The sequence below is a fragment of the Synechococcus sp. LTW-G genome (assembly GCF_054459035.1).
Map to the genome: position 1 here is coordinate 107132 of NZ_JBTKYW010000006.1, position 45856 is coordinate 152987.

General features: G+C 63.6%; 50 protein-coding genes and 1 tRNA gene (1 of these 51 only partly in view). 29 read left to right on the forward strand and 22 right to left on the reverse strand.

What is annotated here, in order from left to right; all coding sequences use genetic code 11:
* Positions 1-336, reverse strand: partial view of a tRNA pseudouridine(55) synthase TruB gene (gene truB / locus ACXIQ9_RS10200; protein ID WP_459016594.1) — the beginning only. Its footprint begins 540 nt before the window's first position; 336 of the gene's 876 nt are visible here — the first part of the coding sequence; the start codon lies at positions 334-336; its stop codon lies beyond the left edge, outside the window.
* Positions 337-397: 61 nt separating this feature from the next.
* On the opposite strand from truB, the gene ACXIQ9_RS10205 reads away from it, so the two are divergent.
* Positions 398-1132, forward strand: coding sequence for a queuosine precursor transporter (locus ACXIQ9_RS10205; protein WP_247477175.1), 735 nt, complete (start codon positions 398-400; stop codon positions 1130-1132).
* Between the two features lie 6 nt (positions 1133-1138).
* Positions 1139-1885, forward strand: coding sequence for a class I SAM-dependent methyltransferase (locus ACXIQ9_RS10210; protein ID WP_010315414.1), 747 nt, complete (start codon positions 1139-1141; stop codon positions 1883-1885).
* Between the two features lie 60 nt (positions 1886-1945).
* Here the strand turns inward: ACXIQ9_RS10210 and rpmA are convergent, their stop codons facing one another.
* Positions 1946-2209 carry a 50S ribosomal protein L27 gene (gene rpmA, locus ACXIQ9_RS10215; protein ID WP_010315415.1) on the reverse strand — a complete coding sequence of 88 codons (264 nt, stop codon included), beginning with the start codon at positions 2207-2209 and terminating at the stop codon, positions 1946-1948.
* A gap of 41 nt (positions 2210-2250) precedes the next feature.
* A complete protein-coding gene (gene rplU / locus ACXIQ9_RS10220; RefSeq protein WP_459016595.1) occupies positions 2251-2604 on the reverse strand; it encodes a 50S ribosomal protein L21 in 354 nt (117 codons plus the stop codon).
* A gap of 143 nt (positions 2605-2747) precedes the next feature.
* Between rplU and ACXIQ9_RS10225 the strand changes: the two genes are divergently transcribed.
* From ACXIQ9_RS10225 to kaiC, 3 genes are all read left to right on the forward strand, one after another.
* Positions 2748-3593 carry a circadian clock protein KaiA gene (locus ACXIQ9_RS10225; protein ID WP_459016596.1) on the forward strand — a complete coding sequence of 282 codons (846 nt, stop codon included), beginning with the start codon at positions 2748-2750 and terminating at the stop codon, positions 3591-3593.
* A 38-nt stretch (positions 3594-3631) separates the two neighbouring features.
* The gene (gene kaiB, locus ACXIQ9_RS10230) at positions 3632-3979 is read left to right on the forward strand and encodes a circadian clock protein KaiB (RefSeq protein ID WP_010315420.1); all 348 of its coding nucleotides are present in this window, start codon (positions 3632-3634) and stop codon (positions 3977-3979) included.
* Between the two features lie 77 nt (positions 3980-4056).
* Positions 4057-5598 carry a circadian clock protein KaiC gene (gene kaiC, locus ACXIQ9_RS10235; protein WP_010315422.1) on the forward strand — a complete coding sequence of 514 codons (1542 nt, stop codon included), beginning with the start codon at positions 4057-4059 and terminating at the stop codon, positions 5596-5598.
* Here the strand turns inward: kaiC and nblS are convergent.
* Together nblS and purD are read right to left on the reverse strand one after the other, a co-directional pair.
* On the reverse strand, positions 5595-7607 hold the full coding sequence (gene nblS / locus ACXIQ9_RS10240) for a two-component system sensor histidine kinase NblS (RefSeq protein WP_459016597.1): 2013 nt from the start codon (positions 7605-7607) through the stop codon (positions 5595-5597). The genes kaiC and nblS overlap by 4 nt on opposite strands.
* Positions 7608-7631: 24 nt before the next feature.
* Complete coding sequence (gene purD / locus ACXIQ9_RS10245; protein ID WP_459016598.1) at positions 7632-8924, reverse strand: phosphoribosylamine--glycine ligase; 1293 nt, start codon at positions 8922-8924, stop codon at positions 7632-7634.
* A 79-nt stretch (positions 8925-9003) separates the two neighbouring features.
* Here purD and ACXIQ9_RS10250 point away from each other — a divergent pair, with 79 nt between their 5' ends.
* The 9 genes from ACXIQ9_RS10250 (at position 9004) to ACXIQ9_RS10290 (ending at position 17414) form a co-directional block, all read left to right on the forward strand.
* Entirely contained in the window at positions 9004-10050 is a 1047-nt protein-coding gene (locus ACXIQ9_RS10250; protein ID WP_459016599.1) for a hypothetical protein, read from the forward strand.
* Positions 10047-10796, forward strand: a complete 750-nt coding sequence (gene purC, locus ACXIQ9_RS10255) for a phosphoribosylaminoimidazolesuccinocarboxamide synthase (protein WP_010315429.1) — start codon at positions 10047-10049, stop codon at positions 10794-10796. Before ACXIQ9_RS10250 ends, purC begins: the two co-directional genes overlap by 4 nt.
* A 50-nt stretch (positions 10797-10846) precedes the next feature.
* Entirely contained in the window at positions 10847-13108 is a 2262-nt protein-coding gene (locus tag ACXIQ9_RS10260) for a BamA/TamA family outer membrane protein (RefSeq protein WP_459016600.1), read from the forward strand.
* A gap of 10 nt (positions 13109-13118) precedes the next feature.
* On the forward strand, positions 13119-13961 hold the full coding sequence (gene lpxC, locus ACXIQ9_RS10265) for a UDP-3-O-acyl-N-acetylglucosamine deacetylase (RefSeq protein ID WP_459016601.1): 843 nt from the start codon (positions 13119-13121) through the stop codon (positions 13959-13961).
* A 5-nt stretch (positions 13962-13966) separates the two neighbouring features.
* The gene (fabZ, locus tag ACXIQ9_RS10270; protein ID WP_255439364.1) at positions 13967-14425 is read left to right on the forward strand and encodes a 3-hydroxyacyl-ACP dehydratase FabZ; all 459 of its coding nucleotides are present in this window, start codon (positions 13967-13969) and stop codon (positions 14423-14425) included.
* A gap of 9 nt (positions 14426-14434) precedes the next feature.
* Positions 14435-15268 carry an acyl-ACP--UDP-N-acetylglucosamine O-acyltransferase gene (gene lpxA / locus ACXIQ9_RS10275; protein WP_459016602.1) on the forward strand — a complete coding sequence of 278 codons (834 nt, stop codon included), beginning with the start codon at positions 14435-14437 and terminating at the stop codon, positions 15266-15268.
* Positions 15265-16455 carry a lipid-A-disaccharide synthase gene (lpxB, locus tag ACXIQ9_RS10280; RefSeq protein ID WP_459016603.1) on the forward strand — a complete coding sequence of 397 codons (1191 nt, stop codon included), beginning with the start codon at positions 15265-15267 and terminating at the stop codon, positions 16453-16455. The genes lpxA and lpxB overlap by 4 nt, the downstream gene beginning before the upstream one ends.
* The gene (gene msrA, locus ACXIQ9_RS10285) at positions 16452-17087 is read left to right on the forward strand and encodes a peptide-methionine (S)-S-oxide reductase MsrA (RefSeq protein WP_296421505.1); all 636 of its coding nucleotides are present in this window, start codon (positions 16452-16454) and stop codon (positions 17085-17087) included. The genes lpxB and msrA overlap by 4 nt, the downstream gene beginning before the upstream one ends.
* Positions 17088-17219: 132 nt before the next feature.
* Positions 17220-17414, forward strand: coding sequence for a hypothetical protein (locus ACXIQ9_RS10290; protein ID WP_010315443.1), 195 nt, complete (start codon positions 17220-17222; stop codon positions 17412-17414).
* On the opposite strand, the gene ACXIQ9_RS10295 is transcribed toward ACXIQ9_RS10290, so the two are convergent.
* Genes ACXIQ9_RS10295 through ACXIQ9_RS10315 form a run of 5 tightly spaced genes read right to left on the reverse strand, consistent with a single transcriptional unit; the run spans position 17411 to position 21225 of the window.
* Positions 17411-17653, reverse strand: a complete 243-nt coding sequence (locus tag ACXIQ9_RS10295) for a hypothetical protein (protein ID WP_459016604.1) — start codon at positions 17651-17653, stop codon at positions 17411-17413. The genes ACXIQ9_RS10290 and ACXIQ9_RS10295 overlap by 4 nt on opposite strands.
* A gap of 19 nt (positions 17654-17672) precedes the next feature.
* A complete protein-coding gene (locus ACXIQ9_RS10300; protein WP_459016623.1) occupies positions 17673-19169 on the reverse strand; it encodes a leucyl aminopeptidase in 1497 nt (498 codons plus the stop codon).
* A gap of 37 nt (positions 19170-19206) precedes the next feature.
* The gene (locus ACXIQ9_RS10305) at positions 19207-19809 is read right to left on the reverse strand and encodes a GIY-YIG nuclease family protein (protein WP_459016605.1); all 603 of its coding nucleotides are present in this window, start codon (positions 19807-19809) and stop codon (positions 19207-19209) included.
* A 4-nt stretch (positions 19810-19813) separates the two neighbouring features.
* Positions 19814-20482: a ComEA family DNA-binding protein gene (locus ACXIQ9_RS10310; protein ID WP_459016624.1), complete on the reverse strand. Its 669-nt coding sequence runs from the start codon at positions 20480-20482 to the stop codon at positions 19814-19816.
* Between the two features lie 32 nt (positions 20483-20514).
* A complete protein-coding gene (locus ACXIQ9_RS10315) occupies positions 20515-21225 on the reverse strand; it encodes a response regulator transcription factor (RefSeq protein WP_459016606.1) in 711 nt (236 codons plus the stop codon).
* A 125-nt stretch (positions 21226-21350) separates the two neighbouring features.
* On the opposite strand from ACXIQ9_RS10315, the gene ACXIQ9_RS10320 reads away from it, so the two are divergent.
* Both ACXIQ9_RS10320 and tyrS read left to right on the forward strand, forming a co-directional pair.
* Positions 21351-21674, forward strand: a complete 324-nt coding sequence (locus ACXIQ9_RS10320; protein ID WP_010315455.1) for a DUF1825 family protein — start codon at positions 21351-21353, stop codon at positions 21672-21674.
* A 42-nt stretch (positions 21675-21716) separates the two neighbouring features.
* Positions 21717-22979: a tyrosine--tRNA ligase gene (tyrS, locus tag ACXIQ9_RS10325; protein ID WP_296415757.1), complete on the forward strand. Its 1263-nt coding sequence runs from the start codon at positions 21717-21719 to the stop codon at positions 22977-22979.
* A 79-nt stretch (positions 22980-23058) separates the two neighbouring features.
* Here tyrS and ACXIQ9_RS10330 read toward each other — a convergent pair whose 3' ends face one another.
* Complete coding sequence (locus ACXIQ9_RS10330) at positions 23059-23472, reverse strand: cupin domain-containing protein (RefSeq protein ID WP_459016607.1); 414 nt, start codon at positions 23470-23472, stop codon at positions 23059-23061.
* A gap of 95 nt (positions 23473-23567) precedes the next feature.
* On the opposite strand from ACXIQ9_RS10330, the gene pyrF reads away from it, so the two are divergent.
* Positions 23568-24284 carry an orotidine-5'-phosphate decarboxylase gene (gene pyrF / locus ACXIQ9_RS10335; RefSeq protein WP_459016608.1) on the forward strand — a complete coding sequence of 239 codons (717 nt, stop codon included), beginning with the start codon at positions 23568-23570 and terminating at the stop codon, positions 24282-24284.
* Here pyrF and ACXIQ9_RS10340 read toward each other — a convergent pair.
* Genes ACXIQ9_RS10340 through hpf form a run of 5 tightly spaced genes read right to left on the reverse strand, consistent with a single transcriptional unit; the run spans position 24281 to position 28880 of the window.
* Positions 24281-25423, reverse strand: a complete 1143-nt coding sequence (locus tag ACXIQ9_RS10340; protein ID WP_459016609.1) for a glycosyltransferase family 4 protein — start codon at positions 25421-25423, stop codon at positions 24281-24283. The genes pyrF and ACXIQ9_RS10340 overlap by 4 nt on opposite strands.
* A 28-nt stretch (positions 25424-25451) precedes the next feature.
* Positions 25452-26849 (reverse strand): MFS transporter, encoded by a 1398-nt coding sequence (locus ACXIQ9_RS10345; protein WP_459016610.1) that lies wholly within the window; start codon positions 26847-26849, stop codon positions 25452-25454.
* Positions 26807-27616, reverse strand: a complete 810-nt coding sequence (gene recO / locus ACXIQ9_RS10350) for a DNA repair protein RecO (RefSeq protein ID WP_459016611.1) — start codon at positions 27614-27616, stop codon at positions 26807-26809. The genes ACXIQ9_RS10345 and recO overlap by 43 nt, the downstream gene beginning before the upstream one ends.
* Entirely contained in the window at positions 27613-28284 is a 672-nt protein-coding gene (gene deoC / locus ACXIQ9_RS10355; RefSeq protein ID WP_296415762.1) for a deoxyribose-phosphate aldolase, read from the reverse strand. Before deoC ends, recO begins: the two co-directional genes overlap by 4 nt.
* Positions 28285-28292: 8 nt before the next feature.
* Positions 28293-28880 (reverse strand): ribosome hibernation-promoting factor, HPF/YfiA family, encoded by a 588-nt coding sequence (gene hpf, locus ACXIQ9_RS10360; protein WP_010315472.1) that lies wholly within the window; start codon positions 28878-28880, stop codon positions 28293-28295.
* Between the two features lie 47 nt (positions 28881-28927).
* Here hpf and lipB point away from each other — a divergent pair, with 47 nt between their 5' ends.
* The 5 genes from lipB to queA all read left to right on the forward strand — a co-directional run bounded on the left by lipB (position 28928) and on the right by queA (position 34568).
* On the forward strand, positions 28928-29623 hold the full coding sequence (gene lipB / locus ACXIQ9_RS10365) for a lipoyl(octanoyl) transferase LipB (protein ID WP_459016612.1): 696 nt from the start codon (positions 28928-28930) through the stop codon (positions 29621-29623).
* Positions 29624-29651: 28 nt separating this feature from the next.
* Complete coding sequence (locus ACXIQ9_RS10370) at positions 29652-31568, forward strand: AMP-binding protein (protein ID WP_459016613.1); 1917 nt, start codon at positions 29652-29654, stop codon at positions 31566-31568.
* A gap of 77 nt (positions 31569-31645) precedes the next feature.
* Positions 31646-32089, forward strand: a complete 444-nt coding sequence (locus ACXIQ9_RS10375) for a YlqD family protein (RefSeq protein WP_459016614.1) — start codon at positions 31646-31648, stop codon at positions 32087-32089.
* A gap of 68 nt (positions 32090-32157) precedes the next feature.
* Positions 32158-33477, forward strand: coding sequence for a dihydrolipoamide acetyltransferase family protein (locus tag ACXIQ9_RS10380; RefSeq protein WP_459016615.1), 1320 nt, complete (start codon positions 32158-32160; stop codon positions 33475-33477).
* Between the two features lie 14 nt (positions 33478-33491).
* On the forward strand, positions 33492-34568 hold the full coding sequence (gene queA, locus ACXIQ9_RS10385; RefSeq protein WP_459016625.1) for a tRNA preQ1(34) S-adenosylmethionine ribosyltransferase-isomerase QueA: 1077 nt from the start codon (positions 33492-33494) through the stop codon (positions 34566-34568).
* 44 nt (positions 34569-34612) lie between these two features.
* Here the strand turns inward: queA and ACXIQ9_RS10390 are convergent, their stop codons facing one another.
* From ACXIQ9_RS10390 to ACXIQ9_RS10400, 3 genes are all read right to left on the reverse strand, one after another.
* Positions 34613-35212, reverse strand: a complete 600-nt coding sequence (locus tag ACXIQ9_RS10390; RefSeq protein ID WP_010315495.1) for a superoxide dismutase — start codon at positions 35210-35212, stop codon at positions 34613-34615.
* 123 nt (positions 35213-35335) lie between these two features.
* Positions 35336-35944, reverse strand: a complete 609-nt coding sequence (locus ACXIQ9_RS10395) for an FKBP-type peptidyl-prolyl cis-trans isomerase (RefSeq protein ID WP_010315497.1) — start codon at positions 35942-35944, stop codon at positions 35336-35338.
* 47 nt (positions 35945-35991) lie between these two features.
* On the reverse strand, positions 35992-36333 hold the full coding sequence (locus ACXIQ9_RS10400; RefSeq protein WP_010315499.1) for a phasin family protein: 342 nt from the start codon (positions 36331-36333) through the stop codon (positions 35992-35994).
* Between the two features lie 393 nt (positions 36334-36726).
* Between ACXIQ9_RS10400 and ACXIQ9_RS10405 the strand changes: the two genes are divergently transcribed.
* On the forward strand, positions 36727-37509 hold the full coding sequence (locus ACXIQ9_RS10405) for a sterol desaturase family protein (protein ID WP_459016616.1): 783 nt from the start codon (positions 36727-36729) through the stop codon (positions 37507-37509).
* A gap of 89 nt (positions 37510-37598) precedes the next feature.
* On the opposite strand, the gene psbA is transcribed toward ACXIQ9_RS10405, so the two are convergent.
* Positions 37599-38663, reverse strand: a complete 1065-nt coding sequence (gene psbA / locus ACXIQ9_RS10410) for a photosystem II q(b) protein (RefSeq protein WP_459016617.1) — start codon at positions 38661-38663, stop codon at positions 37599-37601.
* A 311-nt stretch (positions 38664-38974) separates the two neighbouring features.
* Between psbA and ACXIQ9_RS10415 the strand changes: the two genes are divergently transcribed.
* The 5 genes from ACXIQ9_RS10415 to ACXIQ9_RS10435 all read left to right on the forward strand — a co-directional run bounded on the left by ACXIQ9_RS10415 (position 38975) and on the right by ACXIQ9_RS10435 (position 42593).
* A complete protein-coding gene (locus ACXIQ9_RS10415; RefSeq protein WP_459016618.1) occupies positions 38975-39253 on the forward strand; it encodes a hypothetical protein in 279 nt (92 codons plus the stop codon).
* Positions 39254-39419: 166 nt separating this feature from the next.
* Positions 39420-40880, forward strand: a complete 1461-nt coding sequence (locus ACXIQ9_RS10420) for an apolipoprotein N-acyltransferase (RefSeq protein WP_459016619.1) — start codon at positions 39420-39422, stop codon at positions 40878-40880.
* A gap of 97 nt (positions 40881-40977) precedes the next feature.
* A complete protein-coding gene (locus ACXIQ9_RS10425; RefSeq protein WP_296415774.1) occupies positions 40978-41430 on the forward strand; it encodes a hypothetical protein in 453 nt (150 codons plus the stop codon).
* Between the two features lie 181 nt (positions 41431-41611).
* Positions 41612-41785 (forward strand): hypothetical protein, encoded by a 174-nt coding sequence (locus ACXIQ9_RS10430; RefSeq protein WP_156797832.1) that lies wholly within the window; start codon positions 41612-41614, stop codon positions 41783-41785.
* A gap of 310 nt (positions 41786-42095) precedes the next feature.
* On the forward strand, positions 42096-42593 hold the full coding sequence (locus ACXIQ9_RS10435) for a peptidase M76 family protein (protein ID WP_296415776.1): 498 nt from the start codon (positions 42096-42098) through the stop codon (positions 42591-42593).
* Here the strand turns inward: ACXIQ9_RS10435 and ACXIQ9_RS10440 are convergent.
* Positions 42590-44257, reverse strand: coding sequence for a protein adenylyltransferase SelO family protein (locus tag ACXIQ9_RS10440; RefSeq protein WP_459016620.1), 1668 nt, complete (start codon positions 44255-44257; stop codon positions 42590-42592). The two genes, ACXIQ9_RS10435 and ACXIQ9_RS10440, sit on opposite strands and share 4 nt — an antisense overlap.
* 48 nt (positions 44258-44305) lie before the next feature.
* A tRNA-OTHER gene (locus ACXIQ9_RS10445) sits at positions 44306-44394 on the reverse strand.
* A 251-nt stretch (positions 44395-44645) separates the two neighbouring features.
* Between ACXIQ9_RS10445 and ACXIQ9_RS10450 the strand changes: the two genes are divergently transcribed.
* Positions 44646-45856, forward strand: a 1211-nt coding sequence (locus ACXIQ9_RS10450; protein WP_459016621.1) for a hypothetical protein, incomplete at its 3' end; no start/stop codon positions are given.

The window sequence follows — 45856 nt, forward strand, 5'->3', positions numbered from 1 at the left end:
CTGTTGAATCGCCCCGCGAAATGGGGCGAGCGCCTCGCCGATGGCCTCTGGGCTGAGGTTGGGAAGGGGGCGCTGCTCCAGGACCTGGCCCTCCAGGTCATCGCTGTCGGTTGTGACCCCCAGTTGGATGACCCCCCGATAGGTCTTGTCGCTCTCCAGATAGGGGAGCAACCGGGTGGCGGGCCCCAGGGCAATGGGCAGCACACCGGTGACTGCGGGATCCAGGGTCCCTCCATGCCCCACCCGTTTGAGCCCGTAGGCCCTGCGAATCCTTGAGACACAGCTGTGGGAGCTCATCCCTACGGGCTTGTCCAGTACGAGAAAGCCGCAGGTCAACGCTGGATTGAGGCGAGCACGCCGCAATGGTGCCACCGTGTGGCACAGCTGAGGCCCCCCAATGCCCGTGGATGAGGCGCTGCAACAGCGGCGGGAGCTGGCCTTTCTCGTCCTCTCGGGTTTGTTCCTTGGAACGATGGGGATGTTGAACATCCTTGGCCTGACGCGCTTCCTGCAGCTCGGCCAGATCGGCTCATGGCCGGTGGTGGTGGCGGTTGGAGCCCTCCCCTATCCGGTGACCTTCCTCTGCACGGACCTGATCAGTGAGATCTGGGGCGAGCAGCGGGCCAATCAGTTGGTCTGGGTGGGCTTGCTGTTGAACGGTTGGATCGTCCTGGTGCTCTGGCTCGGCGGTGTGTTGCCGGGTCTGCCGGGGGCGCCGGAGGAGACGTTTTTTGCCGTTCAGGGCTTGGCCTTTGGCGCGATCGGAGCGTCAATGGCGGCCTACATGGCGGCCCAGTTCACCGATGTCCGCCTGTTTCATTTCTGGAAGCGGCGCACCGGTGGTCGGGCGCTTTGGTTGCGCAACAACGGCTCGACCCTGGTCAGCCAGTTGGTGGATACGACGGCGGTGGTGCTGATCAGCCACTACGCCGCCCACGTCCTTCCGGTGCGCGCGGATCTTCCGGTGGCGCCTCAACTGCTGAGCTTCATTGCCAGTGGCTACCTGTTCAAGGCCCTGGCGGCCTTACTGGACACCCTGCCCTTCTATTGGCTGACGGCCTGGCTCCGCCGCTGGTTGATGGTTCCCGGGGCTGGGGCGGAGTTGGGACCTGAGCAGCGACCTCTACGGTGATCTGCCATGACCGTCACCGCCGCTCTCTCCCTCGATCACTTTCTCTCCGGAGGATTTGATCTACGCCAGCATCTGGCCTCCCATCTCCAGCTCACGGCAGCGGAGCTGGAGCAGCAGTTGCCGATGGCGACTGAGGCCCTGGCCGCTGCCCACCCTGGGGCCTTTGATCCCGAGCAGGCGGGGAGCTTCTACGAGAACGAGGTGGGCCATGCCCATCTGCTGGAGCTCGCGGCTTGGCACCTGAGCAGTGCGGATTACATCGCGGATACCCTGCGCTTGCAGGCCATGTTTGCCAAGGGGCAGGTCCTCGACTTCGGCGGCGGGATTGGCACCCATGCCCTGGCGGCGGCGGCCCTGCCTGAGGTCGAGTCGGTCTGGTTCGTCGACCTCAACCCCGCCAATCGCGCTTTCGTGACGGAGCGGGCGGAGCGCTTTGGCTTGGCCCACAAGCTGCGTTGTTTCCGCGACCTCGGCGACGCCGCCCTGCCCGAGCGGTTTGACACGGTGGTGTGCCTGGACGTCCTTGAGCACCTCAACGATCCCTCGGCGCAGCTCGAGCAGTTCGCTCAGCGGATGGGGCCGGAGGCGATCGCCCTATTGAATTGGTATTTCTTCCAGGGATTCAACGGCGAATATCCCTTCCACTTCGATGATCCGGCCCTGGTGGAGCGCTTCTTCCGCACCCTCCAGGCCCGCTTCCTGGAGGTGTTCCATCCCTATCTGATCACCACCCGCGCCTACCGCCTGGCCTGAGGCCCGGCCACAAAAAAGCCGGCACCTGGGTGCCGGCTCAATCAACTGTGGTGCTGGGTTTCAGCCGAGGGCCACGTTGATGCGCTTGCGGGTGCGCAGACCGCGTTTGATGGTGTCGAAGCTGACAACACCGTCGACCAGGGCGAAGAGGGTGTCGTCAGCACCGCGGCCGACGTTGTTGCCGGGCAGTACAGAGGTGCCGCGCTGCCGGATCAGGATCGAACCGGCGCTGACGGATTCACCGCCGTAGCGCTTCACGCCAAGACGCTTGGCGTTGGAGTCGCGGCCGTTACGGGTGGAGCCGGTGCCTTTCTTGTGGGCCATGGGGGAGGAAGCTCAGGAGTTCAGGAGAAGGATCTGGAGGTTCAGGCCAGTGCTTTGCCGCCGACGCTGATGGACTTGACCATCACGCGGGTGAGCTCCTGACGGTGACCGTTCTTACGGCGGGTCTTCTTCTTAGGGCGCATCTTGTAGACGATGACCTTCTGGCCGCGGCGGTGAGCCATCACCTGCAGCTCAACGGTGGCCCCTTTGACGTAGGGCTGACCCACGTTGGCGGCCTTGCCGTCGTTCACCAGCAGCACGTTCTCGAGGGTGAGGGTGCTGTCGACATCGGCGTGGATCCGGTTGAGGTCGTAGTAGCGGTTGGGCTGAACCCAGACCTGGGTACCCGAGGTCTCAACGATGGCGTAGGGGCCGGTTTGCGAATCAGTACTCATGACAGAAGGGGCGTGGTCAGGCTGACGGGAGGACGCCGTCATTGCGGCCTGCCACGGCAATTGGAAGACAAACAACGAGTTTCACCGCTCGAGGGCACTCCCGTCAACACTGAGGTCACTTGCCAGGGCTCCAACTCAGGGCCATGACCCAGCCGGCGCTCACTATTGCTTCGCTGCTGTCGGACCCTCGTCTGGTCAAGGCTGCCACCAGCTGGCTGAAGGGTGAGCGCTACTGCCTGGAGGACCTGGGCTCCCTTTCCGACCCGATCGCTGAATTGCTCCAGCGGCGGGATGCCTTTGATGTGGTGCTGCTGCAGCAGGGTGTCACGCCCTCAGAGGCCCTCCAAGGGTTGCGTCAGCAAGGGGTGCTTCTGCCGGCGGTTGTGGTGGGGGAAGTCAACGGCCGCGTCGATTACCACGAGGCGGAGGTGCATCTGCCCCAGGACCAGCTTGAGCAGGTTGTCTACAGCCTGGATGCCGCGGTTTCGCGCTTCCTGCGCAAGGGACTGTCTGCCCAATCGGAGTCGGGCGGTGAGTCGGCCTCGACGCCGCTGTCCTGGCGGCTACCCAATCGACTTCAGGGGCGCCTGGGCTACCTGGGGGTCTTCTACAAGCGGGATCCGTCCCTGTTTTTGCGCAATCTCCCGGAGCCTGACCACGGCGAGTTGCGCCAGTCGTTGCAGCGGGGCTACCGCGACATCCTGATCAGTTACTTCAAGGATCCTGCGGCGGCCAACCAGGCGATCGAGAGCTTTGTCCACAGCGCCTTCTTTTGCGATCTCCCGGTCAACAGCGTTGTTGAGATCCACGTGGATCTGATGGATTCCTTCTGGAAGCAACTGCGGCTTGAAGGCCATAAAAACGATTTTCTTCAGGATTACCGCCTTGCGCTTTTGGATGTGATGGCCCATTTGTGTGAGATGTACCGGCGTTCCATTCCCCCGGATCTCCCCTTGGCGGAGCCACCGCCTGGTGAGGCCGTTGGTTAGTTCTTATTCGTTCCATTTGTCTTAAGGAGGTGATTCCGATGAGTCCACGCAAGACCTACATCCTGAAGCTCTATGTGGCGGGAAACACGCCCAACTCGATGCGCGCATTGAAGACCCTCCGGAATATCCTTGATACGGAATTTCAGGGTGTGTATGCCCTGAAAGTGATTGATGTTCTGAAAAACCCTCAGCTCGCTGAAGAAGACAAGATCCTGGCGACGCCCACCCTCGCCAAGATCCTTCCGCCACCGGTGCGTCGAATCATTGGTGATCTCTCAGATCGGGAGAGGGTTTTGATTGGTTTGGATCTCTTGTTTGAGGAGCTCAGCGATGAGGCCTTGTCCGAGTCCTTGTTGGACCAGGATGCGGTGGGTGATCTTGTGTGAAAACCAACGTTTCCTTCACAAGAGCGGCTGTCATAGCCGTGAAAACGAACTAGATTTCTGACAGGACCATCCTCCCCATGCAGGACCCCAGCCCACAGTCCAATCATCTCGCCTCGGTCCAAAAGCTGCCGACGGGGATTGAGGGGTTTGACGACGTTTGCCAGGGCGGTCTCCCCATTGGTCGCTCCACGCTGATCAGTGGGACATCGGGTACGGGTAAAACCGTGTTCTCGCTGAACTTTCTCTACAACGGCATTCGTCAGTTTGACGAGCCCGGGATTTTCGTCACCTTTGAAGAGTCACCGCTCGACATTCTCCGCAATGCGGCCAGCTTTGGCTGGAATCTTCAGGAAATGGTGGAGCAGGACAAGCTGTTCCTGTTGGATGCCTCCCCTGATCCGGAAGGGCAAGATGTTGCTGGCAGCTTCGATCTGTCAGGCCTGATCGAGCGAATTAACTACGCGATCCGTAAATACAAGGCTCGGCGTGTGGCGATCGATTCGATCACGGCCGTTTTTCAGCAGTACGACGCGGTCTCGGTCGTGCGCCGCGAGATCTTCCGCTTGATTGCCCGCCTGAAGGAGATCGGCGTCACCACGGTGATGACCACCGAGCGGATTGATGAATACGGTCCCATCGCCCGCTACGGGGTGGAGGAATTCGTCAGCGACAACGTGGTGATCCTCCGCAATGTCTTGGAGGGGGAGCGCCGCCGGCGGACGGTGGAAATCCTGAAGTTGCGCGGTACCACCCATATGAAGGGGGAGTTCCCCTTCACCATGGGCTCCCACGGCATCAGCATCTTCCCGCTGGGGGCCATGCGCCTGACCCAGCGCAGCTCCAATGTCCGCGTGAGCTCGGGTGTCCCCCGTCTCGATGAGATGTGCGGCGGCGGCTTCTTCAAGGATTCGATCATCCTGGCCACCGGTGCGACAGGGACGGGTAAGACCCTGCTGGTCAGCAAGTTTGTGGAGAACGCCTGCGCCAACAAGGAGCGGGCCATCCTCTTTGCCTATGAGGAATCCCGGGCCCAGCTGCTGCGCAATGCCACCAGTTGGGGGTTGGATTTCGAGGAGATGGAGCGCCAGGGGCTGCTCAAAATTATTTGTGCCTATCCCGAATCAACGGGCCTGGAGGATCACCTCCAAATCATCAAGACCGAAATCAGTCAGTTCAAGCCATCGCGGATGGCAATCGACTCCCTCTCGGCCCTGGCGCGGGGCGTGAGTCATAACGCCTTCCGTCAGTTTGTGATCGGCGTGACCGGTTACGCCAAGCAGGAAGAAATCGCGGGCTTCTTTACGAATACCTCCGAAGAATTCATGGGAAGTCACTCGATTACCGACTCCCATATCTCGACGATTACCGACACGATCCTGCTGCTTCAGTACGTCGAGATCCGTGGTGAGATGGCCCGCGCTCTGAACGTCTTCAAGATGCGTGGTTCCTGGCACGACAAGGGAATCCGTGAATATATCATTACGAGCAACGGCCCTGAAATTAAGGACTCCTTCTCGAACTTTGAGCGGATTATTAGTGGTGTGCCTCACCGCATTGACCACGATGAGCGCAGCGAGCTCTCGCGCATCGTGAAGGGCGTTGGCGAGGGCCAGTTCTAGATCCCGTCACCCAAATTGCTGGTGCTTCGCCGTTCGGCCTGCAGGCGCAGTTCCGTGTCGTCAGCGTCTTCGAGGGGCAGGTCAAACCAGAAGGTGGTGCCCACATTGAGTTCGCTCACCATGCGAACGGTGGCACCGTGCTTCTCCAGGATGCCCCGCACGATGGAGAGTCCCAGACCAGTTCCCACTTCGGTGTGAACAGCGTTCTCGACCCGGTAGAAGCGATCGAAGATCTTCTCCTGGTCTTCTCGGGAGATGCCTGAACCGGTATCGGAGATCTCCACCCGAAGCTTTGGCAGCTGCGCCGTCAGCTCGCAGGCGGGGTTGTCCGGGTTGGCCGCGGTGCTGGGGTCAATCGTGCAGATGTCAGGCCAGGGGTAGGCCCGCAGGCTTAGGCGGCCCCCGGCGGCGGTGAACTTCAGGCCGTTGCCCACCAGGTTGTCGAGCACCTGCAACAGCAGGTCCCAGTTGCCGCGAACCCGGGGCAGCTCGTCGGTGACATGAAGGTCGAGCTCGACGCCTTTTTCCTTGGCGTTCAGCTTGTAGTTGCGCAGGGTTTGCTCCATCGCCGGACCCAGCTCCACCGCTTCCATCGACCAGGCCCGATCGCTCTCCAATCGTGAGAGATCGAGGACGTCATTGACGAGGCGTGTGAGGCGATCGGTCTCGGCGTTGGCGATCGCCAGAAAGTCCTTTCTGTCCTCCTCGCTGAGCTGCTCGCCCATGTCGTGGAGGGTCTCGACGTAGCTCTTGATGTTGAAGAGCGGCGTGCGCAGCTCATGGGAGACGTTGCTGATGAAACGGCTCTGGGCGGCGTTGAGTTCCACCTCGCGGGTGAGGTCTTGGACGGTGACGGCGATGCCCTTCAGGGTTTCGCCGCTGGCATCGCGCACGGACTGCAGAACGATGCGCAGGGTGCGCGGCGGTTCACCAAAGCTGCAGCGCACATCGCTGCTCTCCTTGTCGTTCTCCAGCAGGCTCTCAAGGGGGGTCTGCAACTCGAGGTTCAGTCCCTCGGGCAGTTCCTCCACCAGGCGCGTGCCCTCCAGATTGCGGCCCTCCCAGCGGAACAGGCGCCTGGCGGTGGGGTTAACCAGCACCACCCGCCCTTCGGAATCCAGCAGCAAGGCCCCATCGGCCATGGTCGCGATCAGCGATTGCTGCTTCACCTGGGCGGCGGTGAGCTCTTCGATGTTGGCTTCGTTGTAGGCCTCGAGCTGGGAGGCCATGTCGTTGAAGCCGTCCAGCAGTTCCCCCAGTTCACCGCCAACGGGCAGGGCAATGCGCGCCTCGAAGTCCCCCCCTGCGATGGAGCGCACCCCCCGCAGCAGCTCCTTGACTGGCTGGGTGATGGTCAGGGCGTTGAAGACGGCCCCCAGGATCACCAAGATCCAGATCGAGATGAACACCGCCACCGTCACCTCGCGGCTCAGGGCGGCACTGGCCAGGGCGGCTTCGTTGGGGTTGATCCCCAGGGCCAGCACACCCATGTAGCGCCCATCGGCAACCAGGGGCACGAAGACATCGGTGACCTGACCATCGGGGGTCAGGTGTTGCCGGATCAGTGGGTTCTGCGGACGTTTGGAGAGTTCGGCGGGGAGTTCCAACTTGCGGCTGAGCAGCAGCTCACTGCTGCCGCTGGTGCCGCTGATGGGGATCCCCAGGTAGATGATCCCGTCGGGATCGGCGAAGAAGATGTAGCGAAGGCTGCGGCTGGATTTCCAGAAGCGTTCGGCGACGGCCGCCAGCTCCCGGTCGTTGCCCTGGGCCACCAGCGGTGTGACGTTGGCGGAGAGCAGCAGGCCCAGGTCGCGGGCAAAGCGGGTGTCACTCATGCGCACATCCGCCTGGATGCCGTTGAGCGCAAAGAAGGTGATGGCCGTCATCACCAGGCTGACCACCAGGGTTGCGGCCGCCAGCAGCTTGGTTTGGAGGCTGAATTCCGCCCACCAGCGCACCAGGCTCTGCCACCAGCGGCGAGGGGCAAGCGGTGTGGAGCTGCTGGTCAAGGTGCTGGGATCGGCGGCGGAAGCTTAGTGGCTCCGGACCTGGTGGCCGATGTCGCGGCGATAGGTCATGCCCTCAAAGTGCACCTGCTGGAGGCCCTCGTAGGCCTTGGCGAAGGCGGCATCAAAGTCGCCTGCTTGGGCCACCATCGCCAGCACCCGGCCCCCGTTGGTGTGGCAGACCCCGGCTTCATCCCGGCGAGTTCCGGCATGGAACAGCTGCAGATCGGCGCCGTTCTCCACTGAGCTCGAGATGAGGTCTCCCCTGCGGATCTCCCCGGGATAGCCCTGGGCTGCGGCAATCACGCAGGCACTGCACTGGTCCTGGATGGTCAGGCTCGGGGCAGTCTCCAGTTGGCCGGTGGCGCAGGCCAGAAGGACCGCCGCAAACTCCGGCCCCATCAGGGGCATCAGGGTCTCGCATTCGGGGTCCCCGAAGCGGCAGTTGAACTCGATCACGCTCGGACCGGTTTCAGTGAGCATGAGGCCCGCGTAAATCACCCCCCGGTAGCTGATCCCCCGGGCCTGCAGGGCCGCCAGGGTGGGATCGAGCACGAGCCGTTTGACCTCCTCGAGACCGGCTTGATCCAGCAGTGGGGCCGGGGCATAGGCCCCCATGCCGCCGGTGTTGGGGCCCACATCCCCTTCCCCAATCCGTTTGTGGTCCTGGGCCGGGGGCAGCAGCACCATGCGCTCGCCGTCACTTAGGGCAAAGACCGAGACCTCGGGGCCGTGGGTGCGCTCCTCCAGCACCAGGGAGGCTTCGCCTCCAAACCGTCCAGCAAAGATCTCTTCAATGGCGGCGCGGGCTTCGTCCACGCTCTCGGCCACGGTCACCCCCTTGCCGGCGGCCAGTCCATCAGCCTTCACCACCAGGGGCTTGCCCTGGGCGTCGAGGGCACGTAGGGCTTCCTCTCGGCTGTTGGCCTTCCAGTAGCCCGCCGTGGGGATGCCGGCCTCCACCATCAGCGCCTTGGCCCACTGTTTACTGGCCTCCAGCTGGGCGCCGTCCGCTCCAGGGCCGAAGACGGCAAAGCCAGCCTGGCGCAGGCGATCGCCGAGGCCCGCGGCCAGGGGGGCTTCTGGACCCACCACGACCAGGTCAATCCTTTCGTCTTGGCAGGCCTTCAGCAGGGCGTCCTGATCGCCCTCGCTGATGGCCAGCTGGATGCAGCCCTCGAGTTCAGCGGTGCCGCCGTTGCCTGGGGCCACCCAGACCTGCTTGACGCCAGCGCTGCGGGCCAGGGCCCAGGCCAGGGCGTTCTCCCGTCCGCCTCCTCCGACGACCAGCACGTGTTGCGGGGCAGCGGGCGCGGTCATGGAGGGCAGGAGGCGGGTGGTTCGTTCGGTGATCACAGCGGTTAGCTCCCCTAGGTTGTCCCCCAGAAGACCGCTGCCGGTGCCTTTCCTTCTTTACTCGCCGGTGGGGGCGCGCCGGCGGCAGCCGTGGGCTTGGGGCTTGGCGCTGCTTCCCTTGGTGCTGGCTGCGGCCCTGCCCGCCGAGGCCAAGTTGCCCTTCATTGGCGATCTGTTTCGCGGTCAGCCGAAGCCCAAGGTCCAGGGACCCTCGGCCCCAGAACTCGAAGGGAGCACCCCGGAAGCGGAGTTTCAGGAGCTACTGAAAACCGGGGACCTACGGGCCCTCAACCTGGCCTGCCAGGAGGCCACCAGCTTTGACTTTGTGACCCGTTTGCAGCTGCTCCAGCAGCGGTTGTTGACCGTGGCCCCACCGCCCCAGCCCTTCCCGGTGGTGTTGGTGAATGCCAATGCTCTGCTCAGCTGCCGGGCCCCCGATGCGGCCCTGGAGGTGCTGAACCGTTTTGGTCCGGCTCCCGGTCTCGAGCGCGAGCAGTGGTTGGTGCAGCGCTGGCGCGCCGCCATGGCTGGTCTGCATCACGACTTGGCGGCGCGCCTGTTGGAGCAGTTGACCGCGGCTGATCCGGAGCGCCTGGAGACCCTGGCCCTTCCTGTACGGGTGAATGAGGACGGCACCGTGCTGACGCGGCCTGCCCTGGATCTCTACGTCGAACACCTGATCGTTCTGGAGCGCCACCAGGAGGCGGCGGCGTTGCTCTTGGCCGGACGACGACCGGGTCAGGTGGCGGCGGAGCGCTTGAGCCAAGCGGTCGCTCTGCTTGCGCAACTTCCCTTGGCCGAACGCGATCAGCTGATGGAGCGCGCCCTGGATCAGGCGGCGGCGGCCCAGGCCTGGGGCCTGGCCATCGCCTTGCTGGAGCAGCAGCGCGTCTTGATCGAATCCGAGTCCGGCGCGGTGGCGGAGCGCTCCCGCGCCCGCCTGAGCCGTCTGAGCCAGCGCCTGGATGATGCCTACAGCGAGTGGGCGATCACCCGGCAAGATTCAGGACAAAGCGCAAGGGCCGACGCATTGCAGCAGCAGTTGCGTTCCCCCCGCGATCCCGGAGGCCACGCCGCACCGCAACCATGACCGCTTACACCCTCGGATCTCTCCTCTACGAAGGCAAGGCCAAGCGCGTCTTCCAGACCGATCAAACCGATTTGGTGGCGGTTGAGTACAAGGACGACGCCACCGCCTTCAACGCCCTCAAAAAGGCCCAGCTGGCGGGCAAGGGGTTGATGAACTGCCAGATCTCGGCGCGGCTGTTCGAGTTGCTCGAGCGGGAGGGGATCGCCACCCACTACCTCTCTCTGCAGGAACCCAACTGGATGTTGGTGAAGCCGGTTCAGATCGTTCCGGTGGAAGTGGTGGTGCGCAACATCGCCTTTGGCTCGCTGTGCAAACAGATGCCGATCGAGCCCGGCACCCCCTTGGATCCGCCGCTGCTGGATCTCTATTACAAGGACGACGCCTATGGCGATCCCCTGCTGACCGATGCGCGACTGGAGCGTCTGGGGGTGCTGACGGCACCCCAGCGCCAGGAACTGGAGCGTCTGGCCATGGCCGTCAACGCGGTGCTGCGTCGCTTTTTTGCCGAGATCGCCCTGGAGCTGGTGGACTTCAAGATCGAACTGGGTTTCACCACCGACGGTCAGCTGGTGGTGGCTGATGAAATCAGTCCCGATACCTGCCGTCTCTGGGACAGGAACGTCAGTGGCGATGCCCAGGAGCGGATCTTGGACAAAGATCGCTTCCGTCAGGATCTCGGCGGTGTGGTCGAGGCCTACGGGGAGGTTCTCAAACGGGTCCAAGCCGCCTGTCCAGAACCCCGCTGAGCCAAGTAGGTTCGGCGGCATTTGCGGTTCGCCGCTCCAGTCCCCGTTCCATGGCTGCAACCCGCAACGGCAAGAACCACGCATGGAGCCTGGGGCTGGCACTGACGTTGCCCCTGGTCGCTGGGGTTGGCCCGGTCTGGGCCCAGGACAAGAGTCCGGAACCAGAGGACCCTGCACCGGTAGACCAGCCTGCTTCTGAGACCCCCAGTTCCAGACCATCACTTGCCCCCAGCACCAGTGATTCCTTGGCGCCAGCGGCTCCCGCTGAGCCCCAGGTGCTGATCAGTGAGGTTGTGGTCCAGGGGGCTGCGGGACATCCGGAGCAGGAGCGGATGGAGATCGCGGTGTACGACGCGATGGCCACCCGTCCCGGCAGTCGTGTCACCCGCGCTCAATTGCAGACGGATCTGTCCGCGATCTACGCCAGCGGTTGGTTCTCCGACGTCCGGATTCAGCCCGTCGATAGCCCCCTGGGCGTCCGGCTCGTGGTCACGGTCGTGCCGAACCCGGTGCTCACCACGGTGGACCTTGAGGGCGTTAGCGAGACCACCAAGCTTCCGGACAACCTCATCCCTGACATCTTTGCCGCGGACTACGGCAAGACCCTGAATCTCAACGCCCTGCAGGCCCGCATCGCTGAGCTGCAGAAGTGGTACGCCGATCAGGGCTATTCCCTCGCTCGGGTCACCGGTCCAACCCGTGTCAGCCCCGCGGGTGTGGTGCAGCTGCTGGTGCGTGAGGGCACCGTGGCGGGTGTCGAAGTGCAGTTCCTCAATAAGGAGGGCGACAGCACCAACGACAAGGGTCAGCCGATCCGCGGCAAAACCAAGACCTGGGTGGTCACCCGAGAGATTTCGATCAAGGCCGGCGACACCTTCAACCGCCGCCAACTGGAAGACGACATCAAGCGTCTCTATGGCACCGGTCTATTCGGTGATGTGAAGGTGACCCTGCGCCCGGTCGCGGCTGAGCCGGGTGCCGTCACCATCGTCCTGGGTGTGGTGGAGCAGTCCACCGGATCCCTCTCAGGTGGTCTTGGTTACAGCCAGAGCCAGGGCATTTTTGGTCAGATTCAGCTTCAGGACAGCAACCTCTTCGGGCGCGCCTGGGATCTGGCCCTGAACGTCACCTATGGCCAGTTCGGCGGATTAGCAGACCTGTCCTTCACTGACCCCTGGATCAAGGGTGACAAGTACCGCACCGCCTTCCGCACCAAGCTTTTCCTGAGCCGGGAAGTTCCCCAGGTATTCCAAAGCCAGCAAAACGGCAACTTCTACACCGTCTCGGATGTTTCTCAAGGCTTTTTCAGTGCCCCCAGTACTGCGATCGCTTATCAGAGCAACTCCACCGTCTTGACCGGTCCCTATGCCTCGGTGACAGCAGCTAAGGCTGCAAATCCTCAGCTCGGCGACAACAACAACTGGTTCCAGTTGGATGGCAATGCCGTCGCGATTCAGCGGATCGGCGGCACGGCGTCTTTGGCTCGACCATTGAACGGCGGTGATCCGTTCAAAAAAGCACCGTGGAGTGTGGTCGTTGGCCTGAATGCCCAGCAGGTGAAGCCAATCAACTTTGCAGGGGATGCCATGCCCTATGCCGTTGCCTCCAACAACTTCACTGCTAACGGAACAACCACCGTCAACAATGTGATTTGCGTTGCGTACAACTGCGAAAACGGCGCAACGACGAACCAATTGGTTGGTCTGAGGGTTGCCGCCTCGATGAACACGCTGAATGATCCTCGAAATCCAACCAGTGGCAATTTCTTGAGCGTTGGTTCTGAGCAGTTTTTCTCCGTTGGGCAGGATTCACCCACGTTCAACCGCCTCAGGGCCACTGGAACCCACTACATCCCGGTGAACTGGTTGAAGTTCTATAAAGGCTGCCGCCCCAAGCCCGGGCAGAAGGAAGATTGCAAGCAGGCCCTCGCTTTTCAGGTTTCTGTAGGAACAAACCTGGGCAACATGCCCGTCTATGAGGCCTTCTGCTTGGGTGGCTCAAACTCCGTACGCGGTTACTACGACTGTGATCTCGGCGTCGGTAAGAGCTTTGGTGAAGCCACGATTGAATATCGATTCCCCATCTTCAGCATCATTAGCGGGGAGGTTTTCATCGACGCTGGCACCACCTTTGGCAGTCAGGCTGATGTACCGGGCAACCCAGGATCTCTGTTGGAGAAGCCTGGACAAGGTGTTTCTCCTGGTCTTGGCGTAATCGTGACCACGCCCGTCGGTCCACTCCGTTTGGAGGTGGCCAGCCAGGACTTCACTGACGAATACCGCTTCAACCTCGGTGTGGGTTGGAAGTTCTGAGGCGGCTCCTGTGACCCTTTGGCCCAGCGATTACAGCCAGGCGTGGACCCTGGCTCAGCCCGTCGAGCGCTCCGGTGTGGGCCTCCACAGCGGTGCTCAAGCCAGGGTTCGGCTGGAGCCTGCGGAGCAGCCGGGTTTTTACGTGGGTTGGCTCAACGCCCCTGAGCGTCCCCACGTCCGCCTGCAGCCCTCCCAGGTCTGCGAAACCCAGCTCTGCACCGCCCTGCAGCTGGGTGAGCAGCGTCTCGCCACCGTGGAGCATCTGCTGGCTGCCCTGGCCGGTGTCGGGGTGACCTCGGCGCTGATCCTGGTGGATGGCGAGGAGATTCCCCTGCTGGATGGCTCGGCCCAGCCCTGGGTTGAGGCCTTGGCCGAGGCCGGCCTGCGCTGCCTCGGTCCCCGTCCTGAGGCTGTGCCTCTGGCCGCACCGATCACCCTGCAGCAGGGCCAAAGTTTTGCCACGGCGCTCCCGAGTGATCGCCTGCGTTTGGGGGCAGCCATCGAGTTCCCCCATCCCGCCATTGGCCGTCAGCTGTTCAACCTCGAACTCACCCCCCAGGCCTTCGTCGATGAGATCGCCCCGGCCCGCACCTTCGGCTTCAAAGACCAGGTGGATCAGCTGCGGGCTGCGGGCTTGATTCAGGGCGGTGCATTGGATAACGCCCTGGTGTGCGATGGGGAGGGTTGGCTGAATCCCCCGCTGCGCTTTGCCGACGAGCCCGTGCGCCATAAGCTGCTTGACCTATTGGGCGATCTCGCCTTAGCGGGACTGCCTTTGGCCCAAGTGTTTGCCTTCCGTGGCTCCCATGGACTGCACACCGCCTTGGCCGCCGCTCTGGTTTCTTCTCGCTGAGTTCCTTGTCTTCATCCGCCACCCCTTCCGCCCCAGTTCTGACCAGCGAGCAGATCCAGGGGCTGCTGCCCCACCGCTATCCCTTCGCCCTGGTGGACCGGGTGATCGAGCATGAGCCGGGCAAGCGGGCGGTGGCGATCAAGAACGTCACCTTCAACGAGCCCCAGTTCCAGGGCCATTTCCCTGGTCGCCCGCTGATGCCAGGCGTGTTGATCGTCGAGGCCATGGCCCAGGTGGGGGGCTTGATCGTCACCCAGATGCCGGATCTCCCGAAGGGGTTGTTTGTCTTCGCAGGGATCGATGGCGTGCGCTTCCGCCGTCCGGTGGTGCCGGGTGATCAGTTGGTGATGACTTGCGAACTGCTGTCGCTCAAGCGACAACGGTTCGGGAAGGTCAAGGCGGAGGCCACGGTGGACGGACAGCTCGTCTGCTCCGGCGAATTGATGTTCTCCCTGGTCGACTGAATTCCCCCCATGACTCAGGCCGTTATGAACGGGGACAGCACCCGAATCCATCCCACCGCCGTGGTGGATCCCAAGGCCCAGATCGACGCGGGAGTTGAGATCGGCCCCTATGCCGTGGTCGGTCCCGAGGTGTCGATCGGCTCAGGAACGCGCATTGGCCCCCATGTGGTGCTCGACGGCCGCGTCAGCATCGGCAAGGGCAACCGCATCTTCCCCGGTGCCTCGATTGGCGCCGAGCCCCAGGACCTCAAATACAACGGTGCACCCACCGAGGTCGTGATTGGCGATGACAACGCCATCCGCGAATGCGTGACCATCAACCGTGCCACCCATGAGGGAGAGCAGACCCGCATCGGTGATGGCAATTTGCTGATGGCCTACAGCCACCTGGGTCACAACTGCGACCTGGGGAATCGCATTGTGATCGCCAACGGCGTGGCCGTGGCCGGCCATGTGGTGATCGGTGACCGCGCCGTGATTGGAGGCGTGCTGGGCATCCATCAGTTCGTCCACATCGGCACGATGGCGATGGTGGGTGGAATGAGCCGGATCGACCGTGATGTTCCGCCCTTCGCGATCGTTGAGGGCCACCCTGGTCGCCTGCGGGGCTTGAACCGGATTGGTTTGAAGCGCAGTGGTCTGAGCGAGCTGGATGGCGGCGCACAAACCAAGCAGCTGCAGCAGGTTTGGTCCCAGCTTTATCGCGGTGATGTGGTGTTGGCTGAGGCGATCAAGGGCGTGCGTGAGCAGAGCCTGTTTCCCCCCGCAGAAACCCTGGTGAGCTTCCTGGAGGCCTCGATTGGCCCCGGTCGCCGAGGTCCCCTGCCCGCCGGGCGTTCATGAGGCGACTGCTGATTAGCACCGGCGAAGTATCCGGTGATCTGCAGGGCGGCCTGTTGGTCAAGGCTCTGCGGGAGGAGGCCCAGGCCCGTGGTCTTGAGCTGGAGCTCTTCGCCCTCGGCGGTGAGCGCATGGCCCAGGCCGGTGCAACGCTCCTTGCGAACACGATGGCGATGGGCGCCATTGGCCTCTGGGAGGCTCTCCCCTTGGTCTGGCCCACCCTCCAGGTGCAGCGCCGGGTCAATGCCTGGTTGCGTCAGTCCCCCCCCGACGGCTTGGTGCTGATCGATTACATGGGGGCCAATGTCAACTTGGGCCTCAAGGTCAAGCGGCTGCTGCCGAAGATCCCGATCCTCTATTACATCGCTCCCCAGGAGTGGGCCTTTCGTGTTGGCGAGGGGGGGACGACCCGGCTGATCGGCTTCACCGATCGGATCCTGGCGATCTTTCCAGAGGAGGCCCGCTTCTACGGCTCCCGCGGGGCCGATGTCACTTGGGTGGGGCACCCCCTGATCGACACCTTGACCCAGCTGCCCAGTCGTGAGGCGGCCCGCACTCAGTTGGGCTTGAAGCCGGATCAACGCCTGTTGCTGCTGCTCCCTGCCTCGCGCCAGCAGGAGTTGCGCTATCTGCTGCCGGACTTAGCTCAGGCGGCCGCTGAGTTGCAGCGGCGCTGCCCGGGACTGCAGGTAGTTGTGCCGGCGGGTCAGGCCAGTTTTGAGCCGGTCCTGAAGGAGGTCTTGACCCAGGCTGGAGTGCAGGCCCGCGTGATTCCGGCGGCGGAAGCCGATGCCCTGCGTCCGGTCCTCTGTGCGGCAGCGGATCTCGCCATCAATAAATCCGGCACCGTCAATTTGGAGTTGGCCCTGCGGGGGGTGCCCCAGGTGGTGGCCTACCGGGTCAGTCGACCAACGGCTTGGGTGGCCAAGCAGATCCTGCGCTTCAAGGTCGATCACATCTCACCGGTCAATCTGGTGGTGGGTGAGCGCCTGGTCCCGGAGCTTCTGCAGGACGAGCTCACCCCCGAGTCTGTGGTGGAAGCAGCCCTGCCGCTGCTGGAGGATCCGTCTGCCCGGGAGCGGGTTGCGCAGGGCTATCGCCGCTTGCGTGAGCTCCTTGGGGATCCGGGCGTCACCCGCCGGGCGGCCGCGGCGATCCTGGATGCCCTGCCAGGGGGGAGTGCGGCATGATCCGGCGCCTGTTGTCCGCCTGCTTGGCCATCGGCCTGCTGCTGCTGGGCCCCTGTGCCTCCGCGCTGGCCGCCACGGAAGAGGCGGTCCTCGCTGGTGGCTGTTTCTGGTGCCTGGAGCACGACCTGGAGGACCTGCCGGGGGTGATCGATGCCGAGAGCGGCTACAGCGGTGGCCATCTGGACAACCCGAGCTACGGGCAGGTCAGCTCTGGCGGCACCGGGCACCAAGAGGTGGTGCGCGTCCGCTTTGATCCCCAGACCATCAGCTACCCCACCCTCCTGCGGTCCTACTGGCGCAATATCGACCCCCTCGATGGTGGCGGGCAGTTCTGTGACCGCGGCGGGTCCTACAAACCGGTGATCTTCACCGAAGGCGAGCAGCAGCTCAGTCAAGCCAAGGCCAGCCTTCAGGCTGCAGCCAAGGAGCTGGGCAAGCCCGCCTCAGCGATCAAGGTGCAGATCAAGCCCCTCAAGCGGTTCTGGCCCGCCGAGGGGTATCACCAGAACTACGCAGTCAATAACGCGATCAAATACAACTACTACCGCTGGGCCTGCGGCCGGGATCGCCGCTTGGATCAGGTCTGGGGATCAAAGGCCCGCAGCGATGCTCCCTGGGTGACTGGACGCTGACCGGAAAGCTGAGGAAAAGCTAAAGAGCCGATTGCGCAAAATTCGGTTTTTTCGAGTACTGATCCGGTTTTTACGCCTTTTTCCTCCCGGCCGCCCGAATTACCCTTGCCTTGTCTCGACTGCAGGTTTTGTATGTATCTGCTGACGATTCGCGATGGTCTCGTGACACGTCATATCGGCCCCTACGCCACTCCGAAGCAGGCTTCGGACGATCTCGATCGCCTGTTGAAGCTCTTTGGTGATCGGGCTCGCTGGCAAATCCACGCCCTCGAAGAGCCGGCTTCCCTTCTTGGGGCATCCAGCGCTTCAGCCGCCGCCGCTGCCTAGCGGCGCGGTTGGTTCTGTCCTGGGTAGCCCCGCAGCAGTCCGCTTTCCACCATCAGTCCGACGGCGGCCACGATGGCCACCAGGCTGAGGGTTCCGTACCAGAACCAGGGGCCGTGGGGCTGCCCCAGGGCTTGGAGTGTCCGCCGCTGGACGGCCTCGCCCAAGAGACAGAGTCCCGCCGGCAAGAGCAGGACGCCCAGCTGGGCTTTGACGTACCACCGAAGTTTGGGCACCGCCACGCTGCAGGTCTGCCTGAGCCTAGGCGGCTCCCCCGGCCAGGACCCAATTCACCAGGGTGCGAACGCCAAATCCAGTGGCACCGGCGGGATCCAAGCCCCGGCCTTTGTCGCTCCAAACCGTGCCGGCGATGTCCATGTGGGCCCAGGGGATGTCCTTGTTGACGAAGTCCTGCAGGAAGAGAGCCGCCGTGATCGAGCCACCGGGGCGCGGGCCGGTGTTCTTCATGTCGGCCAGGCCGCTCTTGAGGCCAGCGCGGTAGGAGGCCCGCAGGGGCATGCGCCAGAGGTTCTCGCCGCCGTCTTCGCCGGCCTGCACTAGGGCCTGGGCTAGGGTGTCGCTGGGGGACCAGAGGCCGGCGATCTCGTCGCCCAAGGCGATCACGCAGGCGCCGGTCAGGGTGGCCAGATCCACCACCGCGTCAGGCTCCAGCTTGCAGGCGTAGACCAGGGCGTCGGCCAGGGTCAGGCGACCTTCGGCATCGGTGTTGTTGATCTCGATCGTTTTGCCGTTGGAGGCGGTAACGATCGCTCCGGGGTGGATCGCTCCGCCGCTGATCATGTTTTCGCAGGCGGCCACCAGCATGTGGACCTCGATGCCGGCCGGTTTGAGTTCCGCGATGGCTCGCATGGCGCCCAGCACCGCAGCGCTGCCCCCCATGTCGAACTTCATCATGTCGATCTGGGAGCCGGCGGTTTTGAGGTTGTAACCGCCGGAATCGAAGGTCAGGCCCTTGCCGACGAGCACCAATCGCCGCTTGATCTCCCCATCGGGGACATAGGTCAGGTGAATGAATTTCGGCGGCAGGTCCGAGCCCTGGGCCACGGCCAAGTAGGAGCCCATGCCCAGGGCTTCACAGTCGCTCCGCTCCAGCACCTTGAGCTGCAGGCCGAAGTCACGGGCCATGTCCGTGGCGGTCTGGGCGAGGGCGGCCGGGGTGACCACATTCGGAGGTGCGGCGACCAGTTCGCGGGCCAGCTCGACGCCGCTGCAGAGCGCTTGGCTGCTCGAGGCGGCGCCTTGGCAGGCGCTCAGCTCAGCGGCGGGTAGGCCCAGCAGCTCCACCTGGGCGGGTTGCTTGGCGGGTTCGGCTTCGCCTTTGAAGCGCTGGTCCTTAAAGAGGCTCAGCCGCACGGCCTCAGCCATGGCTGAGGCGGCAGCGATCGGGGCCAGGCCCTCGAGCGGCAGGGCGAGCCCCAGGCTGCTGGCGCCACTGCCATTTGCTGCTTTGGCGCCCATGGCCGCAGCGTGGCGCAGCTGCTCGAGGTTGAAGTCCGCGGCGGCCCCCAGGCCCACCAGCACCAGGGTGCTGGGCTGTTGATCCAGCAGCTCCACCACCAGGCTCTCGCCCGGCTTGGCTTTGAAACGGCACCGCTCCATGCGCGCCAGCAGGGCTTCGCCAAAGCGGCTCTTCAGCAGTTCACGGCTGCCCTCTCCGGGGGCATCGCTGAAGAGACCCACCACCAGGGCCTCCCCCGTCCAATCGCGGGCGGTGGCACTGCTGCAGCGGATCTCCATGGCCATCTCGAGCTCAATGGGCGCGATGGTAGGGCGATCAGCCCGGCTCGGCCGTGAAGGGGGTGGCCCAGCGGCCGCGGGTTTCCTTGTTAAACGGAGGCAGCCAGTGGCGAATCAAGGCTTGCTCCAGGGCTTGCCGTGCCCGCCGTTCGCTGGGGGCGTCGTGCCAGAAGCGGATGCTCAGCTGGCTCTGGAGGTTGGCCTGCTGCAGCGCCTCGCCATAGGCCGCTAGGTAGCCCTTGCAGTCGTGTTCGCCTTTCCAGCGCCGATCGGCCTGTTTGGTCTCCCCCACATAAAGGAGCAGTGCCCCCTCCAGGTGGGGCGGCCGGTCCACGACGAAATACAGGGCCGCACCATCGGGTTGGCGTTCGGGCCATCGCCAGAACTGAAGATGTTGTGGGGCCAGCTGTAGCGGATCGAGGCGTTGCACAGCCGCCGCACCGAGGCTGCCGCCTCCGAACAGATCCATCTGACCTGGGGGCAGCTGGTTGCCGCTGGCCACCGCCTCAAAGCGTGGGCTCTGGTAGTCCAGTAGACGCTGCTGCCAGGCGATCAGCTGATGCTCCTGCAGCGGGAGGGCCTCGCCGCTGATCCCGCCACCGACGGGTGTCGCGCCAAACAGTTCGCCTTGCCGTCCCATTCGCCTAGGCCGAGCGCGGCAGTTCTGGACCGGCGGAACCTTGGCCAAAGCGCACCTTTCCGATCAGCTCCTCCACCACCGACGCCGGCAGTTGCAGTCGCTCCTGTAGCTCCGCAAGGTCCTGGAAGGGGGCCCGTTGCCGCTCGCGCATCAGCCGTTGCCGCCGCTCCGGGCTCAGTTGGGGCAGTTGGCGCTCGAGTGCCTGGGCCGGGGCGCGGTTGAGGTCGATCAGCAAGGGCGTCACGGCCGTTGGGGCGCCATCGCCGTACCAGCGGAATTGCAGCAGGGGTTCCCAGCTGGCCACCAGTGCAGCGGGGAGGTCCAACAGGCGCTGGAGGTCGTCTGGACCGCTGAGTTGCACCCCACCCTGCTGGAGCCGCAGGAGCAGGTCAACTTGATCGCGCGTGATCTGCGGCAGCCGCAACCAGTCGTTGGCGCTGGCGCGATTGACATCGAGGCGCCAACCCAGGGCCGCCGCGTGCTGGACCTCCTGGGCGTTGGCCAGCCGCAGGTTCGGGTTGTGCTCGAGCTTGAGGGCGAGGAGGTCTTGCTCGATGCTCTCCTCCAGGGGCTGCGGTTTCGGCGCGACAGGTTGTGGTGCGCGCCGCGGCAATTCTCCCGCCGCCTCCAGCAGTCTCCGGGCCAGAGGATCCAACCAGTGGCCTCGGCCCATGGCGGTGTCGGGTGCGGCGGAACGGCCCGACCTTAACGAGGGTCTGGCCACTCGACCAAGCCCAGGCGAATGCCTTGGACCGCGGCCTGAATGCGGCTGTTGGCATTCAGCTTCTGGAAGATGTGCCGGACGTGGTCTTTCACCGTCTCAACCGAGAGGTGCAGGCGTTGACCGATGCCCTGGTTCTCGGTCCCGCCGGCCATCAGTCGAAGGATGTCCACCTCCCTGGGGGTCAGCTGCGCCAAGGGGGTGCCCTGGCCCTCGGCAAAGGCTTCGAAGTAGCTCTTGCTCAGGTTCCGGTCGAGGTAGAGCCCGCCGCTCTGCATGGCGCGAATCGCGGCCAGAAAGCTGCCGAAACCCAGGTTGCTTTCCAGGCAGAGCCCATCGCAGTTGGCCTGCAGTGCTTGGTGAATGGCCATCAAGCGCCGGGGCTGGGTGACCACCATCAAGGTGGCGGGCGGCTGGGGCAGGGCTTTGGCTTGGGCCACCAGGCTGCCGCCGTTGCCCTGCTCGAGCCGGTCGGTGCAGATCAGTACATCCGCCTGCCCCTGCTCCAACCTCTGCAATCCCTCGTCTTGGGTGGTCACCGCCCCGACGATCTCGGGCCCCGGCTGCAGGGCGGCAATGAATAGGGTCAGGGCGAGCCGTGAGCCGCTGCAGACCACCACGCGGGATTGACTGAGCAGCGCGTTGCCTGCGGCCACGTTGCCCCGCACGGCCGCCAGGGAGGGGGTGTAGTCCATCGCGACGCAGGCTGCACTGTTCACTGTGCGCACGGGCCGCGAACTTGGCAGCCCGTTACGCCTATCCGCACTCGTCAGGGCCGCTCAGGCTCGACACAATCGTTGGGCCCGCCCGGCTCAGCCTGATGGCCTTCTTTGAATCCGAGATCGTTCAAGAAGAAGCCAAGCGCCTGTTTGGCGATTACCAGCAACTGATGCAGCTGGGCGGCGAGTACGGCAAGTTCGATCGGGAAGGCAAAAAGCTCTTCATCGAGCGGATGGAGGAGCTGATGGACCGCTACCGCGTGTTCATGAAGCGCTTTGAGCTCTCCGATGACTTTCAGGCCAAGCTCACCGTTGAGCAGCTACGCACCCAGCTCAGCCAGTTCGGGATGACCCCCGATCAGATGTTTGAGCAGATGCAGCGCACCCTGGATCGAATGAAGGGGGAGCTGGACGCGGAAAGCTGATCCCCGTCTGCGTACGATCCGACCCCAGACAGCAGGGCGGACATGGCCAAGGGCGAGTGGGGACTGCCGCAGTGGTTGGAGCGCGGTGTCGCTGACCTGTTCCCCACCGGTACGGAAGCCAGTGATGCCGACCAACAGCTGGCTGCCCGCCTCGCTGAGGCCGAGAAGGCCGGCCGGCCCCTGCGGATCAAGCTCGGCATCGATCCGACCGGCAGTGACATTCACCTGGGCCACTCGATCCTGTTCCGCAAATTGCGGGCCTTTCAGGATGCGGGCCACACGGCTGTGCTGATCATCGGTGACTTCACCGCCCGCATCGGTGACCCCACGGGCAAAAGTGCCACCCGCGTTCAGCTCACGGCCGAGGAGGTCGAGTCCAACGCCCGCACCTATCTCCAGCAGCTCGGCCAGGGCCAGGACCCCGCGCGTGCCCTGCTGGATTTCGAGACCCCGGGCCGCCTGGAGGTGCGCCGCAACAGCGAATGGCTGGCCTCCCTCGATCTACCCAAGGTGATCGAGCTGCTGGGGATCTCCACCGTCGGCCAGATGCTGGCCAAGGAGGACTTCGCCAACCGCTACGGCTCCGGTACTCCGATCTCCCTGCACGAATTTCTCTATCCGCTGCTGCAGGGCTATGACTCGGTGGCCGTGCAGGCCGACCTGGAACTGGGGGGGACGGACCAGAAGTTCAACGTGGCCATGGGCCGCGACCTGCAGCGCCACTTCGGCCAGCGCACGCAGTTCGGGATGCTCCTGCCGATCCTGGCGGGCCTCGACGGCGTTCAGAAGATGAGCAAGAGCCTGGGGAACACGGTCGGTCTGGCCGAAGACCCGCTCTCGATGTACTCCAAGCTCGAGAAGGTGCCCGATGCGGCGGTCGAGGAGTACCTCACCCTGCTGACCAATCTCGATCTGGCGGCCCTGCCGGATAACCCTCGGGAGCGCCAAAAGGCGATGGCCCTAGAGGTGACGCGCCAGCGCCACGGCCAGGCGGCGGCTGATCAGGCCCAGGCCGATGCCGGCAAGCTCGTGGGCGGTGCCAAGGGCAGCGGGGCGGCGGACGCCGAGGTTCCCGAGGCATCCCTGGCAGAGGTGAACTTCCCGGCGAAGGCCTTCTATTTGCTCAGCGCCGTCGGCATCTGCGCCAGCAGCAGTGAGGCGCGCCGCCAAATCCAGGGCGGTGGGGTCAAGCTCGATGGCGAGAAGCTGGCGGATCCCAACCAGGAATTTGCAGGGCCCGATCAGTTGGCTGGCAAGGTGCTGCAGCTGGGCAAGAAGACCTTCCGGCGCCTGGTGGCGGGTTAAACCGCGCTGACCCGGCCCGATTGGATGTCAAAGAAGGCCGGCTGGATCTTGACCTTGCCGCTGGCCTGGCTTTTGTGACCTAGAGGCTGCGCAGCACAGCTAGGTCTTCCGCATCCAACGGCGTCGGGATGCCGTGCTCGAGCAGGTCGGCGAAACCGCCATCGCGGCTGAGCACTGTGATCAGGTACACCCTGCCTGGGCCTGGGTTCTCCAGGTCGTGGATCGCATCGCCGGGGACGCTGACAAAGTCCCCGCCACTGGCGGTGATGCTGGACTCACCGACGTGGAACACCACGTTCCCCCGCAGAACGAAGAACAGCTCGGCGGCCTGGTGATGGCTGTGGGCGGGGACCCGATCGCAGGGGTCATGCACCTCCAAGAACTGCGTGCAGCCGCCGGCTTCCGGCTTGCTGAGCAGGGCGAGCCGGCAGTGGTCATCGCTGCCCAGCCGAAACGCCTGGAGTTGCTCGGGATGCAGGATCCGCGGACCCATGGGCGAGGCAAGGTGCTGATCCCATGCTGGGTCGCTCCTGGAGAACGCGCCAGGACAATTCGTAGCCTGAGATCTTCATCGAGAGCTGCCTCCCCGTGACCAGGCCTGCCGCTGAGCGGATCATCGTTGCCCTCGATGGCATGGCCCCGGATCAGGCCCTGGCCTTCAGCCGCGGGGTCGAGGGCCTGCGCTGGGTCAAGGTCGGCCTGGAGCTCTTTGTTCAGGCGGGCCCTGAGGTGGTGGCCCAGTTGCGGGAGCAGGGCCTGCGGGTCTTCCTCGACCTGAAGTTCCACGACATCCCCGCCACCATGGCCGGTGCCTGCCGGCGGGCGGCTGGCCTGGGTGCGGAGCTGATCACGGTCCATGCCTGCGCCGGTCGTGAAGCCCTGCAGGCTGCCCAGGCCGCCGCTGCTGAGGGCGCCCAAGTTGCTGGACTGGCCGCTCCGACCCTGCTGGCGGTGACGGTGCTGACCAGTTGGGAGGAGCAGCGGCTGCAGCGGGAATTGGCCATCCGTCAGGACATCGCGGAACGGGTTCCGGCCTTGGCGGCCCTGGCCGCAGGGGCGGGAATTGGCGGTTGCGTCTGTTCTCCGCTGGAGGCCTCCAGTCTTCGGGCCCAACACCCCGAACCGTTTGCCTTGGTGACCCCAGGAATTCGCCCGAAGGGCAGCGCCGCGGGCGATCAGGCCCGGGTGCTGGGTCCCGCTGAGGCCATCGCCGCTGGAGCCTCCCAGCTGGTGATCGGCCGCCCGATCACTAAGGCTGACGACCCCACCCTGGCTTTTGCCGCCTGCTGCGCCGAGCTGGCCTAGGCCACTGCCTGCGCCGCCGGGCTGAGCTCGCCGTAGAGCCGCTCCAGCTGGTCGATGTTGCGGGTGAGGGTGTAGCGCTCCAGCGCCCGCTGGCGGGCACGCCGGCCCAGTTCTGCACTGAGGACGGGCTGGTCCCGCAGCACCGGCAGCAGGGTGCGCAGTTGGGTGGTGACCCCTTGGGTGCTGATGACGATGCCGGCCCCGCCCTCGAGCACCTCCCCATCGGCCCCGGCATCGGTGGCGACACAGGCGGTGCCACTGGCCATGGCCTCCAGCAGTGCCAGGGACAGCCCCTCCACCAGTGAGGGAAGGAGAAAGACCTCCGCGAGCTGCAGGAGCGCCAGCCGCACGGCCTGCTCCGGTTCATGGCCCCACCAGAGGATGCCGGCGTCCTCGCCGTAGTTCTGCATCAGCGATTGGCGCATCGGACCATCGCCCACCACCACGAGCTTGCAGCCGCTGGGCTGGACCAACTTCCAGGCCCGCAGCAGCGCTTCGACGTTCTTCTCTGTGGCGATTCGCCCCATGTAGAGAAAGACCCGCTGGCAACTGAAGCGTTGGCGCAGCTGCTGGAGCCGTTCGGAGGGTGCGGCTGGGTTGCCGGGACTCCAGCGCTGGGGGTCGACCCCGTTGGGGATCACCGCCAGGCGATCCCTGGGGACCCCGAGTCGCATCAACACATCCGCCTGCAGCTCCGAGAAGACCACCACCCGGTCGTACTTGGCCAGGGATGGGGCGTAGAGCTGATAGGTCAGCTGCTGGGTGCCGGCGCTCAGGTTGCGCAGGCTTGCGTCAAAGGGGGGGTGGAAGGTCGCCACCAGCGGCAGGCCCAGCTGCTGGCAGAGATCCGGCAGCCGGAAATCCAGGGGGGAGAGGGTCAAGCTGGCGTGCACCAGATCCGGTTTGAGCCGCTCCAGCGACTCCCGCAGTTCCCGCTGGGCCCCTGGGGAGGGAATCGTGTAAACCTGCGACTTGACCAGATAGGGCAGGGCCACGTCCGGGCTCGCCGTTCCTGGGCTGTCGAAGTGGATAAAGCTGATCTCGTGGCCCCGATCCCGTAGGGCCTCGGTGGTGGTCAGGCCGTAGGTGACGTTGCCGCAGAAGGGTGACTTCTTGCCCAACCAGGCGATGTGGGCCACGCAGCGGCTACTCGACCAAGTGCCGAAACTAGCAGCGTTTCCACGGCTGCTCGAGCAGCGCAGCGGCCACCGCCAGCCCCGCCAAGACCCAGAGGACCGGCAGTAGCCCGTAGCGGCTGACGATTGCGCCGGCGAGCACCAGCGGCAGGCTCAAGGCGATGTTGATCAGGTTGTTCTGCAGGCCAAAGACCTTTCCCCGCATCGATTCCGGGGTGTCCTCTTGGATGGTGGTTTGGGCGGGGATGGCCAGCAGGGCGGCCCCCACACCGAGCACTGTGCAGAGGGCGAGGGTGAAGCCGAGGCTGCCGCGCAGTTGGCCGAGCAGCACCAGGCTCCAGGCGATCGTTCCCAGGCCCGCGGAGGCCAGACGGCGGCGGTTGAAGCGATGGCCGATCTGGGCGACAGCGACGGCCCCCAGGGCGAGGCCGATGCCACTCATGGCCAGCAGGGTTCCGAATTGGGTGGGTCCCAGCTGACGGATGGCGGAGGCCAGGCTGATCGCCAAGACATAAAGCGCCGCCAGAAGGCTGTAGAGCAGCACCAGCTGGAGCATCGCGCTGCGGACGGTTGGACGCTGCTTAAGCACCTCCAGGCCTTCGGAGATCTCGCGCCAGATGTTCTCGTCATGGCTGCGCTGGGGGGTTTCCTCGACGCGAATCCAAGCGATCGACAGGGCAGCCAGGCCGTAGCAAAGGGGCAATAGGGCGAATTCGCCGTTGGCGATGCCCAGGGCCCCCAGGCCATATTTCAGACCCCGCAGGATCGGATCACCCAGGGCAAAGCCCACGATGGTGGCGGCCATGCTCGTGGCCTGATACAGCGAGTTGGCCGCCAGTAGCTGGCGCGTGGGCACCAGCATCGGGATCGCGGCTTGCTCCGCCGGTGCAAAAAACTGGGTCAGCACCGACTCCAAAAAGGTGATGACCAGCAGGGCCCAGTAGCCCCAGCTCAGCCCCAGCCAATGGGGGCCATCCAGCAGGCAGAGGGGAGTGAGCAGGGCCAGGCCGGCACGGATGCCATTGCTGGCCACCATCACTTCGCGCTTGCGCCAGCGATCGGCCCAGACCCCAGCCACCAAACCCAGGACCATCGCTGGGATGGTGTTGGCCACATAGATCCCCGTGGCCAGCAGGGTGATCCACTGGGCCCGGCCCTCGATGCTGAGGTTGAACGCCCCGGCGGCCTCCACCAGCGCACCGCCCTCGGGTGGTGTCGCTCCCGCCCAGTACTGGGCGATGAGGAACACCATCAACACGATGTAGAACTTGTCCGCCAGCTGGCTGAAGATCTGCCCAAGCCAGAGCTTGCGGAATTCGGGCAGGGCCAAAACCCCCTGGAGCCCTGTGTTGTCACCTGGAGACCGCGGGTCTTCGCTCACGTTCTTCAGGACCTCCCGGCTACCGATGATGCCCCATCGTCGAAGCATTGCCTCAGCATTCGCCAGGACCGGGCGCTGCGGTTGAGGTGTTCTCGGCACCAGAGCTCCAGCAGTTGCAGCAACCGGAGCCAGACCGACTGCGGTCCCATCAGCGTTCCATCGCGCTTGCGGGGCAACGCCGGCCGCAGCAGCCGCTGCAACAGGGCCAGCTCGGAGGCGTTCAGCACCATCTGGGCGCCGGGCACGGCGCCGATCACGAAGCCCTCACTGGGCAGCAGGCTGCAGCGCCAGTCCCAATTCCCCAGGGGCGGATCCAGGGGCTCCCCGCTGCGGCAGCACTCCGCCAGGGGCAGGGCGTAGCCCCCCAGGGCCAACAGGTGGGTGAGGCCCTGAACACTGATGGCCAGGGCTTCCAGGCTGTCTTGCTTCTCCTTGACCACCAACTCCAGGCGGGCGAGCTGCACCAGCAGGTCCTCTAGTAGACCCTCGATCGCATCGCCACTGGGCACCAGCAGTAGAGCCACCTCGGCCAATCCCTGGGCGGCGGCCAGGGTCTCCAGCCGCTCCGCCAGGTGGGAGAAGTTGCGCAGCACCCGCAGTTGGCGCACACGCTTCAGGCCGCTGCGGCCCCCCACCTGCAGGCTGAGGACCGCCAGGGGCACGGCGGCGGCCAGGGAACTCTTGGGCTTGCGGGCACCGGGGGCCGCCAGTCGGATCAGGCCCTCCTCATTGCTGAGGACCGTGATCAGACGGTCGCTTTCCCCCAGGGGACTGCTGCGCAGCACCAGCCCCTCAAGCCGTTGCTCTGGGCTCACGCTGCTTTGGCCCGCAGGGCCTCCATCAGGGCAACCCCTCGGCTGGTCCCCAGCCGGCTGGCCCCGGCTTCGACGAGGCCATAGGCCTGCTCAAGCCCGCTGATGCCACCGGAGGCTTTGATCGCGGCCCGGCCACGGGCCAGTTGCCGCAGCTGTTTGACCTGCTCAAGGCTGGCCGCCGGGCCAAAGCCGCTGCCGGTCTTGAGCATGCTGGCGCCGACATCGATGCTGGCCTCGACGGCCCACTCCAGAACCTCGGGCGACAGCCGTCCCACCTCCAGGATCACCTTGAAGGGCAGCCCCAATTCGGCGATCGGGGCAAGGTCCTCGCAGAACTGACTGCTGTTGCCGTCGGCCAGGGCCCCGAAGTCCGGCACCACATCGAGTTCATCGGCACCGGCGGCCGCGGCCCATTCGGCCTCTTGGCGCTTGATCTCGGCGGGAATCGCGCCGAAGGGGAAGCCGATCACACTGATCAACTTCGGGCCCCGCCCGCCGCTTGGACCGAGCCGCTCCCGGGCGAGATCCAGCCAGCGGGAGGCCAGGCAGACCCCGGCAAAGCCGAAGTGTTTGGCCTCATCGCAGCAGCGGAGGATGGCCTCTTGGCCCTGGTGGGGATCCAACAGGGCGTGATCGATCAGGGGAGCGAGATCGGGCAGGTCGCGCACAGTTGCGTTCAGTCCTTGGCCTGGATGACGCCAAATCCTCCATGGTTGCGGCGGTAGACCACCTGCAGCTCATCACTCCCGGCGTCGCGGAAGAGATAGAAGTCGTGGTCGATCAACTCCAGTTGATGCAGGGCCTCCTCGAGGCTCATCGCCGGCATCGAGAAGTACTTGCGGCGCACCCCGCGGCTGGGCAGACCGGCTTCCTTGCCGTCCAGCAGAGATCCGCTGACGCTGTCATCGCCGGCCATCTCCACCACGCTGGGGGTCTCGCTGGCGTGGTGGCCATGGCTGTGGTGGTGGTCGCCGTGGCGGTCCTTGTAGCGGCGCAGCTGCCGCGTCAATTTCCCGGCCACCAGATCGATGCTGGCGTAGAGGTTTTCGCTCCGTTCCTGGGCGCGGATGACGGTGCCGTTGGCGAAGACCGTCACCTCGGCGGTCTGTTGCGGAACCCGGGGATTGCGGGCCACCGAGAGATGCACGTCCGCCTCTTTCACCATCCCGTCGAAATGACTGGTCGCGCGCTTGAGCTTCTCTTCGGTGTACTCGCGGATGGCTGGAGTGACCTCCAGATTGCGGCCATGAATCACGAGCTTCATCCCTTGCCTCCTCGGCGGTGGACCCGCTTAAACGCTAGGAACGGTCAGTGAGTTCAACCACGGCCTCGCCCGCTCGCGACGCAATCTGTTTCGAGCCCACCGGCTGCGTTCCCTTCGCGCTGGCCTGGGATTGGCAGCAGCAGTTGCAACGGCGTCTGCTGGAGGACCCCGATGGGCCGGAGGCAGTGCTGCTGCTGGAGCATGAGCCCTGTTACACCCTCGGTCGCGGGGCCGACCCGGGGTTTCTGGGCTTTGATCCAGCCGATCCCCCCGCGCCGCTGTTTCGGATCGATCGCGGCGGTGAGGTGACCCACCACTGCCCCGGGCAGTTGGTGCTTTACCCCGTGCTCAACCTGCAGCGCCATGGCGCTGATCTGCACCTCTATCTGCGGGAGTTGGAGGGGGTGGTGATCGATTTGTTGGCCGAGCTGGGCTTGGAGGCCGGCCGCATGGAGGGGCTCACGGGGGTTTGGCTGGAGGGCCGCAAGCTGGCCGCCATTGGGGTTGGTGCCCGCCGCTGGATCAGCCAGCATGGCTTGGCCTTGAACGTGGAGGCAGACCTCGCCGGTTTTGCCGAAGTCGTGCCCTGCGGGATTGCGAACCGGGAGGTCGGGCGGCTGGTGGATTGGCGGCCGGAGCTCACGGCGGCGGCGCTGCGGCCGCGCCTGCTGGAGACCTTCGCACGTCGCTTTGGTTTGCAGTTGCGAGCCCCAACCCTGCAGGAGCAGCTCCAGGGGTGGTAAGACCGGGGCCAACTGACTGATATCCCCCATGCCGCTCGCCGAGATCAGCTGGACTGGCAGCCGCCAAGATCAGCGCGCCTTGGCCGAGAGGCACGACTGGAGTGCACTCCGCGGCCTTGAGCAGCTCTGGGGGCAGCTGGCTGAACGCCACGGCGATGCGCCTGCCCTGGAGGCTCCCCATGCCAAGCCGCCGGAGCAGCTGAGCTTCCGCGCCCTGCATCAACAGATCGAGCAGGCTGCGGCAGGGTTTGCGGCTCTCGGGGTCCGGCCGGGGGAGGTGGTGGGGTTGTTCTCGGAAAACTGCCCCCGCTGGCTGGTGGCGGACCAGGGTCTGATGCGTCTGGGGGCTGCGGATGCAGTTCGCGGCAGCGCGGCCCCCGTGGATGAGCTGCGCTACATCGCGGGCGACTGCGGCGCGGTGGCGCTGGTGCTGGAGTCCGCAGAGCTGCTGCAGCGTTTGAAGCTCAGCAGTGAGCTCCTCGGGCAGCTGCGCTTTGTGGTGCTGCTGCAGGGGGACCGCGGTTCGGTGGTGCCGGTGGTCCCTTGCTTCACCTGGGATGAGCTGATGGCCAAGGGGGCGAGCAGCTCCGCTCCTGCCTGGCCTGAAGGCGGAGAGGAGCGCCTGGCCACCGTGCTCTACACCTCGGGCACCACGGGCCGGCCGAAGGGCGTTCCCCTGAGCCACGCCAACTTGCTGCAGCAGCTGCGCAGCCTCGGTGTGGCGGTGGCGCCGCGCCCGGGCGATCGGGTCCTGAGCGTTCTGCCGATCTGGCACGCCTATGAGCGCAGCGCGGAGTACTTCCTGCTCTCCTGCGGCTGCCAGCAGACCTACACGACGCTCAAGCAACTGCGTCCGGATCTGCAGCGGGTTCGCCCCCACTACCTGATCAGTGTTCCTCGGCTCTGGGAAGCCCTGCTCAGTGGCTTTGAGGATGCCCTCAGCGCCATGCCGGCGAGCCGCGCCAAGCTGCTGCGATCGGCCCTGAAGGTCAGCCGATTCCACTGCCTCTCGAGGCGGGTGGCGGCGGATCGCACCTTGATCCCTGAGCGCAAGCGCCGCCGTCTGGCCGCCGCCGCCGGGGCGCTGCTGAGTTGGCCCCTGCATGGGGTGGCCGAGCAGTTGTTCTGGCCAAAGGTCCGCGCTCAGCTGATCGGAGGGCGCCTGCGCACGGCCATCAGCGGTGGCGGTGCCTTGGCGATCCACGTCGATGGTTTCTTTGAGGCCATTGGCATTGAGCTGCTGGTGGGCTACGGCCTGACCGAAACCAGCCCCGTCTTGACCTGCCGTCGCCGCTGGAACAACCGCCGCGGAAGTTCCGGCCAACCGCTTGCGGGCACCTCCATCAAGATCACCGATCCCGAGACCGGGGCGGTTCTGGCCATCGGCGAGCGGGGCAAGGTCTTGGCCAAGGGCGCCCAGGTGATGGGCGGCTACCTGGGCAAGCCAGAGGCCACCGCCAAGGTGCTCGATGCCGAGGGCTGGTTTGACACCGGGGACCTCGGCCACCTGCTTGCCGACGGCACCTTGGTGCTGACCGGCCGCGCCAAGGACACGATCGTCCTGAGCAGCGGCGAGAACATTGAGCCGGGCCCCCTGGAGGAGTGCCTGGTGGCCTGCTCTTTGGTGGAGCAGGTGATGCTTGTGGGGCAGGACCGCAAGGCCCTGGGCGCCTTGGTGGTGCCGAAGCTGGAGAACCTGGAGGCCTTCGCGGCCGAGCAGGGGTTGTCGGCCGCCGATCCGGCGCTGCTCAAGGCCCTGACCAGCCGCCTGAATCGCCGCCTGCAGTCCCGGGTGGGCGCCCGCCCGGATGAACGGCTGGCGGGGGTGGCCCTGGTGGAGGCCTTCAGCATCGACAACGGCTTGCTCACCCAAACCCTCAAGCAAAAGCGCGATCGCATCGTCGATCGCGATGCTCAAGCGATTGAGGCGATCTACGGGCGCTAGGGCCGGGAACCCGCCCGAGCCGGGCGTTGTCGGCCTCGCTTGCCCCTGACAGGCTGGGCGCCGCGAAACCCCCTTCCATGGCCGACGGTTCCCTCTCCGTGAAGCGCTCCATCACCGTTCGCGCGGTGGTGACCCCCCGTTGGAAGGAGGACGCCGAGCGCGAGATCAGCGCGGCCATCGCCAATAGCGACGCCCAGCTGGGGCAGCTCGAGCACGAAGGCCAGCAGCTGGTGGAGGCGATCCGCAGCCAGAGCGCCAACCCCCTGGATCCCCGCGTCCAGGAGCAGGTGGGTTCCGTGCAGGAGCAGGTGGCGGCCAAGCGTGCCGAGCTTGAGGAGCAGAAGCGTCAGCTGCTCGAGCAGCAGCGCCAGGTCCGCGACCTGGAGATGGAGCAGATCGTTGAGCAGGGCCAGCTCGACAGCTTCACCGACGTCAAGGTGGGCGACAACCTCGTGGAGAAGCTCCAGGTGGCTGTGGTTGTGCGCGATGGGGTGATCGAGTCGATCGAGGGAGCCCTCTGAGTCGCCACTCCGGAGGTCCCTGCCGCTGAGCCGCGTAAAATCCGCCTCAATTGAGCGGCAGACCTCCGTTGGCCACCCACGAAATCTTCATGCCCGCCCTCTCCTCCACCATGACGGAGGGCAAGATCGTGGAATGGCTGAAGAAGCCAGGTGACAAGGTCGGCCGCGGTGAGTCTGTCCTGGTCGTCGAGTCGGACAAGGCCGACATGGACGTTGAGTCCTTCAACGAGGGCTACCTCGCAGCGGTGTTGATGCCCGCCGGCAGCACGGCCCCCGTTGGTGAAACCATCGGCCTCGTGGTGGAGACCGAGGCTGAGATCGCCGAGGCCCAGGCCAAGGCCCCCAGCGCACCAGCCGCCGCTGCCGCTCCCGCCCCGGCCGCTACTCCGGCACCTACCCCTGCAGCGGCTCCTGCCCCCGCACCCGTTGCTGCAGCCCCGGCTCCTGTTGCCGCTGCCCCCATTAGCAATGGCCGGGTGGTGGCCAGCCCCCGGGCCAAGAAACTGGCCAGCCAGCACGGCGTCGCCCTCGAGACCCTGCGCGGCAGCGGCCCCCACGGCCGAATCCAGGCCGAGGACGTTGAGCGGGCCCTGGGTCTGACCGTGGCTGTTCCCCGTGTGGCCGAGGGCTCAGCTCCTGCTGCCAGCGGCAGCGGAAATGGTGCCGCTGCTCCTGCGGCTGCACCGGCTGGCAATGCCTTTGGCCGTCCCGGCGAGAGCGTGGCCTTCAACACCCTGCAGGGTGCGGTCAACCGCAACATGGTGGCGAGCCTGGCGGTGCCGACCTTCCGCGTCGGCTACACGATCACCACCACCAAGCTGGACGCCTTCTACAAGCAGGTGAAAAGCAAGGGCGTCACCATGACCGCCCTGCTGGCCAAGGCCGTGGGTGTGGTGCTGGCCCGTCACCCCCAGGTCAATGCCGCCACCAGTGCCGATGGCAGCGCCATGGTTTACCCCGCTGCGGTGAATGTGGCCGTGGCCGTGGCGATGGAAGACGGTGGCTTGATCACCCCCGTGCTGGCCAATGCCGACAAGACCGATATCCACTCCCTGGCCCGCAACTGGGCGGATCTGGTGAGCCGGGCCCGCAGCAAGCAGCTGCAGCCTGAGGAGTACAGCACCGGCACCTTCACCCTTTCCAACCTGGGGATGTTCGGTGTGGATCGCTTCGACGCGATCCTGCCCCCGGGTACCGGCGCGATCCTGGCGGTGGCCGCTTCCCGCCCCACCGTCGTGGGCGGCAAGGACGGCTCGATCCGCGTGGCGAACCAGATGCAGGTCAACCTGACCTGTGATCACCGCGTGATCTACGGCGCCGATGCGGCGGCCTTCCTGAAGGATCTGGCCCAGCTGATCGAGACCAACCCCGAGAGCCTGGCCTTCTGATCAGCGACGATCAGCTGCTTTCGAGCTACGTCTTCGATCTCCCGGAGACGTTCATCGCCCAGCGCCCCGTGGAGCCCCGCCACGCGGCTCGGTTGCTGGCGCTGGAAGGCCCCGAGGGCTGCAGCCACCAAACGGTCTGGGAGCTGCAGCAGCTTCTGAAACCTGGTGACTTGCTGGTGGTCAACAACACCCGGGTGCTGAAGGCGCGCCTTCAGGCCCGCCGGGCCAGCGGCGGCGCGGTGGAGCTCCTGGTGCTGGAGCCTGTGGCAGGCAGCGATTGGCTCTGTTTGGCCAAGCCGGCCAAGCGCCTGAAGCCGGGCGAGATCCTGCAGATGGAGCATCCCGGTCAACCGCCCCAGCCCCTGGAGATCGTGGCCGTCGACGCCGAGACCGGTGGCCGGGTGGTGCGTTTTCCGGCAGAGTGCACCACCCCAGAAGCGATCGAGGCGCTGCTGGCGCGCTATGGCGAAATCCCCCTGCCGCCCTACATCCACCAGCACTCCAGTGAGGACGACAGCCGCTACCAGACCCGCTATGCCTCGCGGCCCGGGGCGGTGGCTGCTCCCACGGCGGGCCTGCACCTCAGCGATGCCTTGCTCGAAGCCCTGGAGGCGCGAGGTGTGCAGCGCACAACTGTGACCCTGCATGTGGGCCTGGGCACCTTTCGGCCGGTGGAGACCGAGGACCTGACCCAGCTGGAGCTCCATAGCGAGTGGGTTGAGGTGTCGGCGGCCGCTGTGGAGGCCGTCGCCCAGTGCCGCGCCCGCGGTGGCCGGGTGATTGCGGTTGGAACCACCTCCGTTCGCAGCCTGGAGGCTGTGGCCCAGCTCCATGGGGGCGAGCTCCAGCCCCATGCAGGCCCGGTGAATCTGGTGATTCAGCCCGGCTATCGCTTTGCGGTGGTGCAGGGACTGCTGACGAATTTCCACTTACCCAAGAGCTCGCTGCTGCTGCTGGTCAGTGCCCTGGTCGGGCGCCGCCGCCTGCTGGATCTCTATGAGGAGGCCAAGGCCGAGGGCTATCGCTTCTTCTCCTATGGCGATGCGATGTGGATCGCACCGGAATCGGTTCTCGAGAGCGCCCGACCATAAAAAAAGCCCCCGCTTGTGCGGGGGCTTGGCTTGGATCGCTCGAATCAGGCGGCGGCCAGGTTGGCGGCCACGAAGTCCCAGTTGACCAGCTTGTCGAGGTAGGTGCTGATGTAGTCGGGGCGGCGGTTCTGGTAGTCCAGGTAGTAGGCGTGCTCCCAGACGTCCATGGTCAGCAGGGCCTTCTGGCCGTGGGCCAGGGGCAGATCGGCGTTACCGGTCTTGGTGACCTTCAGGGTGCCGTTGTCGAGCACGAGCCAGGCCCAGCCGCTACCGAACTGGGTGGCGCCGGCTGCCTTGAAGGCCTCAACGAACTTCTCGAAGCTGCCGAAGTCAGCGTTGATCTTGTCGAGCAGCGCGCCGCTGGGGGTGCCACCACCGTTGGGCTTGATGCACTGCCAGTAGAAGCTGTGGTTCCAGACCTGGGCGGCGTTGTTGAACACACCAGCCTTGCCGGCATCACCGGCCACGGCAACGATGGTGTCTTCGAGGCTCTTGCCTTCCAGATCGGTGCCAGCCACCAGGTTGTTGAGGTTGGTTACGTAAGCGTTGTGGTGCTTGCCGTGGTGGAACTCAAGGGTTTGGCGGGAGATATGGGGCTCGAGGGCGTCGAGGCCGTAGGGCAGCGCGGGCAGCGTATGAGCCATGAACGGAAGGATCGTGCTTTTCAATGCCCGGCCAAATGCCGGACGGCGGCGGCATCCTAACGATCGTTTGAAGTTTCGACAGTCGCGGGAACCGCACCGCTGGCGCGGCTCCCATGGAACGGATCAGCCCTTGATCTCGAGCAGTTCAACCTCAAAGATCAAGGTGGCGTTCGGGGGGATCACACCGCCGGCACCGCGCTCGCCGTAGGCCAGATCGGGGGGGATCACGAGCTTGCGCTTGCCGCCCACCTGCATGCCGGCGACGCCCTCATCCCAGCCCTTGATCACGCGACCGGCGCCGAGGGGGAAGCTGAAGGGACCGCGGCCGTAGCTGCTGTCGAACTCTTTGCCGTTCTCAAGGGTGCCGCGGTAGTTCACAACAACGAGCTGACCGGAGCTGGCCTCAGGGCCATCACCGATCACCAGGTCGGTGATGCGCAGACCGCTGGGGGTCATCCGTTCTTTGGCCGCAACCATTTCTCCTCCGAGGGCAGACGCCCCACTGTCGGCGATGACGTCGCTGGCCATGGTGAAGAGGCTGGGGTTGGGGTCCTCCGGATCGAGCTCGATCTGGCCGCTGAAGCTGGCCTGGACTGGGGCACTGGCCACGGCCTGTTGCACGGCCGGCTGGCTGGGGGCGGCGTTCACGGTGGAGGGCGCCACGATCTGGCTCACCAGTGCCAGCAAGAGGCAGCCGACGCAAACGGCGGAGCTGATCAGGATGTCCCGCATGGCTGGATCAAAGAGGCATCAAGGGCCGATTCTCGCCTAGTTGCCTCTCAGTCCGGGATCTCGAGTTGGGATTGCTTTTGCCGGAGCTGCTGCTCCAGGCGATCGATGCGGCCCCGCAGTTCATCCACCTCCCGCTGGCGGGCCAGGCCCAGGTCCTGCAGCAGGTGGTCCAGGTTGCGCTCGACCTGCCGTTCGGTCTGTTTCTCCAGTTCGGGGTTCTCGCCGCGAAGGCTGGCGAGAACGTCATCCACCAAGGCGCTGGCCTGGCTTGGATCCAGGCGCCCACTGCTGACCCAGGCCTGGGTCACGCTCCGCAGGCGATCGGCCACCAGTGAAGTGGTGCCAAGGCCGCGGAAGAGAAGTTGTTGCAGGGTCCGGCTGGGATCCATATCACTTCTTTAGTGGTAAGCGAGCTGAGCTGATCAGAGAGGGTTGGCGCCAGCTCTGCCTTTTGCAGGTCTAGCTGGCCCAGAGGTCAGGCGCCTATGAACAGTGCGTCTGACCCAAGCACATCAACAGTTTTGAGCATGGCCAGGCTTGTGGCCTATCTGATCGCGTGAGTCATGCTTTTTGCCTGCTGAGTTGATGCTTTGCTGGAGCACGGCGTGCTCTTTATGGACCCAGTTTCTTATGCATTGTTCGAATCATTAAGGATCAGGATTGAGAGGCTTCCTTGATTCTCGCGATTGGCAGTCAATGCAGAAGATCTGCTGCATATTTGAGACTTGATCCCTTGGGTTGCTGAAGGTTAATAGCTTGGTCTAGATGGAGTTGGATTCACGGTGACGGTGCCAGGGCCTTTCGCTTCGGTCGTTGTCTTGCTTGATCGAGTAAGTCTCTTTTTGATGGGCTTTGTTGTGATTTTTCTGATCATCAGTGCTCGCTCTGTTCTGATCGCTCTTGTCTCGGGGCTCTTGCTTCGAGATGGTCCCAGCTGTTTTGGCCGAGCGAATGCCAGCGATCTTCGACTCAGCTTTTCGTCTTCATTGGTCTTCGCTTGTGTTGGCTCAGTTTCGCTGATCCTGCATGGATCTGGGTACGTACAGCTTTACCATCACGAGTCTGAATGGCAGCTTCCTTTTCAGTTGACAGGATTTCTTGGTGTTTTGGCTGTACAGGATGCCGTCTTCTACTTTGTTCATCGCCTTCTGCATCATCCTGCCCTCTACAGGATTGCGCACCTAGGGCATCATCGGTCAAGGCATTGTTCAGCCTGGACTTCATTTGCTTTTGACCCAATCGAGTCACTCTTCCACTCTGTTTTTATTGTGGTTGTTGCGATGACCGTTCCGCTTCACTTCGTCACACTGTTTGCCCTTCTTGTGACGATGTCTGTTTGGGCTGCTTTGAACCACATGCCGCCGGCTGGATTGCCGGAGGCATTTCCTCATCACTGGTTGGGGCGTTGGTTGATTGGCCCTGTTCATCATTCCATTCATCATCAAAAACAGGGCTCTAACTTTGGGCTTTATTTCACGTTCTGGGATCTTCTATTCGGAACGCAGGATCAGGGATACGCTCGAAGTGTCTCGCGCGTTGTTAGAAAAGATTCACTGTTGCGTTGAATGGCTTAAAAAGGACTGGTGAAATTCTCGCCAGTCCTCCTTCTCTTGATTGCCTCAGTCAGGGCTTTTGTCTGTTGGATCCGCCATTTTTACTTCATGGCTATTTGGAGTGTGCTTGAGACCGCAAGATCAAGTGGGAAATTGTGAGCATTTCTTTCGTGCATGGCTTCGATGCCAAGATCTGCCCGGTTGAGTACATCAGTCCAGCTGTGAACGACACGACCTTGAGGATCAAGGATCGATTGATTGAAATTTAGACCATTCAGTCCAAAGGAAACGCTGGCGATTGCAAGGGACGAGAACCAAATCCCGAGTACTGGCCATGCAAAGAGAATGGCATGGATGCTTCGGCTGTTATTCAATGCTGCATAGGGGAAGACGAGCCGACCGAAGTAGGCGTGAGCTGAGACGATGTTGTAAGTCACCTCCTTCTGGCCAAAGCGATATCCACGATTAATCGACTCCTGTTCTGTGGTTTCTCGAACCAGGTTGCTTGAGACGAGTGATCCATGAACTGCCGCGAGGAGTGCTCCCCCAAATGTTCCGGCTACGGCAAGCATGTGAAATGGATGCATTAATACATTGTGTTCAGCTTGGAGGACAAGCATGAAGTTGAATGTGCCCGATATTCCAAGAGGCATTCCCTCTGAAAACGAGCCCTGGCCCATTGGGTAAACCAGAAGTACAGCCATTGCGGCTGACCAAGGTGCTGAAAAGGCAATGGCAATCCACGGCCGCATTCCTAGGCGATAGCTCAATTCCCACTGCCGCCCCATGTAGGCCGTGATGGCGATCAGAAAGTGAAAGACAATTAATTGGTACGGTCCGCCGTTGTAAAGCCACTCATCCAGACTTCCCGCTTCCCAGATCGGATAAAAATGGAGTCCGATGGCATTTGAGCTGGGCACGACTGCGGCGGTAATGATGTTGTTCCCACTGAGGAGTGATCCTGTGATGGGTTGCCTCACGCCGTCCAGGTCGACACCCGGAGCGCTGAGGAAGGCAATCACAAACGCCGCAGTGGCAGCGAGGGTCGTTGGAATCATCAAGACCCCAAACCAGCCGATGTAAAGCCTTTGGTTGGTCGAAGTGATCCAGTCTCCAAATGCAGACCAGGTCTGCAGTCCATTGCGGTTGGACAAGAATGTTGTCATGAAAAGTCCTTTGAGGTTCAGTCCCGCTGCCAGGCTTGTGGCACTCAAATGGCCCGGCTATTTCGGGAGCTGGTGAACGAAGAAAGTGCATTTCAAGGGTCTTGATTCCTCAGTGATCTCTGCACCTTCTCCGATAGACCCTGATGCCTTCCCTCTGGGCCTTTGGGTTTCGCTGTATCTTTGCTTCACTTTGGCTTTAAGCCAATGTCGATCGATCTAAATCTTCTTTTTCTAGATGCAAAACGGCTGCATTTCCTCCTTAGATCTGCAGGTGTTGGCTTTTCCTTGGCCAGTTGATTCAAAATCCTGAGGTGGATTCACTTCGTCGCCGCAGCATCAGCGAGCTCAGTCTTCGTGACTATTGCCTTTATCGGGCTATTTGCTCAGAGCTCGAGGTTCTCGAGGACTCCATTCAGGTTGATGGTCAATCAGGCGGTCATCTTCTGGAGCTGGCGGTGGCTATGCGTGATCGGCGTCTTCTTGTCGAGTGGTTGCGTGAATTGGGGTATCCCCCAAGCTCTGATCTCACCGACAGCGGTATCACTCCAGAGTTGGAAGAGCAGCTGATCGCCCACGGATCTGATTGGTAGCTCTTTCGTTCAATCGACCACAGCTTCTCAGCGGGCCACTGAACATGTGTCCATGTAATCACTAAGAGATCGCCCAGTAGCCGATGACAGCTGTCTGCGCGCTGGGCGGTTGTTTTCACTGCTTCCAGCCCTGTAGCAGCCAGGACGCTCTATAGGGTCAGTGGCCATGGCAGAGAACCGGCGACTGGTGTGGAGCGGAGCCCTCGCGGCTGGTCTGCTGGCCGGTGTGGCGCTCCCGCCCCTGGGATCCCCGCCCCTGCTCTGGCTGGCGCTGGTCCCGCTCTGGGCCTTTGGGGCTGGGCCGGCGGCCCTCTGGGCTGCTGCTGCGGTCTTGGTCAGCCATCGCTGGCTGCTTTGGTTGCACCCCCTCGATTGGATTGGGGTGCCCCTGCCCTTGAGCCTGCCGCTTTGTCTGCTGCTCTGGTTGGCCCTGGGACTACTGGGGGCGGGGTTGGTGGCGCTCTGGCGCGCCCTGGTGGGGCGGTTCGGCGCTGGCCGTTGGTCTGTGGCGCTTGTGGCCTCGGCCCTTTGGGGCTTGGGCGAGGTCTGGATGGCCAAGGGGCCTCTCTTTTGGCTGGGGCTGGGGGCGGCCGTCCTGCCGGGTGATCGTGCCCTGGCGGGGTTGGCCCAGTGGATTGGGGCCGGTGGCTTGGCGGCGCTGCAGTTGCTGCTGGCCTGGGGGCTCTGGCGTTTGCTCCTCGGTTGGTGGGAGGGGCGACGCGGGCTTTGGCGCGGCTGGCTGTCCTGGTTGCTGGTGCTCGCCCTGCTCCATGGCCTGGGTTGGCAGCAGCTGCAGCGCAGCGCCTTAGAGGACCCGGGTGCTCCCTGGCTGTCGGTGCTGGTGCTGCAGCCCGATATCCCCACCCGCGAAAAGTTCAGCTGGGTTCAGCAGCGGTCTCTGGAGCGGCAGCTGCGCCAGGCCCAGGCCGATGCGGAGGCCCAGGGCGCTGACCTGTTGGTGCTGCCCGAGGGGGCCTTGGCTCTGGGGCAGGGGCTGCCCACTGCAGCGGGCGTGGAGGTTCTCAGCGGTGGCTTCCGTCAGGAGGAGACCCAGCTGCGCAGCAGTGTTCTGCGCTTCCCCCCTCAGGCGCTGCAGGCTGAGGCGGCGATCGACAAGCACCGCTTGGTGCCGCTGGGGGAATGGGTTCCCGGTGGGGCTCTCCTGCGTTGGGCTGGGTTATCTGCGGTCGGTGGGGTCGAGCCGGGAGCGGCCTCGCGTCTGCTGCAGCACCCCAAGGGGGATCTCGCCGTGGCCATTTGCTACGAGATCGCCGATGGGGCCGGATTAATTGCTGCCTCCCAGGCGGGGGCTGGCTGGATTCTGGCCAGCGCCAACCTCGACCCCTATCCCCTGCAGTTGCAGAGGCAGTTCCAGGCCCTGTCCCAGTTGCGGGCGATTGAAGCCAGTCGCTGGCTGGTCAGTGCCGCCAATAGCGGCCCGAGTCTTGTGGTGCAGCCCGATGGACGGCTGGGGGCCTCCTTGGCTCCGATGGAGCCGGGAACCCTGTTGGTGCGGCTGCAGGCTCGGGCGAATCAGACCGTCTATGGCCAACTGGGGGAATGGCCGCTGTTACTGGCGGCAGGCGCCGGACTCGTCGCAAACCGGTCTCGCATGAGACAATCTTGAGACTTGCTTAAGGCGCCTTTTGGTTTCCTTCCGCTCTGGTCTGTTGGGTCTGGGCTTGGCGGCCGCATCGGCGCTGCTGACTCTGCCTGCCAGGGCTATGGATCCGGCTGATGCGGCGCTGGAGGCGGCCTCTGCCCTGGGGGTCGTGGTGATCCAGGGGGCGGACTGCGGCGGGCCGCGTCAGCTCGCCACTTACAACATGGGCGCGAACGTCCTCTGCCTTTCCAAGGCCCTGGACCTTGATCCGCAGAAGCGGGCCAGGGTGATCCAGCACGAGTTGGTCCATGTTGTGCAGGACTGCCTTGATGGTTTGGGTACGCCCACCTCGCTGACCCTGGCGGAGGGATTGCGCTCCAGCGGTCAGCTCAGTGGAGAACAGGTCAACGGCTTTTTTCTGCAGCATCTGCGCAAGCAGGGCAATTTGAATCACGTCGTGGCTTCAACGGCGCAGTTGCCATTGGAAAGTCGTCAACGTGAGTTCGAGGCCTACGCCCTGCAGGCGGATCCAGCGATGGTGGCGCACCTGTTGAAGTCCACCTGCACGCTCTAAATCGTCGGCTAATCGCGGATTGGAGTTGACTGTCAGGCCGCGCAGACAGCGCGGTTAATGGATGCGTCTGTCTAGGTATTCAGCACCAGGTTATTGTGCCTAAATCACCAAAAGTATGGCATTTATACCTGGAAGAAATGCCCTGACCAGGGTTAGGACATCAGGAGTTGCCGCCTTTGCTGTGACCGCTTATCCCTGCTGCGCTGCCTGTAAGAACTTCATCATCGCTGGCGGCATGGGGGTCTGCCGCTGTTGGCGGATGACGATGAGCTTGAAGGACGCTGAGGCTCAGGTGCGCTGCCCCTATTGGCTTCGCGCGGAGGCGGTTGAAGATCCCTTTGAGACCTTTGATTGAGTCAGCACTCGATTCAGTGAAGAGCACGTTGGTGTCCTGCGTCACCTTCTGAGGTCTTGGGTTTGCTCTTGATGGGGCGGCTGGCCGCCCAGAGTTAAGACGCTCTGGACGCAGCTGTGATGCCCGACGTGCTGTCCCTGACGGCGATCCTCCTGTATCTGACGGCTAAGGGGGTTCATGCCTTTTGGCTCGCTGACTCGCCGCCTGCCCCTGGCTCTGGTCGGGGTTGAAAACCGGAGAGATTCGGCGCGAACAACCTCCCACCTTCTCGAAGTGGGTCCACTGAGACCAGGGTTGAGAGGGATGGGGTTTGCGGTTCTCCAGGCCCATTCGCTTTGCGGTCCTCTTGGCTGCGCTGCTCGGGTTTGGATTGCAGGCCTCCCCGGCTCGAGCGGAGCGTCTCAAGTCCATCGCGTTGCTCGCCGGGTTGCTGCGCCGGGCCGGCACCGAGACCTTGGTGGCCCGGGATTGCCCCAAGCAGTTGATGGGTGCTTTTGTCTTCGCCCGCAATGCCGTGGTCTTGTGTGCCAACAACCTCAAGGACGATCCCGAGCGGGTCTGGGAGACCTTGGCCCATGAGTCAGCCCATGTGATGCAGCACTGCCGGCGTCAGCCGATCTTTGAGCGGGATCGTCTGGGCTTGGATTTCTTGCTGGCAAGCCATCAGTCACCGGAGCTGTTCAAGGCCGTTGGCCAGTACCACCCCAGTCAGCACCGCACGGAAATCGAGGCGCGGATTGTTCAGGGTTTGCCGGCTGAGGAGGTGATGAATCTCTTCCGCCGCTCCTGCGCGGATCGCCTGCTCTAGGACGAGCAGCTGTAGTGCGATAGCCCGCCGGCATTGAAGAACTCGCGGGGTTTGAGCCTGTCGTAGGTCGCCGCAAGCTCTGCTGGAGGGGTGGCGTAGGGATCGCGGAAGACCGTCTGGAGTTCTTGGATCAAGCTCAGATCGCCTTCGGCGGCTCGCTCGTAGGCGGGGGCGATGAGCCACTCCCGCCACGTGATCAGTGGGTTGGCCTGGCGCATGGCGGCCCTAGCGGCCTCGGGGTCGCCCAGCTGTTCGCGCCAACGCTGCAGCCAGGTCATCCAGCGCTGCTCGAGTTCAGCGTCGATTGGCAGATAGAAGCTGGGTTTGAGCGCCTCCACCTGCTCCGGGAGTTCAGAGAGGTGGCGGAAAGCCAAGGTGTAATCGGCCCTGGAGCTGGCCAGCAGTTGCAGCAGATCCTTCAGGAGGTCGTCGTCGTAGCTGGCCAGTCCCAGCTTGCGGGCCCACATCGCCTCGAGTTCGCCGCGCATCGCTTCTGAGAAGCCCTCGCGCAGCCCATCGAGCTCAGCCAGCGCCCCTGCGTCGTCCTCCAGCAGTGGCCGCAGCGCAGACCAGAACATCTGGTAGTTGGCCTCTGCGGCTGCCGGTTGGTTGAAGAAACAGAAGTGCTCGCCGCCGCCGGTCCAGGGCTGGAAGCGGGGATCAAACAGTTCGCAGAAGCCGAAGGGCCCGTAGTCGAGGGTGTAACCGCCGGCGGCGCAGTTGTCGCTGTTGAAGTTGCCCTGGCAGTAGCCCACGCGAATCCAGTTCGCCACCAGGGCCGTCAGCCGTCCGCGGAAAAGCCGGGCCAGCTCCAGCACCTGCTGAGGGAAGGGCAGAGCCGCGTTGATCTCGGTGCGGTAGTTGCGCTCGATCAGGTGCTCGGTGATCTGCTGCAGTTCCCGCCGGGCCCCGGGGTGGGCGTTGCTGCGGACCCGGCGGGCAAAGAGCTCGAGCTGGCCGACTCGCAGGAAAGACGGCGCCACCCGGGTCGTGATCGCGGCCGGGTTGTCGACCATCACGTCCGGCTCGAAGGAGCGCGATTGCGGGGAGTACCAGGGACGCCGCACGCCCTCGGCGCGGGACATGTACAGGCTGAGGGAGCGGGTGGTGGGTACCCCCAGGGCATGCATGAACTCCTGGGCGAGGAACTCGCGAACGCTGGAGCGCAGGACGGCCCGGCCATCGGCGCCGCGGCAGTAGGGGGTCGGGCCCCCGCCCTTGAGCTGCATCTCCCAGCGCTGGCCCTGAAAGAGGCCTTCAAAGATTGAGATCGCCCGCCCGTCGCCGTAGCCATTGCCAGTGCCGAAGGGGCACTGCTGGATGTACTCCGTGCCGTAGATCGAGAGGGCATAGCCCGTGGCCCAGCCATAGGGCCGCATGGCTCCTCGCGCCACCCTGCTGTCACCGGAGAAGAGCCGGCGGAAGTCCTCGTCATGGGCCAGGCCTTCGCCTAGCCCCAGCTCCGCGAAGAGGCTGGCGCTGTGGGCCACGTACTCCGGGGCCGGTAGTGGCTTGGGGGTGACGGGGACGTAGTGCCCTGAACGGACCTGCCGCGGTAGGTGATCATCGCCATCGCTGCTGGACTCCGGGTCGGCCTGGAGTGACTCCAGCAGGGAGTAGTCCACCTGCCCCGCAAAGGCCTCAAAGCTGTCGGTGGTGGTCATGGGTGTTGGGCACAAAAAAGCCCAGGACAGGCCTGGGCTTTTGGAAAGTGGAGCCAAGGAGACTCGAACTCCTGACCCCCTGCATGCCATTTAGGCGTTTTGGAGGGCAAGAATCCTTTCCTGGACTGGACTCTGGCATTATCACAAATCATGTGCGCAGATTTTGTCCAGTCTTTTCCAGTGGTCGAGACCAGAAGAAGGCGACTGGCGCAGCCTCGGTTTTTCGCCAAGACCAGTGTTATAGAGCTGTCGTAGCCAACCCAGCGACCATAGGTCCGTTCACATCTGAGCATGGTCGCGCACAGCAAATACTTAAGTCCGCCGGACTAGTGTCTTGGCGTGGTAAACTTCTTGGTCAAAGATATGGTTAAGCAGGTTAGTCAGGGCGATGCAATACACCGCTTACTACAAAGGTCGCATCCTTACTTCGGATCAGCCGTACGTATACTCACACAACTACTCTTATTATGAGGAGATTGCGTCGGCAGAGGCTAACTCTCAGCTGGCTGCTCTTGCAAAAGATAACTATATAGGAGAGTGGGAGTTTGGTGAGAAGGAAATCGTCTTCACCGGCACTGCTGCATATGGAGTCGGAAGCTCTCCTCCAATTGTTAGACAGGTGTGGTCGGGTCGCTTTACTTATAATGACGTTGGGCGCCTGAGCGGAGGCTCTATTGATGAATACAGCTATGGAACTAAAGATATTATTCAGAGGTTCAAGTGGCAAGGTGACAACTATCCTGGCCAGGGTCCCATTGAGATTGGAACCCTTGCTGGGCTTGACCTCAATAATGCCCTTAAAACATTAAGGTATGGTGTCACTGGTGCCGAGGAGTCCTTTTTTCCCGGCGGTCTCGACTGGGTAACTAGTCCTTTTGGTCAAGATATCATCAGCACCATCTCGACTGTAGAGAATTTAGGTTCCACGATGACAGTCCGTATCGGAAGTGTGTCGGACAGAAAGGTCAATAACAACTCAAGACGTATAGCAATTGTGCACAATGAGAGGATGGTGCCGATACTTGGGTGGCCAGATGCATATGACTCGGAAGGAGTGTATGAAATTAGAGGGGCTAACCAAATTACAACGATAGATGCTGAAGTCAAGGGTTCTTCGGTCTATCTGTTGGGTCAATCCGATTTGGCAAATGTGCAGAGTTTTTATTATTTGACTCGACATGATCTTGCGACTGGAGTTCAGACTGGTCTGTGGGATTCAAGAAGCTTTTCATTTAAGACTGATCCTGCGCAGACCGCATACATAACCATTTTCGAAGACAATTGGGCTCCTTATGAAGGCACTCCATACGCTTACCTCAAGGATGATTTCCTAAAATTCAGGCAAGAATTCTCTTTTCTCAGCATCCCTGCTCACGGTACAGGTGAAATCATTAGGGATAATGGATCTAATGGTTTATCCGGCTATACGACTGCAGGTGAGATTCTTAAAGACTTAGTGGGTGAGGAATCACTCCTAACAAGCATCTCGCTGGATCCCAAAGAAGATACAGAAAAGCTATTTAAGACTGCAACTTGGTCTAATACTGTAAAGATCAACAGAATGGTCCAAGCAGCAGCAGGCGGAGCGACAATCGAGGC

Excerpts from the sequence above, each read along its gene's own strand:
- ACXIQ9_RS10225 (WP_459016596.1), top strand. The coding sequence starts at position 2,748 with ATGACCCAGCCGGCGCTCACTATTGCTTCGCTGCTGTCGGACCCTCGT.
- lpxA (WP_459016602.1), top strand. The coding sequence starts at position 14,435 with ATGACTCAGGCCGTTATGAACGGGGACAGCACCCGAATCCATCCCACC.
- ACXIQ9_RS10420 (WP_459016619.1), top strand. The coding sequence starts at position 39,420 with ATGGCAGAGAACCGGCGACTGGTGTGGAGCGGAGCCCTCGCGGCTGGT.
- ACXIQ9_RS10330 (WP_459016607.1), bottom strand. The coding sequence starts at position 23,472 with ATGGGTCCGCGGATCCTGCATCCCGAGCAACTCCAGGCGTTTCGGCTG.
- psbA (WP_459016617.1), bottom strand. The coding sequence starts at position 38,663 with ATGACAACATTCTTGTCCAACCGCAATGGACTGCAGACCTGGTCTGCA.
- ACXIQ9_RS10290 (WP_010315443.1), top strand. The coding sequence starts at position 17,220 with ATGTATCTGCTGACGATTCGCGATGGTCTCGTGACACGTCATATCGGC.
- lpxB (WP_459016603.1), top strand. The coding sequence starts at position 15,265 with ATGAGGCGACTGCTGATTAGCACCGGCGAAGTATCCGGTGATCTGCAG.
- kaiC (WP_010315422.1), top strand. The coding sequence starts at position 4,057 with ATGCAGGACCCCAGCCCACAGTCCAATCATCTCGCCTCGGTCCAAAAG.
- kaiB (WP_010315420.1), top strand. The coding sequence starts at position 3,632 with ATGAGTCCACGCAAGACCTACATCCTGAAGCTCTATGTGGCGGGAAAC.
- ACXIQ9_RS10210 (WP_010315414.1), top strand. The coding sequence starts at position 1,139 with ATGACCGTCACCGCCGCTCTCTCCCTCGATCACTTTCTCTCCGGAGGA.
- purC (WP_010315429.1), top strand. The coding sequence starts at position 10,047 with ATGACCGCTTACACCCTCGGATCTCTCCTCTACGAAGGCAAGGCCAAG.
- ACXIQ9_RS10395 (WP_010315497.1), bottom strand. The coding sequence starts at position 35,944 with ATGCGGGACATCCTGATCAGCTCCGCCGTTTGCGTCGGCTGCCTCTTG.
- ACXIQ9_RS10305 (WP_459016605.1), bottom strand. The coding sequence starts at position 19,809 with ATGGGACGGCAAGGCGAACTGTTTGGCGCGACACCCGTCGGTGGCGGG.
- msrA (WP_296421505.1), top strand. The coding sequence starts at position 16,452 with ATGATCCGGCGCCTGTTGTCCGCCTGCTTGGCCATCGGCCTGCTGCTG.
- ACXIQ9_RS10425 (WP_296415774.1), top strand. The coding sequence starts at position 40,978 with ATGGATCCGGCTGATGCGGCGCTGGAGGCGGCCTCTGCCCTGGGGGTC.
- tyrS (WP_296415757.1), top strand. The coding sequence starts at position 21,717 with ATGGCCAAGGGCGAGTGGGGACTGCCGCAGTGGTTGGAGCGCGGTGTC.
- ACXIQ9_RS10375 (WP_459016614.1), top strand. The coding sequence starts at position 31,646 with ATGGCCGACGGTTCCCTCTCCGTGAAGCGCTCCATCACCGTTCGCGCG.
- rplU (WP_459016595.1), bottom strand. The coding sequence starts at position 2,604 with ATGAGTACTGATTCGCAAACCGGCCCCTACGCCATCGTTGAGACCTCG.
- ACXIQ9_RS10440 (WP_459016620.1), bottom strand. The coding sequence starts at position 44,257 with ATGACCACCACCGACAGCTTTGAGGCCTTTGCGGGGCAGGTGGACTAC.
- ACXIQ9_RS10315 (WP_459016606.1), bottom strand. The coding sequence starts at position 21,225 with ATGGACTACACCCCCTCCCTGGCGGCCGTGCGGGGCAACGTGGCCGCA.
- ACXIQ9_RS10400 (WP_010315499.1), bottom strand. The coding sequence starts at position 36,333 with ATGGATCCCAGCCGGACCCTGCAACAACTTCTCTTCCGCGGCCTTGGC.
- ACXIQ9_RS10345 (WP_459016610.1), bottom strand. The coding sequence starts at position 26,849 with ATGCTTCGACGATGGGGCATCATCGGTAGCCGGGAGGTCCTGAAGAAC.
- ACXIQ9_RS10300 (WP_459016623.1), bottom strand. The coding sequence starts at position 19,169 with ATGGAGATCCGCTGCAGCAGTGCCACCGCCCGCGATTGGACGGGGGAG.
- rpmA (WP_010315415.1), bottom strand. The coding sequence starts at position 2,209 with ATGGCCCACAAGAAAGGCACCGGCTCCACCCGTAACGGCCGCGACTCC.
- ACXIQ9_RS10320 (WP_010315455.1), top strand. The coding sequence starts at position 21,351 with ATGGCCTTCTTTGAATCCGAGATCGTTCAAGAAGAAGCCAAGCGCCTG.
- hpf (WP_010315472.1), bottom strand. The coding sequence starts at position 28,880 with ATGAAGCTCGTGATTCATGGCCGCAATCTGGAGGTCACTCCAGCCATC.
- ACXIQ9_RS10310 (WP_459016624.1), bottom strand. The coding sequence starts at position 20,482 with ATGGGCCGAGGCCACTGGTTGGATCCTCTGGCCCGGAGACTGCTGGAG.
- ACXIQ9_RS10390 (WP_010315495.1), bottom strand. The coding sequence starts at position 35,212 with ATGGCTCATACGCTGCCCGCGCTGCCCTACGGCCTCGACGCCCTCGAG.
- ACXIQ9_RS10260 (WP_459016600.1), top strand. The coding sequence starts at position 10,847 with ATGGCTGCAACCCGCAACGGCAAGAACCACGCATGGAGCCTGGGGCTG.
- purD (WP_459016598.1), bottom strand. The coding sequence starts at position 8,924 with ATGACCGCGCCCGCTGCCCCGCAACACGTGCTGGTCGTCGGAGGAGGC.
- ACXIQ9_RS10370 (WP_459016613.1), top strand. The coding sequence starts at position 29,652 with ATGCCGCTCGCCGAGATCAGCTGGACTGGCAGCCGCCAAGATCAGCGC.
- ACXIQ9_RS10205 (WP_247477175.1), top strand. The coding sequence starts at position 398 with ATGCCCGTGGATGAGGCGCTGCAACAGCGGCGGGAGCTGGCCTTTCTC.